This is a genomic window from Janthinobacterium lividum (assembly GCF_034424625.1).
GTDB lineage: Bacteria > Pseudomonadota > Gammaproteobacteria > Burkholderiales > Burkholderiaceae_D > Janthinobacterium > Janthinobacterium lividum.
Genome location: NZ_CP139976.1, coordinates 5202446 through 5259190, shown reverse-complemented (window position 1 = coordinate 5259190; position 56745 = coordinate 5202446). Strand labels below are relative to the sequence as shown.

The window sequence follows — 56745 nt, the reverse complement described above, 5'->3', positions numbered from 1 at the left end:
CGCATCTCGGGCGGCGCTACCGTCGAGCGCAGCGTGCCTTCGGCCTTGGGCGCCAACAACACCATCCGCCTGGAATTGAATGCCACCGATTTCGCCACCGCCAGCCGCGTGGTCGACGCCATCAATAGCCGCTACGGCGCCGGCACGGCCGCCGCGCTCGATGGCCGCGTGATCCAGGTGCAGTCGCCCAGCGGCAGCGACCAGCGCGTATCCTTCCTGGGCCAGCTGGAAAGCATCGAAGTCAATCCGGCCCGCCTGGCGGCCAAGGTCATCATGAATGCGCGCACCGGTTCCGTCGTGATGAACCAGTCCGTGACCCTGGAAACATGCGCCATTTCGCACGGCAACCTGTCCGTCACCATCAATGTCGAGCCGCAAGTGAGCCAGCCGGCGCCCTTGTCGGGCGGGCGCACGGTGGTCACGCAGACGGCGCAGATCGATATCAAGAAGGAACCGGGCAAAGTCATGCTGGTCAAGGGCGGCGCCTCGCTGTCCGACGTGGTCAAGGCCCTCAACGCCATCGGCGCCTCGCCGCAAGACTTGCTGGCCATCCTGCAGGCGATGAAAGCGGCCGGTTCGCTGCGCGCCGAACTCGAAATCATTTGATGGGCACGCCATGATCAGTCAAACCGACCTCAGCAATACCGCCGCCTATGACGTCAAGGGCATGGATGGCTTGCGCCAGTCCGCCAAGGCGAAGGATCCCGCCGCCCTGAAAGAGGCAGCCACGCAATTCGAAGCCATGTTCATCAACATGATGATGAAAAGCATGCGCGAAGCCACGCCGCAGGACGGCATCATGGATAGCCAGCAAAGCAAGATGTACACCTCGATGCTGGACCAGCAGACGAGCCAGAACCTGGCCAAGCGGGGCACGGGCCTGGCCGACGTGCTGATCCGCCAGCTGTCGTCGTCGAACCAGGCGCTGGCCGCCGATGGCGCCGAAGCGCCGTCGCCCCGTTCCTCGAGCATGGCGCAGGCGCTGGCCGCCTTCCGCCAGCAGCAGGGCGCCCTGACGGAAGGCGCCGGCAGCGCCGCCGCCAGCGGCAAGACCCTGAGCGACAAGGCCAACGCCACGCAGGCGCCGCACGTGCGCGCCTTCCAGGAAAAGCTGGGCGTGCATGCGGAAGAAGCCAGCCGCGCCACCGGCATCCCGGCCAAGTTCATGCTGGGCCAGGCGGCGCTGGAAACGGGCTGGGGCAAGCGCGAAATCATCGCCCGCGACGGCAGCAGCAGCCACAACCTGTTTGGCATCAAGGCATCCAGCGACTGGAAGGGCAAGGTCACGGAAGCCGTCACCACGGAATACGTGAATGGCAAGGCGCAGCGCAAGGTGGAAAAATTCCGCGCCTACGACAGCTACGCGGACAGCTTCAAGGATTATGCGCAGTTGATTACCAACAACAAGCGCTACGAAAAAGTGCTGGCCAGCGCGGGCGACGCCAGCACGTTCGCCCACGGCTTGCAAAAGGCCGGCTACGCGACGGATCCGAATTACGCTGCCAAACTGACAAAGATTATCAAGAATTCGCTGGTCGGCTGACGCCCCGCCTTGCCCCCGTGCAAGCCGCGCGCTTCAAGTTTTCGCCGCGGCTGCCGTAAATACATTTGACGGTAACCAATAAGACACCATGACTTCGAATCTACTCAGCATCGGTAAGAGCGGTTTGCTTGCAGCGCAGGTGGGCCTGTCGACGACCGGGCATAACATCACCAATGCCAACGTGGACGGTTACAACCGCCAGGTGGTGCTGCAGCAGACGGCGCAGTTCAATAATGCCGGTTATGGCTTTGTTGGCAATGGTACCGAGGTATCGCAAGTCAAGCGCCAGTACGACGGTTTCATGGCGGCCCAGGTGAATGGCGCGCAGTCGGCCACCAGTTCGCTCGATGCGTATTACACGCAGATCAGCCAGATCGACAATATGCTGGCCGACCCCACGGCCGGGCTATCGCCGGCGATGGCCGATTTCTTCAAGGGCGTGCAGGATTTCAGCTCGAATCCATCTTCCGTCTCGTCGCGCCAGGCATTGTTGTCGAGCGCAAATTCGCTGACCGCGCGCTTCCAGGGCCTCAGCGCGCGCCTGACGGAAATCGGCGACGGCGTCAATTCGCAGATCACCTCGAACGTCAAGGTGATCAACTCCTACGCCAAGCAGATCGCGGAACTCAATACCGCGATTACCAACCTCACCGTGAATGAAAGCAATCAGCCCAACGATTTGCTGGACCAGCGCGACCAGCTGATCACGGAGCTGAACAAATACGTCAAGGCAACTGTTCAGCCTGGCGCCGGCAACTCGATTACTGTCTCGATCGGCTCGGGCCAGCCGCTGGTGGTGGGCGACAAGAACTTTGAACTGGCCACCACGCCGTCGCCGACGGACCCGAACCGCCTGGACGTGGGCTATGTGACGGGCACTTCCGTCACCAAGCTGTCGGAAAGTTCCCTCAGCGGCGGTGCGCTGGGCGGCTTGCTGGAATTCCGCAGCGGCAGCCTGGACCGCATCCAGAATTCGCTGGGCAAGGTCGCCATCGCGCTGGCCTCCACCTTCAATGAGCAGCACAAGCTGGGCCAGGACTTGAATGGCGACATGGGGGGCGATTTCTTCAAGCTGCCCGATCCCGTCATCGGCGCCGACTACCGCAATAACGCAACCAGCACGACCGTGCTGTCGGCCAAGGTCAGCGATCCGACCAAGCTGACGGCCAGCGATTATGCCGTCAAGTATGACGGCGCCAATTATGTGGTGACGCGCCAGAGCGACGGTGCGAAAACGACCATCAATCCCTATCCGCAAACCGTGCCGCAAACCATCGACGGTGTGGATTTCTCGATCACGGGCGCGGCTGCCGAAGGCGATAACTTCATGGTCAGGCCGACCGCGCACGGCGCTTCCGACCTGGCCGTGGCGATTACCGACCGCAACAAGCTGGCCGCCGGCGCGCCGATCGCCACGGGCGCGCCCGTCAGCAACACGGGCAGCGGCAAGCTCGGCGCAGGTAGCGTGGACAAGGCGTATCTAACGCCGGGCAACGCGTTGACGGGCACCGTCACCCTGACGTACGACAAGGCGACCACTTCGCTGTCGGGTTTCCCGGCGGGCCAGGCCGTGACGGTGAAAGGCTTGAACGGTGCCACCACCACGTACCCGGCCGGCACGGCGAATATCCCGTACACGGAAGGCGACAGCTTCAGCTTTGGCGGCATCAACGTCAACATGACGGGCGCGCCTGCGCAGGGCGATAAATTCACCATCGCGCCGAACTCGGGCGGCGTGGGCGACAACCGCAATGCCTCCTTGCTGGCGGGCTTGCAGACGAAGAACATTCTCGATGGCGGCAAGGCCACGTTCCAGGGTTCGTACGCGGAAACCGTCAGCTATGTCGGCAACAAGACGCGCGAAGTACAGGTCAGCGGCCTGGCGAGTCTTGCGTTGTTGCAACAAACCAGCACGCAGCAGCAGGCCGTTTCCGGCGTCAATCTCGATGAAGAGGCGGCCAACCTGCTGCGCTACCAGCAAGCCTACCAGGCTTGCGGCAAGGTCATGCAGATCGCCAGTACCCTGTTCGACGTGGTCATCGGCCTCGGACGTTAATTATTCAAGCGGCGGCGCATAGCGCCCCGCCGCCATCAGGAAGGGCAGCATCATGCGCATCAGTACCAAAATGATCTATGACGCGGGCAGCACGCAGCTGAACAATCTGCAGGGCGCGTTGAACCGCACCCAGATGCAGCTGTCGGCGAATCGCCGCAACCTGACGCCGGCCGACGATCCGATCGCCTCGGCGCGCGCGCTGGAAGTGACGCAGTCGCAGACGATCAACACGCAATTCGTGACGAACCGCTCGAACGCCAAGAATTTCCTGTCGCAGGAAGAGCTGGCGCTGGCCAGCACCACCTCGCTGATCGCCGATGTGCAGCAACTGGTGCTGAAGGCTGGTAATCCGGCATTGAAGGATATCGACCGCCAGAGCCTGGCCACGGAGCTGAAAGGCCGCTTGACCGACCTGATGGGCATCGCCAACACGTCCGACAACGCGGGTGGCTACCTGTTTTCCGGCTACAAATCGACCACCCAGCCGTTCAGCCAGACGCCGGGCGGCGCCACCTATGTGGGCGACCAGGGCCAGCGCGAGCTGCAAGTGGGCTCGGCGCGCTACCTGGCCACCAGCGACTCGGGCGCGACCGTATTCGAGAACAATTTGACGGGCAACGGCAAGTTCACCACGGCGGCCGATCCGGGCAACTTCACGCGCGGCGGCGCCGGCATCATTTCCGGCGGCACCGTCACCGATCCCACCAAGCTGACGGGGCACAAATACACGATCGACTTCCAGGTGACGGGCACGGGCACGGATGCCAAGACGACCTATACCGTGACGGACGTGACCCTGGGTCAGACCATCCCGAATCCTGCCGTGCCGGTGGCCTACAAGTCGGGCGACGCCATCAACTTTGACGGTCAGCAAGTCAATGTCGCGGGCAAGCCGGCCGACCTGGACAAGTTCACCCTGGAGCCCAGCAGCAAGGAATCGATCTTTACCACGATTACCAACCTGATCGGCGCACTGGGCCAGCCGGCCACGGGCGACGCGGGGCAGGCACGCCTGACGGCCAGCCTGAACGCGGCGCACGATCTGCTCGACACGGCCTACGACAACGTGCTGTCGGTGCGCGCGGAAGTCGGTTCGCGCCTGAAGGAACTCGATACCCTCGACAGCGCCGGCGACGACCTCGACCTGCAATATGCAAGCACCCTGTCGGGCTTGCAGGATCTGGACATGGTGAAGGCGATTTCCCTGTTCAGCCAGCAGCAGATCACCCTGCAGGCGGCGCAGAAGTCATTCACTTCCATCTCGGGCTTGTCGCTGTTCAACTACATCAGCTAAGCGGCCGGCATCGCAGAATGAGCGGCAAGCCGGGGCAGGGAGGACATCTCCCGCCCCGGCTTTTTTGCGTCTGCAAGATGGCCGTCTTGACAAGATGTGCAGTCAAACTGTGCAGTCTACCTGTCTATCTGTTATAGTAGAGGCTGTTGATCCACCACACGGCTAGCATGCGCACCCCACAAGAAGACCACGAACAAGTTCTACAACTGGCCGGCGAATTGCGCATCCTGGTCGGCAAATTGCGCCGCCGCCTGCGCGAAGAGGCGCACCTGGGCGATGTCAGCATGTCGCAGGCATCCGTGCTCAGCCGCCTCGAACGCGACGGTCCGGCCACGGCCAGCAGCCTGGCGCGCGCCGAAGGCATGCGGCCCCAGTCGATGGCCGCCACCGTGCAAGCGTTGACGGAAGCGCAGATGGTGACGGGCTCGCCCGATCCGGCTGACGGCCGGCAAACCATCTTGACGCTGACGGACAGCTGCCGCGCCTGGATCGCGGCCAGCCGCGCCGCGCGCGAAGACTGGCTGGCGCGCACCATCGAAACCCGGCTCACGCCGGACGAAGTCACCGAACTGGACAAGGCGGTGGCATTACTCAAACGCTTGGCGGAGTGATCCGCTGAATTTTTCACCACGACCCCGGCAAGGAGCCCGCACGCCCAGATGAACAACACATTCCGTTCGCTACGCATTCCCAATTACCGTATCTGGGCCGGCGGTGCCCTCGTGTCGAATATCGGCACCTGGATGCAGCGCACGGCGCAGGATTGGCTGGTGCTGAGCGAATTGACGCAGCACAATGCCAGCGCCGTCGGCATCGTCATGGCCTTGCAATTCGGCCCGCAACTGCTGTTGCTGCCGCTCACTGGCATGGCGGCCGATTTGCTTGACCGCAGGAAATTGCTGCTGTGCACGCAGGCGGCCATGGGACTGCTGGCGCTGGGACTCGGGATATTGTGCATCAGTGGACAGGTAGCACTGTGGCACGTGTATGTGTTTGCTTTCCTGCTGGGCTGCGTGACGGCCTTCGATTCGCCCGTGCGCCAGACTTTTGTTGCCGAAATCGTCGGCGAAGAAGATTTGACGAATGCCGTGGCGCTCAATTCCACCTCGTTCAATGCGGCGCGCATGCTGGGCCCGGCGGTCGCTGGCTTGCTCATCAGCAGTGTTGGCAGCGGCTGGGTCTTCATCATCAACGCCGTCTCGTTTGCCGCCGTGATCGGTTCGCTGTTGCTGCTGCGCGTGGAATTGCTGCGCCGCGCGCCGCGCCTGAAGGCCACGCGCGCCAGCCTGGGCGAGGGTTTCCGCTATGTGCGCCAGCGGCCCGACCTGATGGCTATCCTGCTGATGCTGTTCCTGATCGGCACCTTCGGACTGAACTTCCCGATTTTCCTGTCGACGATGTCGGTGACGGCCTTCCATGCGGGCGCCGGCCAGTATGGCGTGCTCAGTTCCGTGATGGCGTGCGGTTCCGTGGCCGGCGCCTTGCTGGCGGCGGGACGCGGCCAGCCCACGCTGGCCCTGCTGCTGGGGGCGGCTGCGCTGTTCGGCCTGGCCTGCGCGCTGGCCGCCGTGATGCCCAATTACTGGCTGTTCGGCATGATGCTGGTGGTCATCGGCATCGCCGCGCAAACCTTTACCACCAGCGTCAACAGCAGTGTGCAACTGTCGACGGCGCCCGCCATGCGGGGCAGGGTCATGGCCATCGTGCTGGCCATCTCGGCGGGCGGCACGCCGCTGGGCGCGCCCATCGTGGGCTGGGTGGCCGACACCTTCGGCCCGCGCTGGGCGCTGGGCATAGCCGCCCTGTCGGGCCTGGCGGCGGCCCTCGTCGGCGTGCGCTACCTGGTCAGGCATCACCAGTTGCGTTTGAATGTCGACCTGCGGCGCTGGCGCTTCGCGCTCAGCAGCGACCAGCGGTGAGTTAGCGCGCCGGCGCGGCCGGCGCCGGAGGGCGTAATGGATTCGGCGGCGCGGGCGGCGGTGGCCGGTCGCGCGTGGCAAAGCCGCGCGGCAGCAGGCGCGCTGTTTCTATGCCGCGCAGGAACATGTTCTGGAAGGGCGTGGCCAGGTAGGGCAGGACCATGCCGATCACGAGCAAGCCCACGCCCAGGGTGACGGGGAAGCCGATACCGAAAATGTTCAGCTGCGGCGCGGCCCGCGTCAAGATGCCCAGCGCCACGTTGGTCAGCAGCAAGGCAGCGATGATGGGCAGCGAAATTTGCAGGCCGGAACGGAAGATTTCCCCGCCCCAGGCCGCCAATTGCTGGAAACCGCCGCCGCTGATGGGACTCGATGAGATCGGCAGGCTGACGAAGCTTTCCGCCAGCGCCGCCAGCAAGACCAGGTGGCCGTTGACGGTCAAAAACATCAATGTGGCCAGCATGACGAGGAACTGGCTGATGGCCGAAGACCTGCCCTTGGTTTGCGGATCGAAGAACGAGGCGAAGCCCAGGCCCATGGTGAGACTGCTGATCTCGCCGGCCATTTCGATGGCGGAAAACACGATGCGGATGGAAAAGCCCATGGCCAGGCCCACCAGCATCTCCTGTGTGAGGATCAGCAAGCCGGGCAAGGACATCGGGTTGACGGCAGGCAAGGCCGGCACGGTGGGGGCGATGATCATGGCCAGCAGCGCGCCCAGGGTCACTTTCACCGTGGCGGGCACGGCCGCGTTGCCGAACAGGGGAGCGGCCGCGATCAGGCCGAGGATGCGGCTAAGCGGCCACAGCAGTGCTGCGATCCAGGTATTGAGTTCGATGCTGGACAGGGTCAGCATAGGAGGATCAGCGATGGCTGCACTAACCCACCAGGTTCGGGATGCCCGTGAAGACCTGGCGCATGTAGTCGAGCATGACGGATAGCATCCAGGGGCCCGCCACGACGATGGCGACGAAAATGCCGACCAGCTTGGGGATGAAGGACAGGGTCGCCTCGTTGATCTGCGTGGCCGCCTGGAAGATACTCACGATCAAGCCGATGATGAGGGCGACCAGCAGCATGGGCGCCGCCACCATCAGGGTGATTTCCATCGCATGGCGGCCCAGGGTCATGACGCTTTCGGGTGTCATCGTATTTCCCCTAGTAAAAACTCTGTGACAGCGAGCCCAGCAGCAACTGCCAGCCATCGACCAGCACGAACAGCATCAGCTTGAACGGCAACGAGATCGTGGCCGGCGACATCATCATCATACCCATCGACATCAGCACGCTGGCGACCACCATGTCGATGATCAGGAACGGGATGAAGATGGCAAAGCCGATCTGGAACGCCGTCTTCAGTTCGCTGGTGACGAAGGCCGGCACGAGGATGCGCAGCGGCACGTCTTCCGGACCTTGCAGGGCCGGCGAGCGGGACATCTTGGCGTACAGGGCCAGGTCGGCCTGGCGCGTCTGCTTGAGCATGAAGGTTTTCAGGGGATCGACGCCCTTGTCCATCGCCTGCTGCATGGTGATCTTGTTTTCCTGATAGGGCTGGTACGCATCCGTATAAATCTTGTCGAACACGGGGCCCATGACGAACAGGGTCAAAAACAGGGCCAGGCCCACCAGCACCTGGTTCGGCGGCGCCGATTGCGTGCCGATGGCCTGGCGCAGCAGGGACAGCACGATGATGATGCGCGTAAAGCAGGTCATCATCAGCAAGGCCGCCGGCAGGAAGGTGAGCGACGTCATCAGGATGAGCGTCTGCACCGGCAGCGAGTAATTCTGGCCGCCGCCCGGCGCCGGCGTGCTGTTGAAGGCCGGGATGCCTGGCTGGGCCATGGCCCATAGCGGCAAGGCCAGGGCGGCTGCCGCCAGCAGCCAGGTCAGGGGAGTCTTCAAGGTGGACCACGCCATCTGCTGCTTATTTCCCATTGCGTTTTTCGATGGTCTGTTTCAGCCACTCGGAAAAATTGGCGGCCGCGGGGCCGTTTTGCGCCGTGGCCAGTTGCGGCAGATCGCCTTCCTGGCGCGGCATGGTGGCCAGCGCGTTGATCCTGCCGGGCGAGGCGCCGACGACGATCCACTGGTCGGCCACTTCGACGAGGACGATGCGTTCGCGTCCGCCCAGGTTGAGCGAACTGACGACGCGCATCTTGTTGTTGCCGCCCATGACCTTGGGGCCATAGCGCTTCATGAACCAGGCCAGGCCGATCAGGAGGGCCAGCACGAACATCAGCGCCAGGATGGTTTGCAGCAGACTGCCGGCCGAGCTGGTCGGCGCCATCGTCATCGGCGCGCCGGGCGGCATGGCGGGCAGGGCGGAGGCAGGCGCGGAGGCCGGCACCGCTGTGGCGGCCGGCACCGTCGCGGCTGGCGGCGTCTCGCTTGCCACCGCCACGGAAGCGCTGGCGGTGCTGGCCGCCGGTGCCGAGGCCGCTGCCGGTTCAGCTTGGGCAATGCTGCATGCCGCCAGGAGCGGCAGCACGGTGGAAATCAACAGGCCAGGCTTCATTTATTGAGTTTTCGGATGCGTTCGGAAGGCGTGATGATGTCGGTCAGGCGGATGCCGAACTTGTCATTCACCACCACCACTTCGCCCTGGGCGATCAGGCAGCCGTTCACCAGCACGTCCATCGGTTCGCCGGCCAGGCCGTCGAGCTCGACCACGGAACCCTGTGCCAGCTGCAGCAGGTTCTTGATGGCGATCTTGGTGCGGCCCAGTTCGACCGTCAGTTGCACGGGGATATCGAGGATGAAATCGATATCGTTGTGCGTTTCCGACTTTGATGCCTGCTTGGAAAAGTCCTTGAACACGGCGGCGCTGGCCGCGCTGGCCGTATTGGCGGCCTGGTTCTGCAGCGCTTCGGCTTCCGCCTTGGCCTGCTCGGCAATGGCCGCGCCCCAATCGTCTTCCGCGCTTTGGTCGTCTTGGTTGTCAGACATGTGTTTCTCCTGTTGTACAGATACGGACCGCAGCGGCCCGGGTATTTTATTTAGTGGTTATTCATGTTATCGGCATTGGCGAGGAGTTTCTCCACCTTCAATGCATATTGTCCGTTCAACACGCCGTAGGTGCAATCCATCACGGGCACGCCGTCGACGGTGGCGGCGATCAGTTCGGGAATATTCAGGGGGATGATGTCGCCCACCTTCATGTTCAGGATTTCATCGAACGACACGCGCGCCGTGCCCAGCGAGGCCACCAGCTCGACTTCGGCGATCTGGATCTGCTGCGTCATCAGGCGGATCCAGCGCTTGTCCACTTCCAGCGCCTCGCCCTGCAGGCTCGAGGTCAGCGAATCGCGGATCGGCTCGATCATCGAATACGGCATGCAGAAGTGGATTTGTCCGGAAACGGAGCCCAATTCCACCGTAAACGTGGACGCCACCACCACCTCGTTCGGCGTGGCGATGTTGGCGAACTGCGTGTTCATTTCTGAACGGATATATTCAAACTCGACGGGGAAGACCGGTTCCCACGACTTGGTGTACGCCTCGAAGACGATGTCGAGGATGCGCAGGATGATGCGCTGTTCCGTCTGCGTAAAGTCGCGCCCTTCGACGCGCGTATGGAAACGTCCGTCGCCGCCGAACAGGTTGTCGACCAGCAGGAAGACCAGGCCCGGATCGAAGACCATCAGGGCCGTGCCGCGCAGCGGCTTCATGTGCACCAAATTCAGATTGGTCGGCACCACCAGATTACGGATGAACTCGCTGTATTTCGAGACGCGCACGGAACCGACCGACACTTCGGCGCTGCGGCGCAGGAAGTTGAACAGGCCCACGCGCAGCAGCCGGGCGAAACGCTCGTTGATAATTTCCAACGTTGGCATCCGGCCGCGCACGATGCGCTCCTGGGTTGCCAGGTTGTAGGTACGAACTCCCGTGACATCTTCCGGCGCCTGCGCGTCGTCCTGGTCTCCGTTGACGCCCTTCAGAAGGGCATCGACTTCTTCCTGGGAGAGGAAATTATCGGCCATGGCTGCTTATTGAATGATGAATGCGGTAAATAATACGTCCGTCACGTCCTGCTCCGGCCCTTTGTCCTCGAACGGCTGGTTCACCTGATTGATGATTTCGGCCGCCAGCTGCTGCTTGCCTTCCACGGTATTGAGTTCGGATGCCTTCTTGCCGGACAGCAGCAGCAATAAACGGCTGCGCACCTTCGGCATGTTCAGCTTGATGGAATCCATTTCTTCCGGACTGCTCACCTGCAGGGTAAACGCGATCTGCAGGTATTGTTCGCCATTTTCCGGCTGCAAATTGACGGTGAAGGCATCGACGGGCACGAAGACGGGCGGACCTGCCTTGGACGCGGCATGTTTTTTCTTGCTGGGCGCCGATTCTTCTTTATCGGCCTTGCCATGCAGGAAGTACCAGGCGGCACCGCCACCGATACCGCCAGCCACCAGCACCGAGGCCAGCACGATGATCAGAAGCTTCTTTTTCGAGGCGCCGGCGGGAGCCAGGCCTGCATCTGCTTTCGGATCTGCTTTCATTTTTGGATTTGCTTTCAATGGTACTCGAGTGCATGGAAGTGGATCACGACGCCATTATGTCATTATCGGCAAATTCTGCGCAGAAGGATGCAGTGAAAAGAGGGCGGAAGCGCCCTCAACTCGCTGTTTTTAGACGAAAAGTTACGCTGTGGGGCACGCCTGTGGCCCGAGGACGACGAATTATCCTCAGGCAAAGGTATCCACGGCACTCAGGCTGGGCCGGCTGCGTGTGCCAGTGGCCGGTGCGATGGCGATCTCGCCACCGGAGACGCCGCCACCCTGGCCATTGCCGCGGCGTCCGCCAGATGCTTCCCGGTTACCCTGGTCCTGCTGTTCCGGCGTGCCGGCCGAGACCGTGGCGCTGCCAAAGGCGATACCCGCTTCGCTCATCATTTCGCGCAAGCGCGGCATGGCCGCTTCGAGCGCCTGGCGCACTTCCGGCTGGGCCGACATGAAGGCGGCATCGGCCTGGTCATTGGTGACCGTCAGTACCACTTGCACGGGGCCCAGGTCGGGCGGATTCAGGGTCAGCGTGGCGCTCTGGTCGCCGCCGGCTGCCATCCACACGACTTTCTGTCCCAGTTGCTGGTCCCAGGCCGGCGTGCCGACCCGGCCCGCCAGCTTGTCGCTCGGCACGGCCACAGCGGCCGCGGCCTGCTGCAGCGCGCCCGGCTGCAACTGGGCCGCGAGGCGGCTCAGGTCGGCAGGTGTTTCCTTGAGGATCGGCTCGGCCATGGCGGCGCCAGCCTTGGCGGTGGCTGCCAGTTGTGCATCGATGGCCAGCTTGCCAGGTTCGGCCTTGCCGGCCGGCACGCTGGCGCCTGGCGTGGCGGCTGTCTTTCCCTGGGCCTGGAGCAGGCTGTCGGCAAAGTCGCCGCTGTCGGCTTGCGCGATGACGGTGGCGGCGGCCTTGCCGCTGCCCTGGCCGGCTGCCAGCAAGGGCCCTGTTGCCAGGTTCTTGCCCTCGGCCTTGACGCTGGCGCGGGCCGGCAGTTCCGGCGCGGCCTTGGCCGCTGGCGGTTGGATGGCCAGCTGGATGCTGCCCACCAGGGCCAGCATCTCGGCGGCCGGATCGGCTGGCGGCGTGACTGTTACGGCGGGGGCGGCAGGCACGCTGGCCTCGGCCGTGGCGCTGTCGGGTGTCGCCGCCTCGCTCGATGGCGCTGGCGGCTGTTCGCTGCTGGCCGCCTGTTCGGTGTCTGCCTGCGCCGGCTTCGCTTCGGTCGCTGGCGCCTGGGCGGGTGCTGGCGTGGCAGCAGGGCGGGCCGTCGGCGCAGGTGCTTGTACTTGCGCCTGCGCCATATTGCGGCTGGCCTGGCGTTGCTCGATCTGGCGGTTCAGGGTGCGCTGGAAGTCGCCCGCCGTGCCGCTGGTGGCTGGCTGGCTGCGGTTGGCGGCGCCCGGCGTGGCATTCGGCGAGACTATCTGGGAAATCGGGGTTGGCTGGGTTTGCATGATGCTGCCTCAGTGTTGCTTAGCGTTTGTAATAGGCTTGTCGCGCCGCGTGCTCATCCATTGCTTTCTGGTCGCGCTTGTTTTCCAGCTTCAGCGCCTGTTCCTGCGCCCGGTTGTTCAGGGTGGTGTACGACATGCGCTTGCGTTCGGCCAGCTGCCAGCGCATCTTTTCATTGTCGCTGCGCGCCTGCGCATGCTCGACCACTTGCTGCTGGCCCAGGATGGCGCTGTCGAGCTTGACCATGAAGGCCTGGAAGTTGCGGTAAGCCATGGGCGTGATCCCGCTGCTCATGCTGGCCTCGAAGCGCTTGGCATAGTCGTCGCGGTAGCCGGACAGCATGTCGAGCTTTTCGCGGCAATCGTCGAGCGCTTTCAGGGCCGCGCCCAGGCGCTTGGCACAGTCGTCCGTTTCGCGCTGGGCAAGGTCGATCAGGGTTGCAAGTTGGGAAGGAGAAGCCATGACTGATTATATTCCCGCTATGCAAGCCCTAATCACTCGAATAGAGCGGTAAGTTGCCCCAAGCTCTCGTCCATGCTGACCCGCTCCGTGATTTGCTGTTGTAAAAACGCTTCAATCTTTTCATGCAGGGCGATGGCCTGGTCCAGCACGGGATCGGTGCCGGCGCTGTAGGCGCCTACGCTGATCAGGTCGCGGCTGCGTTCATAGCGCGAATACAGCTGTTTCAGCTTGCGCGCCTGCTGCTGGTGCTCGTGCGTGGTGATCGAATGGGCCGCACGCGAAATCGATTGTTCGATGTCGATGGCCGGATAGTGTCCCGCTTCGGCCAGGCGGCGGTTCAGCACGATGTGGCCATCGAGAATCGCGCGCGCCGAGTCGGCGATCGGGTCCTGCTGGTCGTCGCCCTCGGTCAGCACGGTGTAGAAGGCCGTGATCGAGCCGCCGCCTTCCTCGCCATTGCCGGCCCGCTCCACCAGCACGGGCAGCTTGGCGAAGACGGACGGCGGATAGCCCTTGGTGGCAGGCGGCTCGCCGATGGCCAGGGCGATTTCGCGCTGCGCCATGGCGTAGCGGGTCAGCGAATCCATGATCAACAGCACGTTTTGCCCCTGATCGCGGAAATACTCGGCAATCGCCGTCGCATACGCGGCACCTTGCAGGCGCATCAGCGGTGGCGTGTCGGCCGGCGCGGCCACGACGACGGAGCGGGCCAGGCCTTCGGCGCCGAGAATCTGCTCGATGAATTCCTTGACTTCGCGTCCCCGTTCGCCGATCAGGCCGACGACGATCACGTCCGCCTCCGTGTAGCGGGCCATCATGCCCAGCAGCACGCTCTTGCCCACGCCGGAACCGGCAAACAGGCCCATGCGCTGGCCACGGCCCACGGTCAGCATGGCATTGATCGAGCGCACGCCCACGTCGAGCGTGTCGACGATGGGCGCGCGGCCCAGGGGATTGGCGGGGCGCACGTTGATGGGGGCGCTGTCGGTCGTGTGCAGCGGACCCAGCTGGTCGAGCGGACGGCCCGCGCCATCGAGCACGCGGCCCAGCAGTTGCGGACCCACGGGCAGGTGGCGCGCGCGGTCGCTGGGACGGCGGCGCGGGTGCGCCACGCTGCCGGGGCGGGGAATGGCCGGTTCGACGGAAAACACGCGCGTGCCGGGCACGATGCCTTCGACGTCGCTTTGCGGCATCAAGAACAGGCGTTCGCCTTCAAAACCCACCACTTCCGCCTCGACCCGGCCGCCATTCGGCAGCGGTACGGTGCAGGCGGCGCCGACGGCCAGGCGCAGGCCCACGGCTTCCATCACCAGGCCGGCCACGCGCGTGACCCGGCCTGAAATCTGCATCGGTTCGACAAAACCGACCACGGCCGAACAGTCGCTCAGGTAGGCGCGCCAGCGCGCCGCATGGGCGGTGGGGCCTTTGACGGGCTCGCTCACGGCGCCAGCCAGTCCAGGTCTTTGCCCAGCGCATGCGTCAGGCGGTGCCAGCGGGTGGACGTCTGTGCGTCGATCTGGTTGCTGGCCGTGTCGATCTTGCAACCGCCGCGTTCCACGCTGGGGTCTTCGATGACGCGCCAGCCACCCTTGTCGAGTTCGTCTCCGATGCCGTCGCGCACGACTTGCGCGTCTTCCGGGTTGAGCATCAGCAAGGCAGGTTGTTGTAGCACAGGCAAGTATTCGATGGCTTCGCGCACCACGGGCAGCATCAGTTCGGGACGCACGGGCAAGGCCGTCTTCAGCATGCCCTTGGCCAGCTGCAGGGCCAGTTCCATCACGTCATTGGCGATCAGTTCGTCGGCCTGGTGCACGGCCGTGCCGAAGTCGACGGCGATGGTTTGCAGATGCGCCAGCTCGATGGCGGAAGCCGCCTTGCCTTCCGCATACGATTGCGCGTGCCCATCGGCATGTCCGGCCGCATGGCCTTCCGCATAGCCGGCCGCGCGGCCTTCGTCGAAGGCCGTGGCGCGCGCCTCCTCGCGGATGGCGTCGAGTTCTTCCTGCGTCGGATATTCGAGCGGCGGAGCCGGTTCTTCCTCGTGCAGCTCGGCAAATGGGTCGAACTCGGGCTCGGGGTCCGGTTCGAGCAGCTTGCGCGCCGCCACCACGCTGGGACGCTCGTCGCCAAACGAGGTCATTTCCCAGCGCTGGTAGGCGGTTTGCTGCTCTTTGGGAATCAAATTAGACAAACGAATCCTCGCCTTTTCCGCCTAAGACTATCTGCCCCTCGTCCGCCAGGCGGCGCACGATCTGCAGGATCTGTTTCTGCTGCGATTCCACTTCCGACAGGCGCACGGGGCCTTTCGACTCCAGGTCTTCGCGCATCATCTCGCCGGCGCGCTGCGACATGTTCTTGAAGATCTTGTCGCGCAGCTCTTGCGAGGCGCCTTTCAGGGCGATGATCAGCATTTCCGACTGCACTTCGCGCAGCAGCAGCTGGATGCCGCGGTCGTCGATATCGATCACGTTGTCGAACACGAACATTTCGTCCATGATCTTTTGCGCCATGTCGTTGTCGTAATTCTTGATATTGTCCATGACGGAGCCTTCCTGCTCGCCGCTCATGAAGTTCAGGATCTCGGCCGCCGCGCGCACGCCGCCCAGCGACGATTTCTTGATGTTTTCGTTACCGGACAGCAGTTTCGTCAGCACGTCGTTGAGTTCGCGCAAGGCGGCCGGCTGTACACCGTCCAGGGTGGCGATGCGCAAGACCACGTCGTTGCGCAGGCGGTCCGTGAAGTGGCCGAGGATTTCGCAAGCCTGGTCGCGTTCCAGGTGGACGAGGATGGTGGCGATGATCTGCGGGTGTTCGTTGCGGATCAGCTCGGACACGGATTGCGAATCCATCCACTTCAGCGATTCGATGCCGGACGCATCCTTGCCGCCCAGGATGCGCGACAGCAGCACGGACGCCTTGTCGTCGCCCAGCGCCTTGGTGAGGACTTGGCGGATGTATTCGTCCGAATCGAGGCCGACGGTGGAATTGAGTTCCGTCTGCGCGCGGAAGTCGTCGAGCACCTCGACCACCTGCTCGTGCGCGATGCCCTTCATGGTGGCCATGGCGGCGCCCAGTTTCAGCACTTCGCGCGGGCCGAGGAATTTCATGACCTCGGCCGCTTCGCTCTCGCCCAGTGCCAGCATCAGGATCGATGCTTTTTGCAGTCCCGTTGTCTCAGTCATTATTGCCTATCCATGCTTTGATTACGTTGGCCACCACGCGCGGGTCTTCCTGCGCCAGCTTCCTGGCCATCGCCAGGTTTTCGCGATAACCGCGGGCCGTATCTTCTTCCAGTTCTTCCAGCTCCGCTTCGCTGAGCAGGACTTCGTTTTCTTCGCCGTCCTTGGCCAGTTCCGGCTCGATGACGGGCGGCGGCGCGCCGAAATCGTCGATCTTGCGCATCACGGGGCGCAGCATCGGACGCACGATCTTGATGAAGATATACAGCAGAATCAGGGCCGTGATGAGGAATTTCGCCAGTTCCTTGGCCAGCGGCAAGTTGGCCGGGTCGCGCCACCACTCCAGCTTGCCTTCCGGCGCGCGGTCGATGCCGTCGAAGGGCGAGTTGGCCACGCTGAAACTGTCGCCGCGTTCCTTGTTGTAGCCCATCGCTTCCTTCACCAGATTATTGATCTGGACCATTTCGGCTGGGGAAATCGGCTTGACCGTGACCTTGCCATCCTTGTCGAAGGTGCGGCGGTAATTGACGACGACGGCGACCGACAGGCGGCGCAGGCCGCCCATGGATTTCTGTTCGTAGCGCACGGTCTTATCAACTTCATAATTCGTCGTCGATTCCTTCTGTGTCGGCGCCGTCGGTGCGCCGCCCGGGGCGCCTGGTGCCTCGGCCGTCAGTGGCGCCGTTGCCACGCCTGGCGGCTGGTTCGACAGCGCGCCCGGCACGCCGGACGGGTTGGCATTGCCGGCGCCCGTCGATTCGCTCGTTTGCTGGCTGCGGATGGTGGACGCTTCCGGTGGCGAATTCGGCTTGTAGGTTTCGGCGGCCTGTTCGCTTTGCGAGAAATCCACGTCGGCCGTCGCTTCGGCGCGCACATTGCCTTCGCCGACGATGGGCAGCAAGATCGATTCGACTTGCTTGATCACGCTTTGCTGCAACTGCTGTACGTACTTCAGTTGGTTCGGGTCCAGGCTCTTGATGCCGTTGGCGCGGTCCTTGTCCTTTTCCTGGTTCGACAGCAAGGTGCCGGCCTGGTCGACCACGGTGACATTGATCGGCAGCAATTCCGGCACGCTGGACGCCACCAGGTGCACGATGGCGCTCACCTGCAGCTGGTCGAGGCCGCGGCCCGGGTGCAGGTTCAGCAGCACGGAAGCCGTGGGTTTTTGCTGTTCGCGCACGAAGACGGACGGTTTGGGCAGGGCCAGGTGGACGCGCGCCGTGTCGACGGCGGACACCGATTCGATCGATTTCGCCAGTTCGCCTTCCAGCGCGCGCTGGAAATTGACCTGTTCCAGGAATTGCGACACGCCCAGCTTCTGGTTCTCCATCAGCTCGAAGCCCACGTTGCCGCCTTTCGGCAAGCCTTGCGCGGCCAGTTTCAGGCGCGCATCGTGGACTTGTTCGGATGGCACGAGAATGGCGCCGCCGCCTTCGGAAAACTTGTGCTTGATGCCCAGCTGGTCCAGCGACGCGGTGATGGCGCCGCCGTCGCGGTCCGTGTAATTGGAGAACAGGACTTTGTATTCGGGTGGCTGGTTCCACATGTACAGGGCCACGCCGATGGCAACCAGTGCCGCCACGCCCAGGCCGCGCAGGAAATTCTTGCCCATCGGCGTCTTGGCGAAGGCTTGCACGGATTCCACGGGCGAGCGGGCAGGCGCCGGTTCAGGCGGTATGCGGTTTACATCGATTTCTTCGGCTACAGCCATGATTGCCTTCCAGGGCGTGTGGTTTGACGGGTATTCGGTGCTGCGTGGGGGCCGCTTCCTCAGGAGGAGGGGGCGATATGCAGAATTATCCGCCACTGTCACGCGCTTCAATCGTCCAAATAGAAGGCGCTTTTGCCGCCTGCTCGGCCGAGCGGCTGGCGTGGGCGCTGGTATTGTGGAACCCTGGCAACATGTGACGGAAGTTATTGTACCCGTCGTTGCCTGGCAAGCCAGGGTTTTGTTCTCTGGGTGCAACAGGCAAGGAACAGTTATGCAGCAGACCAGAATCGGGAGGCAAAGTGAAAACAGGCGGTATCGATAGCAGCAGGATCGAGGCGATGATCGCGCAACTGAAGTCGGCGGCCACGCGGCCGGAGGCGAAAATACCGGCGATCCAGACCGAGGTGCCGGCAGCGAAGGTGAATTTTGCCGATGCCTTCAAGAGCGCGCTGGACTCCGTGAGCGGCGCGCAAAAGGCCTCGTCGGCGCTGGGCCAGCGCTTTACCATGGGCGATGAAAAGGTCAGCCTGTCGGACGTGATGGTGTCGATGCAAAAGTCGAGCATCGAATTCCAGGCGACGGTGCAGGTGCGCAATAAACTAGTTTCTGCATATCATGAAATCATGAATATGCAGGTTTAACTGTTGATGACCCAAAACGAAGACCGGGGTCGGACCCTCAGGGTCCGACCCCAGCCCTTGCGTTCTGGGTCAACTGACGCTTAGCCCAACCCCGCCATGCGCGCATTACGTTCACGCTCCAGTCGCGTGATATAACGCTGCACGTGCGCCAGCATGCTGCGCGGCAGGTCGACGAACTGGCAGCCCAGGCGGCGGTTCAGCTTGTTGTTCAGCAGGGTCATGTCCAGCGAATTGCGAATTTGCAAAGTCGCGGTGACGATGCCGACGTCGGGCAGGTCGATGCGGCAACCGGGATAGTCCCTGCCGATGGTTTCGCCCAGCATCAGTTTATTGTCGAGGATGGCGATGCCGCCGCAGCTGATGTCGGCCAGCGGGAACAGGGTGTCGGCGCCGCCCAGCGAGGGCGGCAGGGGAATCGCGACGCGCACGGGATTGCTCACGGGCGTCGTCATGCGGTAATACTCGCGCCGCTGCAAGCGGATCAGCGTTTCTGGAATGGCAATTTTCAAGGCGGGCGTGCCGCCGTAAGTGCACTCTTCCACCAGGGCGCTGGCAAACAGGATGCGGATCTTGTCGAGCGAGGTTTCAAACGAGATGCCAGTGGCGGCCACCATGCGCCGGTTCTGGTCGGCGTTCACGGAACGGTCGAGGATGACGGTATCGCGTTCGGCATCGACTTCCAGTATGGAGGTGACGCACACATCGGATTCACCGTGGATCAGCATGCGGATCAGCTGGTTCTTTTCGCTGATGCTGCGCAGCAAGGCGATGATTTCCCGCCGCGATTCCACTTCAAAATCATGCCAGTTTTCGAGGCCGGAATCCATAATATGTGCTTGCATTGATGCCTGTCTATGTATCGGTGAGGTTGACGCTGGTGTCGGGCGGCGGCGGGATCGGCCCGCCATTCGCAGATTCAATATGATATAACCAGGCCAGCAGTTCCGCAATCGCCCGATACAGGCCGGGTGGAATCTGGCGGTCCAGGTCGACATCCATCAACAGCGCCACCAATTCCTTCGATTCATGCACGAAGACGCCGTGTTCGCGCGCCGTGCTGATGATCTGGTCCGCGATCAGGCCGCTGCCCTTGGCCACCACCTTGGGCGCTGGCGTGCCGCTCTGGTAGGCCAGCGCGACGGCCGTCTGCGGCACCTTGCGCCTGGTGTCGTCAAGCATCATCTGCTTCCGCTGGCTCGGCAGCGTCCGGTTTGCCGGCGATCGTCAGCGACGACAATGGCCATCCCGCCGCGTCGAGCGACGCTTCCAGCCGCGCCGCATGCTGGCGCAAGGTGTCGGCGCTGCCTTCGTTGCCCGCTTGCAGCTGGATGGCCACGCGGCCGCCCTGCAAGACCACGTGCGCGGCCAGATCGCCCAGCAGGGGAAACTGGAAGCGCACATTGCTGCGCCAGGCCGTCGCTTCCTCGTCGCCATCGCGGCCATCGTGCTGCTGTCCTTCCGGCGCATCCTTGCTGATATCCCACTGCATCTTCTGGCCGGGCCAGGCTTCGCCCTGCCACTGCACGCGCGCCTGTTCGTGCGTATGCAGCTGTAAATTGATCAGTTGCGCCGAGGCCAGGTCGGTACCCGTTTTGGCCATGTCGCCCTGTGCCGCCTTCTGCATTTGCGGCTCCAGCAGCAGCGACGCCAGCGGCCGCTTGCCTTCGGCCCATTCCGCCACATGCGATTCATAGAACAGGCCGCTGCTGCCGACGGCGTCGCGCAGGTTCTGGGCTACCTGGGCCGGAGCGGCGCCCGGCGTGGCCATCAGCGGCGTCTTGCCGACCAGCGACAGGGGCGCGCCGGGCACGCTTTCGGCCTGGCTGAGCACGCTGCTGATGGCGCGCGCGGTGGTGCTCAGCTCGGGCGCAGGCGTGTCGCCTGCGAGGGCGGGCAGCAGATTGGCTGGCATCAGGGGGGCACGGCTGAGCAGGGTGGCGGCCGTGCTGCTGGCGCGCGTGCCCGCCTGGGCGGCGCCGGCCTGGGGACCACGCGTTTCGGCCGCGTCCGGTTCTGCGTCCGCGTCCGCATACGTCAGCAGGGCGCTGGCGGGCTGGTCGCGGTTATTGCCGATCTGAAAAGAGGGGCGGGGATTGATGCCGATCAAGGTCAGGGGGATTTCCGTACCCGGCTGGGCGCCGGCGGGCAGCTGCATGCGGGCCGGAGTGCCGGCCACGCGCACGAGGAAGCTGCCGTCGCCCATGCGGGCCAGTACTTGTCCCTGCATGGATTTGCCGATGAGTCCCTGCAGCGAGCGCTGGAACTCGGCCTGGCGCGGGTCGGCGACGGCATCGGCCACCCGCGTGGCCTTGACCGGGGTCAAGGGCGTCATGCCGATCGCATCCATCTTCGGCAACATGGCGCCCCCGTGTGCGCTTACGCGCCGTAGGCGTTGGCCAGGCGCCGTTCAGTGCCGGTGCTGTTGATCAGCTTGGACAATTGTGCCATCCATGGCATGGTCAGGTCGCGGATCTTGCGGTCGTCTTCCAGGATCTGCTTGATCAGGGCAACCTTGCGCTGGCGGCCAGCACTTTCCAGCACGACTTTTTCTTCATTCGCCTTCAGCGTGGCTACATGCGCGCTGATGCGCTGTTCCAGCGCTTCGAGCTCGTCCCAGTCGGCGTTGGTGGCGGCGGTTACCATCTGGCCCGTCAGGGTCTGCATGGCTTCGTAGGTGGTCAGGACTTCTTGATTCGTCATCATGGGTCAGGCGCTCGCAAGGCTGGGCATACGTTTCAAATCGGCACCGGGAATGGCGGCGGGGGTGGCGCCGATGGCGTTCCAGGTTTCGCGCAGGTCGGTCAGCAGGCGCTGCACTTCTTCCAGCAGGGTAATATCGTTGTTCAGATTGGCCGTCAGCAGGCGCGCGCTCATGTACTCATACAGGGCGTCGAGGCCTTCGGCGATCTGGCCGCCCGCTTCCTTGTCCAGGCTGGCGCGCAAGCCATTGTCGATGATCTGGATGGCTTTCGAGATGGACTTGCCTTTTTCCGGCACATTGCCCGATTTCATGTGCATCTGCGCGCTGAGCACAGCCACCAGGGCGCCGTCGTACAGCATCACGATCAGCTTGTGCGGCGAGGCCGAAACGATACCCGTTTCCAGGCCGACCTTGGCATAGGCATTGACGCCGCGTTGTTGGGTTCCAAACATATGTTCTCCTGATGGTTGGGCTTAGCGGTTGGCGGCGATGGAGGCCAGCTGCTGGGTCAAATAAGTTTGCGTGGACGTTAATTTGCTCAGCGTCACGTCCAGGCGCGAATACTGGGCGCGGTAGCGCGCCTCGATGGTATTGAGCTTGTCGGCAAAGCGCTGGCGCTGGTCGGCCACATCCTTGATGCTGTTATTGATACCTGTGGTGCGGCCCGTGATGAGGCCGTCCGTACCAAGGAAGGAGGCGGCCATGTTGTTCAGCTGGTAGGCATAGCCTTGCGAAAAGCTCACCGTGCCCCGGTCGCCCAGGCCACCGCCCGTCACTTCGACCTTCAGGCCGTCGGCCGGCGAACCGGGCGCGCCTGTCAGGGTCTGGCCCGAACCGATGACGGGCTGGCCGCCGATGGTGCCGGCCACGTCCGTGCCCTTGGTGGGGGTGATGCCGGCGCCGATCAGCGACTCGACGCCCGTACCGGTCACGCTGGCCACGGCCAGGTTGGAGACGGAACCATACCGGGCCGACGCTACTACCAGGCGGCCGCTGCCATCGATCGAAGCCGTCACCGATCCGCCGTTTTCACTGAAGGTCTTCACCCCGTTGATCGACGACTGGATCATGCCAGCCAGCTGGGCGGGCGTATAGTTACCGGCAGGAATGGTCACGGTGGCCGTATTCTTGGCCGCCGCAGGGTCCGTGTCGTTCAGGGTGACGCTCCAGGTGGTGTCGCTGGCGATCGTCGTCGATGCTGGCAAGGTCAGGGCGCCCTTCAGGGTGCCCTGGCTGGCCATGTTGGTGATGTTCAGCGCATACGTGCCAGGCTTGGTGGCGGCCGTCGAACTGGTGAAGCTGACGTTGCTGTCCGTGGTTTTCCCCAGCGCGGAGAAGAGGCCGGCCACGTCCGAGAAGTTGGCGCTGATGGCCTTGTCCAGCACGGCCGAGTCCAGCACCAGGCTGCCGTCTTTCTGGAAGGTAATGCCGACCTGGTCCAGGGTCTTCAAGTTGCCGGCCAAGCCACTGATCGAGGTGCTCAGCTGCTTGCGCAACTGCGACTGGATCGATTGCGTGGTCGAATCGCCCAGCATGACGCCGGCCTGCTTGGTTTCCGCATTGTAGGACGTCATCTTGGCGATCGACGCGTTCAAGTCGTTGTAAGCCTTGACAAAGGCGGTGACGCTGGTCTTCACCGTCGACGTATCCTTGGAAACGGACAAGGAGCTGCTGCCCACCTTCAGCACGTTCAGGGTGACGCCTTCGATGGCGCTGTCGATGCTGTTCGAAGTGTTCGTGATGGGAATGCCATTGACGCTGAGCATGGTGTTCTGCGCGGCGCTGTTCTGTTTCAGGTTTTGCGTGCCCGACGCGTCGTACGACAGCAAGTCGCTCAGCGCGCTGTCGGCTGGCTGGCCATCGCTGCCGCTGAGTGAAATCTTCATGCTTGAATTGGCGCCCGACTTTGCCGAGCTCAGCACCAGATGGTGGGGCTTGTCCGAACCATCGGAAACGATGCTGGCGGTCACGCCCAGACCCGCATTGTTGATGGCGTCGCGGATGCCTTGCAGCGAGTTGTTCGTGGAATCGATGACCACCGTGCCCGTCGCCTGCGTCGCATCCTGGGTAAAGCCGCTACCGATATAGGCGCCGCCCGTGCCGGCCGTCAGTCCGGCCGCGGCCGGATTGCTGCCGGCAACCGTGATGGGGCTGCCGTTGGTCGAACTGAGCGTGATGGAACTGGCGACGGTGACGTTGAAGCCCGTGTTGGTGGCCGTGGACGCATGGCCGATGCCGCCCTTGACGTCGCCCGTCACCACTTCCTCGATCTGGATGTTCGTGCCGTCGGCGCGCGTAAATTGCAAGGTGCCGTCGGCCGCCTTGCCGGTGACGGTGATATTGGCATCGGCCAGCGCATTCGAGATGGCGTTGGGGCCGGCCAGGGTGGTGTCGAGCGAGGCGCCAGTGATGCCTGCGCCCGCAGCTACGCCATTGCCTTGCGTAACGATATTGATGCCGCCGACGGACAGCGCATAGGTGCCATCGGCACCGGTGGCAACATTGCCATAGCCGGCGAACAGGGTGGCGCTGCTGGCGGCCGGCTGTGCAGTGGCCGTCACGCCCGTGGTACTGCTCTTGGCATTGATGGCTTCGGCCAGCGCGCGCGCGCTCTTGATCGTGCTATCCGTGGGAATGGCCGTGCCATTCAGTGTCAGGGAGCCGTTGCTGATGCCATTTTGCAAAGTCGCGCCGCTGAGCGCCGTGCCGTTCATGCCGAAGGTGCCGCCGGCAACTTTACCGAGCTGGAAGGAAATGGTCGTCTTGGCGCCCGAGCCGATGGTGGAAATCTTGCTGGCGTAGCCGGCCGAGGTCAAGGTTTGCGATTGCGCCAGCTGGCTGACATTGATATTGTAGTTGCCGGCCACGGCCTTGGCGCCGGCCGTGGCCGTAAATACCAGCGGGTCGCCAGGCATTGCCGAGACGGCGCGGAAATTGTTACTGTTGCTCAGGCCGGAGAGCGACGTCTGGAAGGCGCCCACGGCGCCGCTCAGGGTGCCCAGCGCACTCAGCTTGGCCTGGTAGGAAGCGGTTTTCTTGTCATAGCCTGCCAGGGGCGCCGATTCGGCGGTCATCAGCTTTTCGATGATGGAGTTCACGTCCAGGATGCTGTTGCCGATGCCCGGGGAGGATAAGGTTGGTGCGATGGCCACTGTCTGCTCCTAGGAAAACACTAATATAAGCTGTTATCGGCAGAATTAATCAGGACTTGAGAGGGGCTTTTATGGCCCTGTTTCCTATTTGCGGAAAAGTCAGGCGGGAAATGCGGAGGACTGTTGCATGAGTGGCATGATAAAAGGCAGGGCCAGACCGGAGGTTATCTGGCTGGCCCTGGCTCGCGCTTCCCTTGCTATGTTGCGATACTGCATTGGTCTTGCGCTTGCTGCCGGCATGGGATCAGGCGCTCTGGCTGATCAGTTGGCCTTTTGCCGAGGCAAATGACTTGGCGATTTCCAGCGCTTCCCGGGTGGGGATCTGGCGCAGGACTTCCTGCGTTTCCTGGTCAATCACTTTGACCACGGTACGCTGGCTGTCTTCGTCGATGGAAAATTGCAAGCCCTGGGTTTTGACCTGTGGCGACTGGTTCAGTTCCGAAACGGCCTGGTCCAACTCTTCGCGGCTCGGTTCCTTGGCTTTGTTGGCCGTCGCGTCGATGCCGGTGTTCGCGCTGCGTACCGTCTGCGGGCGTGCGATAGCCGCTTCCGTGGATGGATAGTTCTTGTCGATGCGCGCTGCGGAGGCGGCAGCTATGGTGTCGATAGTCATGTTGCTCCCCTAGTGAAAATTCCCCTGCCGAAGAAATCCGGCAGGGGAACCTGAGTCCAGCGATGTAGCGTTGCTAATCGAAGATTAGCCGCGCAGCAGGCTCAGCACGCCGTTTGGCAACGAGTTCGCTTGTGCCAGCATGGCGGTACCAGCTTGTTGCAGGATCTGGCCACGGGTCAGGCTGGCCGTTTCTGCAGCAAAGTCGGTATCGACGATGCGGCTGCGCGAGGCAGACAGGTTTTCCGTCGTCGATTGCAGGTTGCTGATCGCCGAGGAGAAGCGCGATTGCAAAGCGCCGTACTGTGCGCGTTGGCTGTTGACCGTGGACAAGGCTGCATCCGTGATCTTCAGTGCCAGCTGAGCGCCATCAAAGGTCGTCACATCCAGGGTGGACACTGCTTTCAGGGTCGAGCCCTTGTTCACGCCTGCAGCTGCACCCGACAGGCCCAAGCCAGTTGCAGTTGTTTCGCTGACCGAGAAGCTGCTGTCGCCGTCGAAGGTGACGCGGCCGTTGGCAACTGCCGATGCCGTCGACGCTGCAACTGTTTGCGGCGAAGCCAGCTTGACACCTTTTTCATCATAGGTGCCCACGCTCAATACCGTATTGGTTTGCGTGTTGGTGATCTGGATGTCTGCGCCACTTGCGTTGCTCAGTTTGATGCCGCCTTGCGAAGCATCGTACTGGGCAGTCACGCCGGTTTTGGCCGTTTGCGCATTGATTGCGTTGATGCCAGCGGCGAAGTCGGCAGCTGTACCGGCAGTGCCAGTGACGGCGAACGATACGGTGACGGCGTCCGCTGGGGCGGAGTTATCCGAATTGATCTTGAAGGAATATGCTTCCACGCCCAACGTCAGGTTGGCGTCGGTACGCGCGTCAGCCGTTACGCCGGTATTGGCAGTTTTGGCATTCACGGCGGCAGCGATCGACTTGGCCGACGAAGTGGTTGCGGTGGCAACGGTTGCGGCGCCAAACTTGCCCGAAATTGCCAGGGCACCAGCGGCGGCTTTGCTGACCGTGCCGGCTTGGACTGCGGCATTTTCCACGCGGTTGTTGCCGTAGGTGCTGGTCAGGAAGTTCGCGCCATTGGCCGAAATCAGTTGGTTGGCATCGGCGCCGACCTGGAAGTTCGCCGTACCCATCGTGCCGTCCAGCAAAGCCTGGCCGTTGAACGAGGTGGTGGTAGCGATACGGTTCAGTTCGGAATTCAGCTGGCCGACTTCGGTTTGCAGCGCTTGACGGTCGCTGGCCGAGTTGGTGGCGTTCGACGATTGCACGGCCAGTTGGCGGATGCGTTGCAGGATGTCGCCCGAGCTCGACAGTGCGCCCTCAGCCGTTTGCGCCAGCGACACGCCGTCGTTGGCGTTGCGGGTGGCTTGCGTCATGCCGTTGATTTGCGACGTCATGCGGTCGGAAATCGACAGGCCGGCGGCATCGTCTTTGGCGCTGTTAATACGCAGACCGGAGGACAGGCGTTGCAGCGAGGTGCTCAAGGCCGATTGCGAGGTCGACAGGTTGCGTTGCGAGTTCAGGGAAGCGATGTTGGTGTTAATTACTGCAGCCATTTTAATTCTCCAGACAGGTACTACATTGCGCTATGTGCTAGTCACGTTGGTCTGCCTCTATACTTTGAAGCAATCAAACCGTCGTTGTAATGTTTATCGGTGGCTGCCTGAAAAAGTTGATAGGGAAAAACATTCTTTATTTTATTTTTTCACCCTCATTTTTCCGTGCCGCGGCACGCTAGACGACAGGTGTGGGAAAAACTTGAGGGTGGAAAATTTTTTATTTTCAGTATTTTGGGCGGCTGCTTTACGTGCACAGGAGTGATGAGGGCCTTCCTCATCATTCTGCAAAGCATCTATAAGCCCCCCCTTTCCCCTCATACTCCTCGTCTTGGCGCAAGGCGTAGCTGGTAATATTGTTACCAAATCGCACATTCCGCCTGCCGTGGCTGTCGTGGCAGCGCGATCTGGCCTAACTTCGAGCTTTTATGATAACGACTGATATGGACGCAAACAGCTCCGCCGCCGCGCCGCTGTCGCAAGAGGTAACACAGGCCATCAATGCGGCGCTGGACATGGCGCAGCAGCATTTGCGTGACAACGAGCTGGACCTAGCCGCACAACTGTTCCTGGCGGTCCTCGAACTGGCGCCGCAGGAGCCATTTGCTAATCGACAACTTGGCTTGTTGTGGATGCGGGTTGGCGACGCGGCCGCTGCCGTGCCTTGCTTTGCTGTCGTACTCGCGGCGCAACCTGATCAATCCACGAGCTGGCTCGACTATATTGAAGCGTTGATCCTGTCTGGCCAGCATGAAACGGCACAGCAAATGCTGGCGCTGGGGCGCAAGCACGGGCTCGATAGCCTGGACGCGGACCGCTTGCAACAGGCATTGCTTTTGGGCATGAATGGCATACCCGATGGGGCAGCAATGCAATCGACGCCGGCAAGGACCCCGTCCGAGTCCGATCAACAGCCGAATGCCCACATGAATGTGCTATTCGATCAGCAACGCTATGCTGAGCTGGAACGTGAGGCGCGCGCGCTGACGCGCCGCAAGGCGAATGACGGCGTGGCCTGGAAGATGCTGGGACTGGCCTTGTTGATGCAGGGGCAGCTCCGCTCCGCGTTGCCGTGCATACAAAAGGCTATCCGGCTATTGCCGCGCGATGTGGAAGTGCAGAACAATATGGGGCTGGTTCTGCAGGAATTGGGGCGGCTCGGCCCGGCGGAGCTCAGCTATCGCCGGGCGATCACCATGATGCCCGAGTTTTTCAGTGCCCATAGTAACTTGCTGATGTTGCAAAGTTACAGCGCCACGAGCGCCACAGGTCGCCACCTGGCCGAAGCCAGGCGGTACGGCAAAGCGGTGGCGTCCAGTGCCAGCAAGCCTTTCGAAAGCTGGTCTTGCCGGCGCGATGCCGCGCGCTTGCGCATCGGCATCGTCTCGGGCGACCTGCGCAAGCATCCGGTCGGATATTTCCTGGAAAGCATGCTGGCATCGCTGAACACGCGGCGAGTCGAACTGATTGCCTATCCGACCGTGATCAAGGTGGATGACTTGACGGACCGCATCGCTCCGCATTTTTCCGCCTGGCGTCCCATTGTCAACAAGACAGACGAGGAGGCCGCGAAAATGATCGAAGCTGATGGCGTGCATGTCTTGCTCGACCTGTCTGGCCATACGGCCGATAACCGGTTGCCGCTGTTTGCCTGGCGGCCCGCTCCCGTGCAGACCACCTGGCTCGGCTATTTCGCCACCACGGGCGTGCAGCAGATGGATTATCTGCTGGGCGACCGCTTTGTCGCGCCGCTGGAAGAGAGCGGCGCTTTCACGGAAACGCTGTGGCATATGCCGGACAGCTATTTGTGCTTCACTCCGCCAGACTTTGATATTTCCGTCAGCCCCTTGCCCGCCCTGGAAAACGGCTTTGTCACGTTTGCCTGCTTCAATAAACTGAACAAGATGAATGATGGCGTGGTGGCCGTGTGGGCCAGGATCTTGCATGCCGTGCCCGGTTCCCGACTGTTTCTGAGAGCGCTGCAATTGGGTGACGCAGCCGTACGCAGCCGTACTATTGCCCGGTTTTCCAGTTGTGGCATTGGCGCCGACCGCCTGCGCCTGGAGGGCGCCTTGCCGCGCGACGAACTGCTGGCCGCCTACCAGCAAGCCGACATTGTGCTCGATCCCTTCCCGTATCCGGGAGGCACGACCAGCATGGAAGCACTATGGATGGGCTTGCCCATCGTCACGCGCTGCGGCAAAAGTTTCCTGTCGCATTTAGGGGAATCGGTACTGCACAATGCGGGCTTGCCGGACTGGGTCGCCGCGGACGACGAGGAATATGTGGCCATCGCGGCCCGGAAAGCCGGAGACCTGGCGCAGCTGGCGGCCCTGCGCGCCGGCTTGCGTGCCCAGGTACTGGCCTCGCCCCTGTACGATGCGCCCCGTTTTGCGCGCCATTTCGAAGACGCCATGTGGGGCATGTGGCAGGCGCGGATGGCTGTGATTGACAACGCAGGAGAACAATGATGGCCCGTACCACCCTGATTACCGGCGGTGCCGGCTTCCTCGGTTCGCACCTGTGCGACCGCATGATCGCCGATGGCCACGATGTGTTGTGCGTGGATAATTTCTACACGGGCAGCAAGGACAATATCCGCCACCTGCTGGGCCACAAGCGCTTCGAACTGCTGCGCCACGACGTCTGGCTGCCGCTGTACGTGGAAGTGGACCGCATCTACAACCTGGCTTGCCCGGCCAGCCCCGTGCATTACCAGAATGATCCGACCTCGACCACCAAGACCTCGGTGCTGGGCGCCATCAACATGCTGGGCCTGGCCAAGCGCAAGCGCGCGCGCATCCTGCAGGCGTCCACCTCGGAAGTGTATGGCGACCCGCAAGTGCATCCGCAACGCGAGGATTACTGGGGCCACGTCAATCCGATCGGCCCGCGCGCCTGCTACGATGAGGGCAAGCGCTGCGCCGAAACCCTGTTCTTCGATTATCACCGCCAGTCGGCCGTGGATATCCGCGTCGTGCGCATCTTTAATACCTATGGCCCGCGCATGCATCCGAACGATGGCCGCGTGGTCAGCAACTTCATCGTGCAGGCGCTGCGCGGCGATCCGATCACCCTGTATGGCGATGGCCAGCAGACGCGCTCGTTCTGCTATGTCGACGACTTGATCGAAGGCATGGTGCGCATGATGAACCAGACGCAGGAAATCGGCCCCATGAACCTGGGCAATCCCGCCGAATTCACCATCCGCGAACTGGCCGAGCTGGTGCTGCGCCTGACGGAATCGAAAAGCGAACTGGTCTTCCGTCCCTTGCCGGCCGACGATCCCGTGCGCCGCCAGCCCGACATCGCCAAGGCGCGCGCCGCCCTGGAATGGGAGCCGACGGTGAGCCTGCATGATGGTTTGAAAGAAACTATTGCCTATTTCAAGAAAGTGATCTTCGCATGAAACAGCAATTGCTCCCGGCAGTGTGCCCGGTCTGTGCCCACACGGTGGCGGCAGCGTTTTTCGACGGCGGCCAGCAAGCCCTGGCCACCCTGGGCTGGCCGGCCAGTGCGGCCGAAGCGCAGGCAATGGCCGTGCAGCCGCACGATTTCGTGCAGTGCCCGCAGTGCTCCCACGTATGGAACCGCGCGTTTTCCTATGACGCCATTCCCTACCAAAACAATCCCAACCGCATGTTCAACAAGGGAGGCATCTGGAAAGGCCACCTGGCCGACACGCGCGACGTGCTGCTGGCCCAGTTACCGGCTTCGCCCACGGCGATCGACATCGGTTGCGGCGAAGGCCATTTTGTGCGCGCGCTGGCCGACGCGCGCAGCGAGCAGGGGCGTTTCATCGGCTTTGATCCGAACGCAACGCCGGAAACGGGCCGTGGCGTGGAGTTTCACGCGCGCTATTTCCAGCCGCTGCAGGACGTGCCCGAATTCGCGCCCGATGCGCTGGTGATCCGCCATGTGCTGGAACACCTGACCGACCCCGCTTCACTGGTCGAGCAGATGGCGTGGGCCGCTTCTCGCTCCGACAAACCAATCTGGCTGTTTGCCGAAGTGCCGTGCATCGACCGGGTCTTCGCCACAGGCCGCCTGGCCGATTTCTTCTATGAGCACATGTCGCATTTCACGACGGAATCGTTCCGTACCCTGATGCAGCGTGCAGGCGAGGTGGTGCAACTGGCGCATGGCTATGACGGCGAAGTGGTGTATGCGCTGGTGCGCCTGCAGATTCCGAAGGCGCTGCGCGACCAGGCGCGCCACAGCAATGCGTTTGCCGTTGCCGCCCAGCGCAGCCGCAAGACCATTGCCGCCCAGCTTGACACCCTGGCCACGGGCGGCCAGCGCGTGGCCATCTGGGGCGGTACGGGCAAGGCCGCCGCCTTCATGCATCAGTTCGGCGCCGATGCGCAGCGCTTCCCGCTGGTGGTCGATTCCGATCCCGACAAGGCCGGCACCTTCGTGCCGGGCCTGGGCCAGGAAATCGTCTACCGCGACATGCTGAAAACAGCGCCCGTCGACGTGGTCATCATCCCCACGCAATGGCGCGCGCGCGATATCGCGGCGGAAATGGCGCGCGAGGGCATTATCGCCAAGTCCATCCTGATCGAGCACGAAGGTGGCTTGATCGATTTCTTTGCCGACGAGCATCCTTACCGCTGATGCTCCCCGCCAAGTGCCCAACTGGCGCCGGAATGCAAAAATGCCGCTCGATGAGCGGCATTTCTATTGGCGCGTACCGTTTGAAGTGGCTCAGTCCGCCACCACCACCCGGTTCTTGCCCGTCTGCTTGGCCTGGTACATGGCGCGGTCGGCGCGCTTGACCAGCTCGGCCTGGTCTTCGTTGGGCAGGCGCAGGGCCACGCCGGCGGAAAAGGTGATCAAGACCTTTTCGTTGTCGTGCAGGAAGAAATGCCGGGTCAGCTCACGCTGCAGGCGCGTCATCGTCGATGACGCCGCCTCGACCGTCGTTTCCGGCAGCAGGATGAGGAATTCCTCGCCGCCGAAGCGGGCGATGACGTCCATCGAACGCAGGGTTTCCTTGACGATCTTTACCAGGTGTTTCAGCGCCGCATCGCCAGCCAGGTGGCCGTAGGTATCGTTCAGGCGCTTGAAATCGTCCAGGTCCAGCATGGCGATGCACAGCGGCGTGCCGCGGCGGTCGGAGCGGGCCGTCTCGCGCTCGAACACGTCGTCCAGGCCACGGCGGTTCAGACTGCCCGTCAGCTGGTCTTCCCGCACCAGTTCGCTCATATGCTGGAGCTTCGCTTCCAGGGTGTGGATGCGCTGTTCCGCATCCTGCACCTCCTGGCGCGCCAGCACCATCTTGTCGCGCGCGCGCAAGGCTTCGTTCTGCACCATGCGCGTTTCACGCAAGACTTCGTCGAGAACGCTGTTCAGTTCGCTGATATTTTCCGCCTGGCTGATCTTTTCCGAATAGCCGCCGATCTTTTCATGGAAGTCGCCCGTGCTGGCCGCCACTTGCCCCAGGCGGTCGATGAAGGTCATCATCATGTTCTTGACCGTCAGCTTGACGTCGGACAGGCTGTGCTTGAGCTGGCCTTGCTTGTAGATGACTTCCTTCAGGCTGCGCGTGGCGTCTTCCAGCGCGCGCTGGTCGAGCGGGCCGGCGATCAGGTTTTGCACGGCATCGACCTGGCCGCGCAGCCAGCTGTCGTCGTCGAGCAACTGGCTGACGTTATCGAGCAGCAACTTGAACAGGCGCAGCAGCAATTCCTGCTGTTCGGCCGTGTCGCCGCTTTTCAATTCGATCTGGTAGCACAGCTGTTTCAGGCGCAGGGCCGCTTCGTTCAGCGCTTCTTCCGTGTGGGCCAGCTTGATGGCCGCGCCCAGCGATTCGGCTTCTTCCACCAGCGCGGGCGTTCCCGTCAGCAAGGTGGCGACGGCAAAGCCCAGGGTGCGGCTGAGCAATTCGCGCAGGGTGCGCGTCTGTTCGCCGTCCGGCAGGGGCGGCAATTCGATGCCGCCGCCTTTCTTGACCTGTTTTTCCGCCAGTTGTGCCAGGGTGCGCGCATAGCTGTCCCAGTCGCGCGCTTTCAGGGCGCGCTGGAAGCGCCGGCCAAAGTCGCCCAGTTCGCCTGCCGATTCGCTCATCTTGGCGGCAAACTGCGTCAGGACGTTTTCCGCGCCGCTTTCCGCGCCTTTTTCTACATTGGCGCTGGCAGCGAGCACGGCTCCCGGCGCGGCAGGGCTGTCCGCCGGTTCGCTGATGCCGGCGATTTCATTGTAGATATCGCGGTAGGCGCTCGGCGTGGGGGCGATGCGGCGGGTGGCCAGGCGGCGAAACGCTTCGCGGGCGATATCGGCCGGGTTCATTGCCGCAGCGGCGGCAGTACTCGTGGCGCCAGCGGGAGCGCTTGCTGGTGAAGATGGCAATTTACTGGACATGTAGGCACAGCCTTTTTAGATATTTCTCATTATCCTCATGATATGCGAGTTGGCAAAGAACTTATTGTGCGAGAAGCAAGGAGAAGTCCTGTCAATTCGCCCGATGCCAGCATGCATGCCGCTTTGCCGTCAATCCACCAGCTGGTTGCGGATGGCGTAATGTGTCAGTTCGGCACTGTTCTTGAGTTTCATCTTGACCAGCAGGCGGGCGCGGTATTCGCTGACGGTTTTCACGGACAATTTCAGCTCTTCGGCGATGGCGCCCACGGCCTTGCCCGAGGCGATCATGACCAGGGTCTGGTATTCGCGGTCCGACAGGGTATCGTGCAAGGCCGTTTCGTGGTCTTCGCCCACCGTGTTGGCCAGTTCCTGCGCCAGCGATGCGCTGATGTATTTCAAGCCCTGCGCCACCTGGCGGATGGCCGTGACCAGTTCGCGCGGCGCGCTCTGTTTCGTCAGGTAGCCGGCTGCGCCCGCCTTGAGCGAACGGATGGCGTACTGGTCCTCGCGGTGCATGGAAAGCATCAGCACGGCCAGTTCCGGCTTTTCCTTCTTGATCTGCTTGAGCACCTCGATGCCGCTGCGGTCGGGCAGGGAGATGTCGAGCAGCAACACCTGGCATTTCGAGCCGCGGAACAGTTTGATGGCGTCGTGGCCATTTTCGGCCTCGCCGGCCACGATGATGTCCTTCGTATCAGCGAGGATTTGCTTCAAGCCCTCGCGCACGATCGCGTGATCGTCGGCGATGAATACCCGGATGGTGGCTTTTTCTTTCATGACTGCGTTGTTTCCTATCTAATTCACCCACTGGCCGCTTCTGGTGGCGGCCCGCTGTGCGCGGGCGCACTGGCTGCAGCCGCTATTATCGCCTCTCGTGGCGTGGTCAGCCGGATTTTTATGCTGAGGATGGTGCCGCCATCGGGCCCATCCATCAGGCTCAGGGTGCCGCCCAGCGCGCTGGCGCGTTCGGCCATGCCGCGGATGCCGAACGATTGCGGCTTGGCGCGATCGGACAGGCGCATGCCGACGCCGTTGTCGGCGATGGTCAGGCGCAGATGCTGGCGCTGCCTGGCCAGGCGCACGCTGACCTTGCTCGCCTGCGCATGCTTGGCGATATTCGTCAGCGCCTCCTGGGCGATGCGGAACAGGCTGGTCGCCTGATCCAGCTCCAGTTCGATGTGCTGGCGGTTCGATATGAACTGGCATTCGATGCCGGCCTGGCGCGCGAATTCCTTCACTTGCCAGTCCAGCGCGGCGACCAGGCCCAGGTCCAGCATGGAGGGGCGCAAGTCCAGCGAAATGCGGTGCACGGCGTCGATGCTGCGGTCGACCAGGGCATCGACATAGTCGGCCTTTTCCTGCAGCAGCGGGTCGTCCGGCGGCAGGCGGCGCGCCAGCATGGCCAGCGCCATCTTGATCGCCGTCAAATTGCCGCCCAGGTCATCGTGCAGTTCGCGCGCCAGGCGCGTGCGTTCGTGTTCCTTGACCTTGTCGATATGCGCAGTCAGTTCGGCCAGGCGGGCGCGCGACTGGCGCACTTCGATCTGTTCCAGCCGGCTTTCCGTGATATTCGTCATGATGCCTTCCCACTGCACCGTGCCGTCGGCCAGCGCGCGCGGCGTGGAGCGCAGGTTGATCCATTTGACGTCTTTCCAGGCATCGATCCAGATGCGGCCTTCCCAGTTCCAGCTCCACAAGGCGTTTTTTGAGGCCTGCATCGATTCCAGATACGAGGCGCGGTCGTCGGCCAGGATCAATTGATAGAACAGTTCCGGACGCGCATGCAGCTGTGCCGGCCCCAGGCCCAGCAGGGCCTGGCAGCCGTCGCTCAGGTAGGCAAAGGATGCCCGTCCATCCGCATGCAGGCAGAACTGGTACACGAGGCCAGGCGTATTCGAGACGATGGCGTTGAAGCGCGACTGCACCTGCGCCAGGGCCGCGGCCGTCGCCTGCGGCGTGTACAAGTCTTCGCCCTCGGCCAGGAGCAGGGCGCGTCCCTGGCGGCTGGCGCGCGACAGTTGCAGGCTGAGCGAATACAGGCTGCCATCGCGGCGGCGCTGCTGTACATGCAGCCGGGCTTGCGCGCCGATGCTGTCGTCCAGGGCCGCCAGCACGGCGGCCAAGTGCTGCGCGTCCAGCTGCGGCGCCAGCGTGAACGGCGTCATCGCCAGCAATTCCTGGCGCGTGTACTGCAAGTTGTCGCAGGCGGCGTCGTTGGCATCGAGCAATTGCAAGCTGGCAGAGTCGTACAGGTAGATTTCCGGCGCCGCCGCGCGCATGGCGGGGGCCAGCTGGAGAGTGTCGTGCATGGAGTCGTCTTTCTTCATCAGCGGCGCGCGCGCCAGAAGGCGGCGAAGCGGCGCAGCACCCTGGCTGGACGGGAATTATGCCGGCCTGGCGTACCCTTGCGCAAGCGTTGCCACCAGGCACGGCGGGCGCGGCCCAGCGTGGCCGACAGGCGGCTGATCCTGCGCCACGGACGCGTGGCGCGCAGGCGGGCGATCCAGCGGTCCTTGGTTTCCATGAACAGGCCATGCCAGCGCGCAAACCACGGCAAGGTCAGCAGAGTGGGGCGCGTCAGGCTGTACAGGCGGGCCACGGCGGCCGCGCCACCCAGCTTGGCGATGACGATCACGCCGATGCCGGAAAACGCATGGCCGCGCGCGATCGCCAGCAGGGCCAGCAGCTTGACGGGAAACAGCAGTACGGCCGGCAGCACGAAGATGGCCAGCGCCCAGTACGGCGGCAGGCGCCTGATCCACGCTTCCAGTGCATGCAGGGGCGGAAATTGCGCCACCACCTGCATGATGCGCGCACCCGTCGCCCACAGCCATTCCTCGATCAGCAGGAAGATGGCGGCCAGGTAGACCAGCGGCGCGAACAGCCAGCGCCTGACTCTGTAGAATTTTTTCATCCGTCTCCGTGTGCGGCGCAGGTTTGCCGCGATTGCCACGATGATACGTCAAAAAAGCCCGTCTGCCCCCGCATCCCGTGTGCCTGCGGGTCCCTGGCGGGGCTACAATAGGCAGATGAATAAAGCCTTTGTAAAAGAATCCGACAACGACGACGATGAAGAAGCGGCCGCGCTGGCGCTGGCCATTCCCGCCGGCGCCAAGAACTACATCACGCCGGCCGGTTACCAGCGCATCAAGGATGAGCTGCTGCAGCTGATCGACGTCGACCGTCCGGAAGTGGTGCGCATCGTCCATTGGGCGGCGTCGAATGGCGACCGTTCGGAAAATGGCGACTATATCTACGGCAAGCGGCGCCTGCGCGAAATCGACCGCCGCATCCGCTTCCTGACCAAGCGCATGGACCTGGCCGCCATCGTCGACCCCAGCGTGCACCATGGCAACGACCAGGTGTTTTTCGGCGCCACGGTAACTTACCGCACCAGCGACGGCGAAACGCACACGATCACCATCGTCGGCATCGATGAATTCGACCCCCTGAACGGCAAGATCAGCTGGATCTCGCCCATGGCCCGCACTATCACCAAGGCGCGCGAAGGCGACGTGATCACCCTCACCACACCGCTGGGCGAGCAGGAACTGGAGTTGCTGGAAGTGACGTATCCGGCGCCGGGGGAGGGGTAGTTTGCGGTGGCGCAGGGCGGGCGCTGACAGGCATGTCAGGCTGGGGCTTTTCCCGATGGGAGTGTCTTATGGCCCGCATCCAGCGTTTGTTTATGCCGGGCATGCCCTTGCATGTGGTGCAGCGTGGGGCGGACAGGCAATCATGTTTCTTTGAGCCTGCCGATTTCCTTTGGTATTGACAACAATTACAACGACACTCGCGTACGCAAGGCTGCGCGCTGCATGCTTATGTGCTGATGACGAATCATGTGCATTTGCTGCTCTCCGTGGATAGTGTCCGGGCTGTCTCGCGCATGATGAAGGCCCTGGGGCAGGAGTACGCTCACTACATCAACTGGCGCCGCCGCCGTACCGGACCGCTATGGGATGGGCGCTACAAGTCCTGTGTCGTGCAGGATACGACCTATCTGCTGGTATGCCAGCGTTATATTGAGCTCAATCCCGTGCGTGCCGGCATGGTGCGCTATCCGGGGCATTACCGCTGGTCCAGCTATCGGTGCAATGCCGAGGGGAAGGACGATGCCTTGGTCCGGCCACATCCACTTTATTTCAGCATGGGGAAAAACCAGGGGGAGCGACGGCACGCCTATGCCGCTTTATTTCATGCCGATGAGGAAGCGGCGCTGCAGGCTTTACGTGCCGCCAGCCGTGGCAATGGGGCGGTGGGAAGTGACGAGTTTGTGAGGGAATTGCAAACCCGTAAAGCGTAAGGGCCGGGGTCGGACCCTGAGGGTCCGACCCCAGTCTTCGCTTTGGGTTTTAGTTACGTTCGCGCAGGATGCGGTTGACCCCGGCTACCCGGCGCACATTGCGCAGCAGGGCGGCCAGGTGGACCCTGTCCTTGACTTGCACGGTGAAGCGCAGCTGGTCGAGGACGTTGTCCTTGTCTTCGTCCATGCCGACATAGATGATGTTGGCGTCGGACTCGCCGATTTCGGCGGCCACGCGGGCGAGGATGCCCCGTTCGCTGTTGATCAGCACCTTGATGCGGCAGTCGAAGCGACGGTTCAGTTCGGTTCCCCAGCGCACGGCGATCCAGCGGTCCGGTTCCTTGGCGCGCTGGCGCTTCGCTTGCGAGCAGTCGCTCGTGTGTACCAGCAGCCCCTGGTCGCGGCGCAGCTGGCCGATGATCTGGTCGCCCGGGATCGGTAGGCAGCATGGCGCCAGCTGTACTGAAACGCCTTCGCTGCCGCAGATGGTGACGGGGTCGAGCTCGCTGCCGCTATTGTGTTCCACCGGCATGCTTGCCGCTTCGCCGCCGATCAGGCCGAAGATATGGCGCGCCACCAGGGTGGCCATGCGCTTGCCGATGCCGATGTCCGCGTACAGCTCGTCCATGGAATTGGCGCTCGATTCGTTGAGCAGGCGTTCGATCAATGGCGCCGGCAGGTCGGCGTCGATGTTCAGGGTGTGCAGCGCCTGCGACAGCAATTGCTGGCCCAGGGCGATCGATTCGGGCAGGTTGATCGTGCGCAAATGGTGGCGGATGGCCGAACGGGCCTTGCCGGTGCGCACGAATGACAGCCAGGTCGGGCTGGGGCGCGACGAAGAATCGGTGATAATTTCCACAATGTCGCCATTGTGCAGCTCGGTGCGCAGGGGCGAGGTTTCGTTGTTGATCTTGACGGCCACGGTCTGGTCGCCGATGCCCGTATGGATCGAGTAGGCGAAGTCGATGGCCGTGGCGCCGCGCGGCAGGGCGATGATCTTCGACTTCGGTGTAAACACGTAGACGGAATCGGGGAACAGGTCGACCTTGACGTGTTCGAGGAATTCGGCCGAGTCGCCCGTCTGCTGCTGGATGTCGAGCAAGGATTGCAGCCAGGCATGCGTGCGCTGCTGCAGATCGGACGGGTTCGATTCGCCGCTCTTGTACAGCCAGTGCGCCGCTACGCCGGATTCGGCCGTGCGGTGCATTTCCTGGGTGCGGATCTGGAATTCGACGGGCGTGCCGTAGGGACCGATGACGGTCGTGTGCAGCGACTGGTAGCCGTTCAGCTTGCGGATCGCGATGTAATCCTTGAACTTGCCCGGCATGGGCTTGTACAGGCTGTGCAGGGTGCCTAGGGTCACGTAACAGTCGGCAAAGCTGCCGACCACCACGCGGAAACCGTACACGTCCAGCACTTGCGAGAACGACAAATGCTTGCTGCGCATCTTCTTATAGATGTCGTACAGGGTCTTTTCGCGGCCCGTGACGTCGGCCTCGAGTTCGGCCATGGACAAGGTGCTTTTCACCGCTTCCATGATCTTGTTGACTACTTCGCGCCGGTTGCCGCGCGCCGCCTTGACGGCTTTCGCCAGGGTGCGGTAGCGCATCGGGTACAGGTGCGAGAACGACAGGTCCTGCAGCTCGTGGTAAATATTGTTCAGGCCGAGGCGGTGCGCGATCGGCACGTACACTTCCATGGTCTCGCTGGCGATGCGGCGCTTTTTTGCCGCCGTCATGAAATCCAGCGTGCGCATATTGTGCAGGCGGTCGGCCAGCTTGATGAGGATCACGCGCACGTCGGACGCCATGGCCAGCAGCATCTTGCGGAAGTTTTCCGCCTGCGCTTCGATCTGGCTCTGGAATTCGATCTTTTCCAGCTTCGACAGGCCGTCGACCAGGTGCGCCACGGGTGCGCCGAAGCGCTCGATCAATTCATCCTTCTTGACGTCCTGGTCTTCCATCACGTCATGCAGCAGGGCGGCCATGATGGCTTGCGCGTCGAGCTTCCAGTCGGCGCAGATTTCGGCGACGGCGATCGGATGCGAGATATACGGCTCGCCCGAGCGGCGCATCTGGCCCAGGTGCATTTCGTCGGAGAAGCGGTAGGCTTCCTTGACTTTTTTCAGGTCGGCAGGGGAAAGGTATTCGGCCAGCTTGTCGGCCAGGTGGCTAACGGAGGCCACGCCCAAGGCGGGCGCTGGCGGTGCTGCGGGGGTATTGCTGCCGGACGTGCCGGTGCCGGGCGCGGAAGCGCCCTGCGATTTTGCCGCCTGGCGAGAGGCCAGGGACGGCAGTGCTGCGGAAGTCGTGTCGGCTGGGGTCAGACTCATAAAACGTCGCGTTGCTTCACAGTGTGAATAAAGGATACGGTAGAACCAGGGGTCAGCACTGTTCCGGCACGCGGCTTCCCACTACATCGGGACCTTTTTCAGCATTTCGATGCCGACTTTACCGGCAGCGATTTCACGCAGTGCGACAACGGTAGGCTTGTCCTTGGCTTCCACCTTAGGGGTGTGGCCTTGCAACAACTGACGTGCGCGATAAGTCGCAGCCAGGGTCAGCTGAAAACGGTTAGGGATCTGCTTCAGGCAATCTTCGATTGTGATACGGGCCATAGTAACTCCTAAATTTTATGCGTGGTGCGGGGCGCTGTGTGAACTGGCGTGCAGACTAATTACTCTGCGTGCAGGCCCAGCTGGGCGAATAGCGATGCGTTGCGGGCCGCTTGTTGCGCAAACCGGCAACGGGCCGCTCTCACGATCGCGCTCAGTTCGGACAAAGCGACCGTAAACTCTTCATTGATAATAACATACTCGAACTCGGGAGCGTGTGCGATTTCGCCGCCAGCCGCCAGCAGGCGGCGCGTGATCACGTGCGGCTCGTCCTGGCCGCGCTTGTTCAAGCGTTCTTCCAGCGCATCGATCGATGGCGGCAGGATGAAAATGCCGGCCGCGCGGGGGAATTGCTTGCGCACCTGGCGCGCGCCTTGCCAGTCGATTTCCAGCAGGATGTCGGTGCCGGCGGCCATTTGCTGTTCCACCATGATGCGCGAGGTGCCGTAGTAATTGCCATGGACTTCCGCCCATTCCAGGAATTCGCCCTGGTCGGCGCGCGCGACAAAGTCTTCCGCCGTCGTGAAATAGTACTCGCGGCCGTGCTGCTCGCCCGGACGGGGCGCGCGCGTGGTGGTCGAGATCGACAATTTGATGCCGGGCTCTTGCGCCAGCAATGCATTGACCAGTGTCGATTTGCCGGCGCCCGATGGCGCGGCGACCACGAACAGGCTGCCGGAGAAGGCGGTAGGGTGGCTCATGCGGATCTTTCCATATGCGTGTGATGGCGGCGTTTGCGCTTGCACGGGCGCCGCCCAATCCGGTATTTTACCAAGAGGCAAGGCGGCGGGCCAGCCCCCGCTGGCGACATGGTAAAAAATCAAGCTGGCCGGGGCGTTTCAGCGGGGCAGCCGTCCCAGCGTGATTTCGCCCGTGTTCAGGACGATGGCCCGGCCATTCACATCTGTACAGTCGCGGTTGCTGATGCGCACGACCGTGCTGTCGACCGACACTTCCGCGCCCAGGCTGCTGCGCGAGCAGATGCGGTAGGAGGCGGCATCGGCGCCCGTGTAGATGGATGCGCCGCGCTCCTTGAGGGCAAAACAGCCGGCCGTGCAGCTTTCGATCGCATATGGCGACGGCAACTGCGCCGTTTGCGCCTGCGCTCCGGCTGCCAGCAGCGCCAGCAAGGCGGCGAATGTCCCTGTGCGTGGCGTGGTCATGGCTTACTCCAGGTTCTGCACTTGTTCGCGCATCTGCTCGATCAGCAGCTTCAAGTCCATCGAGGCGTCGGCCAGCTCCTTGACGGACGCCTTGGCGCCCAGCGTATTGGCTTCGCGATTGAGTTCCTGCATCATGAAGTCGAGGCGCTTGCCTACTTGCCCGCCCTTGGTGAGGATGTGGCGCGTTTCGCCCAGGTGCGCCGACAGGCGTGCCAGTTCTTCCGACACGTCGATGCGGATGCCGTACAGGATGACTTCCTGACGGATGCGTTCCATGGCGTCCTGGCGCGACAGGGCCGAATTCGAGCCCTGGCTGGCCAGGCCCAGCGCATCCTGCATGCGTTCGATGGCTTTTTGCTGGAAGGCCGCCACCACTTGCGGTATCAATGGCGTGATGCGCTTGACGATGGCTTCCATCGCTTCGATGCGCGACACCAGCACCGCTTCGAGCGCCGCGCCTTCGCGCTTGCGGCTGTCGACGAAGGCCGCCACGGTGCGCTTGGTCAGCGCGCCCACGTCCGCCTGCAAGGACTCCTGCCCTACTTGCGCTTCTTCGATGATGCCAGGCCAGCGCAACAGTTCGGCCACCGTCATGACGGGGGCGGAGACAAAATGCTGGCCTACTTCGTTTTGCAGGCGCGCCAGTTCGGCCAGCAGGGGCAGGTTCAGGGCCTGCGTGCCTGCCGTCGCGGCCTTGCGGCCAAAGCTCAGGCGTACCTCGACTTTGCCGCGCGTGATGGCGGACATGACAGCGGCGCGCAAGTCTGGCTCCAGGGCCCGCAGATCGTCGTTGATCCGGAATTGCAGGTCGAGAAAGCGCGAGTTGACGCTCTTGATTTCAATTGTCAGTGTGCCTGCAGCACCTTCGCTGGTGGCAACCGCGTAGCCTGTCATGCTTGAAATGCTCAAAGGATTCCCCGATTTGATCTTGTATACAGTCACTTATACACTTAATCAGCCAGCGCAGGCAATACCGCCCGCGCCGCAAAACAGGACCGAAGAGCACGATGGCCTGAAAATTGCTGAATAGTGTGCGTTTTACGGCATTGTAAAGAAAATTGTGTTTGGCGGGGCAGGATTGTAGGGATCATGTGTGCGCCGCCTGCCATTGCGTCTTGCGCTGTTGCATGACTGCAAATAGACGGGCGCGCGGTGGTAAAATCGCTGCCGCAACCCCAATCACACAGGACATCCCATGACATTTGAATCCCGCCCGAGCGGCCGCGCCGTCGACGCGCTGCGCGCCATCCGCATCACCCGCCAGTACACCAAGCATGCCGAAGGCTCGGTGCTGATCGAGTGCGGCGACACCAAGGTCATCTGCACCGCCAGCATCGAAGACAAGGTGCCGGGTTTCCTGAAAGGCAAGGGCCAGGGCTGGTTGACGGCCGAGTACGGCATGCTGCCACGCTCGACGCACACGCGCATGGACCGCGAAGCGGCGCGCGGCAAGCAGTCCGGCCGCACGCAGGAAATCCAGCGCCTGATCGGCCGCTCGCTGCGCGCCGCCTTCGATTTGCAGGCGTTCGGCGAGCGCACCCTGCACCTCGATTGCGACGTCATCCAGGCTGATGGCGGCACCCGCACGGCCTCGATCACGGGCGCCATGGTGGCCGCGTATGACGCGTTTTCCCAGTTGCAGGCACGCGGCGCGATTGCCGCCATTCCCGTGAAAAGCTTTGTGGCCGCCATCTCGGTCGGCGTCTACCAGGGCATGCCGGTGCTGGACCTGGACTACGTGGAAGACTCGGGCTGCGACACGGACATGAACGTGGTCATGACGGAGGCGGGCCACTTCATCGAAGTGCAGGGCACGGCCGAAGGCGCCGCGTTCGACCGCGCCGGCATGAACCGTCTGCTGGACCTGGCGCAGGGCGGCATCGCCGACCTCATCGCGATGCAGAAGCAGGCATTGGGGATCTGATCTTTACATAGATTTACATCCTGTTGCCCGCCACGCCGGGCAAAAAGCCCACGGCTGCCGCTTTTTGCGGCAGCGGCAGGCCAGGGTGAGGGGGGCGCAAAAGGTTTACAATGTCGGCACTTCAACCGGACTACTGACATGACCCAACGCCTCATCCTCGCCTCCAATAACGCCGGCAAGCTCAAGGAATTCAACGAGCTGCTCTCGACCATCGGTTTTTCCGTCCACGCCCAGGGCGAGTACGCCGTGCCGGAAAGCGACGAACCATTCCACACCTTCGTTGAAAACGCCCTGCAAAAGGCGCGCCATGCGTCGCGCCTGACGGGCTTGCCGGCGCTGGCCGACGATTCGGGCGTATGCGTCAATGTGCTCGGTGGCGCGCCGGGCGTGTATTCGGCCCGCTATGCCGGCGAGCCGAAATCGGATGCGGCCAACAGCGTCAAGCTGATCGCCGACCTGGAAGCGCATGCCGACAAGTCCGCGTACTACTACTGCGTGCTGGTGTATGTGCGCCATGCGGACGACCCGCAGCCGGTGATCGCCGACGGCCGCTGGAATGGTGAGATGATTGCTACGCCGCGCGGCAACGGCGGCTTCGGCTACGATCCGCATTTCTTCCTCCCCGCGCTGGGCAAGTGCGCGGCCGAATTGACGTCCGATGAAAAGAACGCGCTGTCGCACCGTGGCCAGGCCCTGCGCGCGCTGGTGGAAAAACTGCGATGATCCCGATCAAACTGGTGGGCGCCGCCGCCAAGCCGGCAGCCAGGGCGGGAGCCGCTCCCGCGCCGCAGGAAGGCATTTCCGGCGCGGCCGGGGCGGCCCTGAAATACCTGCAGCCGGGCGCGCTGAACCTGACGGCACTGCCGCCGCTGTCGCTGTACATCCATTTCCCGTGGTGCGTGAAAAAATGCCCGTACTGCGATTTCAATTCGCACGAGGTGCGCGGCGACTTGCCGGAAGGGGAATACCTGGCGGCCCTGCGGCTGGACCTGGAAATGGCGCTGCCGCTGATCTGGGGCCGCAAGATCCACACCATCTTCATCGGCGGCGGCACGCCCAGCCTGATGTCGGCGGCGGGCCTGGACCGGCTGATGTCGGACGTGCGCACCTTGCTGCCATTGGAGCCCGACTGCGAAATCACCATGGAAGCCAATCCGGGTACCTTTGAAGCGGAAAAATTCAAGTCCTACCGGGCCAGCGGCATCAACCGCCTGTCGATCGGCATCCAGAGCTTCAATGGCCGCCACCTGCAGGCGCTGGGGCGTATCCACGACGACAATGAAGCGCGCCGCGCGGTGGACATCGCGCACGCCAATTTCGACAATTTCAACCTCGACCTGATGTACGCGCTGCCCACGCAAACCCTGGCCGAGGCGCAGCAGGACCTGGAAACGGCGCTGTCGTTCGCGCCGCCGCACTTGTCGCTGTACCACCTGACGCTCGAACCGAACACCCTGTTCGCCAAGTATCCGCCCGTGCTGCCGGACGACGACGAGAGCGCCGACATTGCCGACATGGTGGCCGCGCGCGCCGCGCAGGCCGGTTACGGCCGCTATGAAGTGTCGGCCTATGCGCAGCCGGGCCGCCAAGCTAAGCACAACCGCAATTACTGGGAATTCGGCGACTACCTGGGCATCGGCGCGGGCGCCCACTCGAAGATCTCGTTCCCGCACCGCGTGCTGCGTCAGGCCCGCTACAAGCAGCCGCGCGCCTACATGGACGCGGTACTGGCCGGTAAGCCGGTGCAGGAAGAGCGCGAACTGGCGCGCGAGGAGATGGGTTTCGAGTTCATGTTGAATACCCTGCGCCTGACGCAGGGCTTTACACCGAACCTGTTCGCCGAGCGCACGGGCCTGGCCATCAACGCCATCGAGCAGCCGCTGAACGCGGCCGAAGCGAAAGGCTTGCTGTACCGCGACCACCAGGTCATCCGCCCGACGGAGCGGGGATTGTGCTTCCTGAACGACCTGCAGCAGATGTTCCTGGAAGACTGACGCGGTCTGATGCGCTAGTGCGCGGTGGCGGCGCGCAGGCGCTGCAGCTTGGCCGCGTACAGCCCGTGCTCGCTGCGCGTGGTGCTGTTGTCCATCGCCAGTTCCAGCTGCCTGCCCGCCTGCGAGAGTTGTCCCATGCGCGCATACGCCTGCGCCAGCCAGAAGTGGAATTCATGGTAGTAGGGATCGCGCGCGATCTCGCGCTTGAACAGGCGCGCCGCTTCCTGATAGTCGGCGGCCTCCATGGCGCGCTGGCCCAGGTTGAAGAAGTGGAACGGAGGTTCCGGCTGCAGGGCCAGCAATTTGCGCCTTAGCAGCTGCGCTTCGTTCGCGCGCCCCAGGCCGTCGAGTGCCTGCGCCAGGTTCGACAGCAGCACGGTATTCGATGGCGAGCGTTCCAGTGCGTAGGCAAGCGTGCGCCGCGCCGGCTCGATGTCGCCGTGGCGCAGCTGGATGATGCCCAGTGTATTGAAGGCGCCCGCAAACGTGGGGTCTTGCAGGATGGCGGCGCGCGCATACCAGTAGGCTTGATCGAGCTCGCCGCTGGCCATGGTTTCGGCGGCGCGATTGTTGAGGTACATGGCCAGGATGGTCGCCTCGCTGATTTGCAGCGTGCGCTGGCCGGCAAGGTCTTCGCCAGGCAGGAAGTCGATGAGCATGATGGCGTCGGCCTCGTAGCCGACGGTATTGCCGGCGGCACGGCGTTCCAGCGCGAGGTTGACGTGGCCGGCGACGAAATACATGCCGCCGCTGCGGCTCCAGCTCTCTTCTCCCAGAACCAGCTGGTAGTGCACATTGAGTCCCATTTCCTTGGCCAGCGCGGCCGTCATCAGCACCAGCGACAGGCAATTGCCGCTGCGCGCATCGAACGCCTGTGCCGCCGTGCGCGTCATGGCGGCATCATATTCAAGCTGCAGCCCGGCCCTGTTGCGCAGGGCATCGGCCAGCGCGCGGCGGGGATTCTTGCTGCGCCCCTCGCGCGCGATATCGACGCGCACGTACTGCCGCATGGCGTCGCTCATGGCAAACGCCTGCCGCGGGTCGACCGGCACGGCCGGCGCGGCAAAGCTGGCATCGTTGAAAAGGTCGGGCGGAGGCGGGCTGGCGGGTGCCGTGGCGCAGCCGGCAAGGGCTGCACACAGCAGCAAGGGGGACAGGAGGCCCAGGCGCAGTTGTGCGCTGACGCGGCGGATACATTTCATGTTCGTGCTCCCGCAGAACGATGTCAGGCGCAACACGTATTGCTGCCGGTGGTGCGCCCTGCCACCTGAAACAAGTATCCTCGCGCGCCACGGCGCTGTCAAACCCTTTTGACTGGCCCTGTTGCCAGTCTTAAAACTCTTCCCAATCCTGCTCGCCAGCCACCTGCGCCTGGGGCTTGCGCGTAGCAGGCGCGCTCCTGGCCGCGATGGCTGGCTGCTTGGCGGCGCTCCTGGCCGCCGGCTTGGCCAGCTGGGTGGGCGCCAGCCGCGCGGCGCGTACCGGCGCCTTTGTCGCCATGTGTTCGAGCTGGAAGCCAGCCGCCACCTGCGCCAGGCGCGCGGCCTGGTCCTGCATGCTTTCGGCCGCTGCCGCCGCTTCCTCCACCAGGGCCGCATTTTGCTGCGTCACCTGGTCCATCTGCGCGATGGCCTGGTTGACCTGGTCGATGCCCATGCTCTGTTCGGCGCTGGCGGCGGTGATCTCGGCCATGATGTCGGTGACGCGGCGTACGCTGTCGACCACTTCGTTCATGGTGCTGCCGGCCTGATGTACCAGCCGCGTGCCATTGTTGACCTGTTCCACCGAGTCGCCGATCAGGGTCTTGATTTCGCGCGCCGCCGCGGCCGAGCGTTGCGCCAGGCTGCGCACTTCCGTGGCGACGACGGCAAAGCCGCGCCCCTGCTCGCCGGCGCGCGCCGCTTCGACGGCTGCGTTCAAGGCCAGGATATTCGTCTGGAAGGCGATGCCGTCGATGACGCCGATGATGTCGACGATTTTCGTCGATGCCGTGTCGATGGCGCCCATGGTGTCGACCACCTGGCTGACGATGCTGCCGCCCCGTTCGGCCACGCCGGAAGCGGCCACCGCCATCTGGTTGGCCTGCCGCGCATTGTCCGCATTCTGCTTGACGGTGCTGGTCAATTCCTCCATCGACGACGCCGTCTCTTCCAGCGAACTGGCTTGCTGCTCCGTGCGCGCCGACAGATCCTGGTTGCCGGCGGCGATTTCGCCGGAGGCCGTGGCAATCGCATTGGTGCCCGTCTGCACTTCCGACACCACCTTGCGCAGCGCCTCGTTCATGCCGTGCAGCGCGCGCATCAGGTCGCCGATTTCATCGCTGGCGGGCGTGCCGAAATGCGTGCGCAAGTCGCCGTCGGCCACCGTTTCAGCCACCTTCACGGCGGCCTTCAATGGCTGCGTGATCGAGCGCGTGATCAGCCACGCACAGACGCTGCCCAGCGCCACCACCAGCGCGCACAAGGTCAGCAGCAGGGTGAAGCTGCGCCCGTTGGCTTCCTCGATCGCTTGCGCCGTGGCGTCGATGGCCTGGCGCTGCTGCGACAGCAGGGCCTTGACGTTGTTCTGGTATTTGGCGGCGGCCGGCGCGAAGCTGTCGCGGTAGGCGCTTTCCGCCTGCGCCGCGTTGCCGGCCTTGCGCGCATTCATTACCAGGGTCTTGGCATCCTGGTACTTGACGCGTTCGGCGATGGACGACTTGAAGATGGCTTTTTCTTCATCGCTGTCGAGCAGCGTCTCGATCTTCTTCAGCAGTTCGCTGCCCTGTTTCGTGCTGTCGGCGATGGTGTCGGCAAACACGCTCGACAAGGTTTCATCCGTGCTTTTGGCGATCATCGAGGTACGCGCGATGGCCGAGTAGATCAGCACGTACCAGTCCGATACCAGGCGTTCCTTGGCCAGCGGTTTTTCCATCATTTGCCGCGTCGCTTCGGCATTCACATGGGCGCTGTACAGCGCGTACGAGGTGGAGATCACGGACAGCAGCAGCACCAGCGCGAAGCCTGCAGCCAGGCGCGTGCCGATACGAAGGTGGGAGAGGGCGTGCATGGTTGAAACTCCTGTCGCAGAGGGATTGAAGGTTGCCTGTGCGACATAGTATGCACTGATAAGTGACCAATAGGCGAGGGAAAAGCGCGCTTGTTCTGGCGCGTGTTGCAGTCTCGCCCTTGCTACAGGTCGAGCGCCTGGCGCAGGTCCGGCTGCTCGGCCCAGCGGGCGAAGGCGGCCGCCATGCGCTCGCTTTCCGCGATGGCGCGGCGCCAGTCGCGCATGCGCGCCGCGTGGTCTTGCCCGTAATGGGGGAAGTCGCGCCGGTCCGGCAGTTTGCCATTCGGCAGGCTGGCCACGAAGGCGGGCGAGGGCGAGACGAGGATCATGTTGTCGAGTGCGCTATCGCCGCTGCGCGCGCGGCGCCAGGGCATGGCCTTGTCCAGCCAGCCCGGCACGATATGGTCGGCAAAATGCGGGTACAGCACCAGGTCCGGTTCGCGCTGGTAGGGCAGGTGCAGATGGTAGTCGACCAGGCCGCCGTCCCAGTAGCGCCCGGGTGGCGCGCCGGCGATGTCCGTCACGGCGTCGAGCACCAGCGGGATGGAGCCGGAGGCCAGCAGCGCGTCGCGCAGGTTCTCTTGCGCCAGGGGCACGAAATGCGAATGAAAGGCGTCGAAGCGCGAGCGCAGCCAGCTGGCGCCGTCCGGCCCCGCATGGAACACCGCGCGTTCCAGCGAGGCGGCCAAGTGCGCCCGTGCCACGGCATTGCCTGCGGCGGCCAGCAGGAAGCCGCGCCGGTCGCGCCATTTGCCCGGCTGCGCCAGCGCGCCGATGCCGCGCACGGCCAGCACCGACAGGCTATGGCGTTCGTGCCGCAGCAGCTGCGCATCCTGGCCATCGAGGACCGCGTCGAGCAGGGCGCGGCAGGTGCGGCTGACGTGCGCCGCATCGGGCTTGTCGGGATAGCGCTGGCCCACGTATTCGCGCACCAGGCGGCGCTGCGCGGCCACCGGGTCGGGGAACACGGCGGCGGCCATGCGCCAGGCGCCGATCGAGGCGCCGACGAAATAGCGCGGGCGCGGCGCCTGGGCCAGGAAGTCGCCGAACAGCCAGCAATCGAGCTGGTGCAGGATCAAGCCTTTTGGCCCGCCTGCGGCAGCAGGGACGATGGCGACGTCAAGCGCGCGCAAGCCGTTGTCGGCGATGCGCGCCCGGGCGCGGCGGCCCAGGCGCGGCGGCCCAGGCGGATGGTGATGGCGGACGAAGCAGGCAGGGGGAAGGACATGCGCGTGGCGGCTGGTGGCGATTGCCTATTGTAGCGTCATGCCGCGCCAAAGGAAGGTGGCAGGCGTGCGACAGTTGAGAGGAAAAAGCAATATTATTTGAAAACTAAAGATGCTTTGCAAGCGTGCCGTCCTTGCCTTTTTTTGACTGATAAGAGATACATGAAAAAACCAATCTGCGCTTCCTTCCTTGTTCTGCCAGTCTTGCTGGCTGCCACCCTCAGTGCCTGCGGCGGCGGCTCTTCCTCCTCCGATGCCCAGGTTGCCGTGAATCCGGCCCAGCCAGTCAATCCAGTCGCCCCGGTGACACCGGTCACCCCGCAGCCCTCCGGCAGCGACACGGGCAGCATCAGCGCGCCGTTTGCGAAGGGACTGAGCCCGCGCTACCTGCTGCTGGCCGTTGCCAATCAGGCCTACGGTACCTTGGGCAGCGTGGCGCAAGACAGTTCCGGCGCCCTGAGCGAGATATCGGGCGCCAGCTTCGGCGGCACACCCGCCATCACGCGCGACATCAGCGGCGACGCAGCATTTGCGCAGGGGCGCTGGTTCACCGGCACCATCACGCGCAGCAGCGGCAGCACGGTCATGAGCGGCAACAATGCCAGCGCCCATTACAGCGTCTACAACACGGTGGCGGCCTTGCCCTTCACCGGCGCCTTCCAATGCGATGCGGGCAAGTTCACGGCGCCCAGCTATACGGGCGGCAGCAGTGTGCAGCAGGATGGCTATTTCGGCACGGCCAGCGGCAGCGCCACCTTGTCCTTCGGCGCGGCGGGCGCCGCACTGGCCATGACGGTCGATGCCACGGCTGGCGGCAGCACCGGCAAGGCCAGCGGCACCGGCACGATCAATACGCCGGACATGACGGTCATCAGCGGTGGCTTCCTGGGCGGCAGCTCGGGCATGCTGCTGGCGCTGGGTGACGGCGGCACGGGAACCTATCTCGTCACGGGCGGCTACAAGGTGGTCATGGCGAATGGCGCCAATTACCAGGGCGTGGCCACCTTCCGCTGTTCCTGATCACGCGGGCATGAAAAAAGCGGCGCCGTGCATTGCACGGGCGCCGCTTTTTTTATGTACGTCGTGCCTAGAGCCTATCCCGGTAGATGAATACATCCCCCGCTGGCGCGCCTCAGAAGCGGGGACTGCGTTGATCGTCGTCGCGTGGCTCGCCACGCGTCCTCCTCACGCCTTGTCCGCGCTCCTGATGTGCTGCCAGCAGAAGACGCTCCCTACCGGGATAGGCTCTTAGCGCAGTGCCGAGATCATCTGTTTCAGCTTGCCGGAATCGACGCAGAAGGCGCGGATGCCTTCAGCCAGTTTTTCCGTCGCCATCGCGTCCTCATTCATCATGAAGCGGAAGGCTTCCTCGTTCAGCGACATTTGTACGATGTTGGTCGACGGCGCCGCTTCGGCGCTCAGCTTGCGCTCCACCGGCGCATCGCTGTCGGCCAGCTTTTGCAGCAGGTCGGGGCTGATGGTGAGCAGGTCGCAGCCGGCCAGTTCGAGGATTTGCGACGTGTTGCGGAAGCTCGCGCCCATCACCTCGGTCTTGTAGCCGAACTTGCGGTAGTAGTTGTAGATGCGGCGGACCGATTGCACGCCCGGATCTTCCGCGCCCACATAGTCGATACCCGTCGATTTCTTGTACCAGTCGTAGATGCGGCCGACGAACGGAGAAATGAGCTGCGCGCCCGCTTCGGCGCAGGCGATGGCCTGGGCCAGCGAGAACAGCAGGGTCATGTTGCAGCGGATGCCTTCCTTTTCCAGGGTGGCGGCGGCGCGGATGCCTTCCCAGGTGGAAGCGATCTTGATCAGCACGCGCTCGCGTGGAATGCCGGCGTTCGAATACAGGGCGATCAGGTCGCGGCCCTTGGCGACAGTACCTTCCGTGTCGAACGACAGGCGCGCATCGACTTCGGTGGAGACGCGGCCGGGGATGGTTTGCAGGATTTCCACGCCAAACGCGATCAGCAGGCGGTCGATGATTTCGGCGGTGGAGGCGTTCGGATGGTCGCGCACGGCCTTTTCCAGCAGCGGCTTGTATTCATCCTTTTGCACGGCCTTCAGGATCAGCGACGGATTCGTCGTCGCATCGCGCGGCGTGTAAGCCTGGATCGATTGGAAGTCGCCGGTGTCGGCCACCACGGTAGTAAATTGCTTCAGTTGTTCGAGTTGGTTCATGGCTGCACGGGAAAGAGTGAATGGGCTTGCCGGGGTATTGTACCGAATCCCTTGCATGAAGCATCGACTATTGTCTTCCCCGCGCACTACTTGCTCAATTGAATCTTGCTTTTTTGAGAACTCGCGCATAATTACCTGAACTTGTATATTTTGCACAGTGTTTTGATAAGCAATGTGCGATGCCACACTCCAGATGAAGAGCATCTTTTGACACAAGATATCGTTAGCGCAGTGGCCGCCTTCAACGGCGTGGCACGCCTGTATGCATTGGCTATCGGCGACGATGGCCAGGACAGCGGCTTGCTGGTCGAAGCCTTTGCCGCTGACGAACGGCTGCAGGAGGTCGGCGCGCGCGACATCATCGCCTTGTCCACCAGCGCCCATGTTGCGCTGGCGTCCCTGCTGGGCCAGCCGGCCAGCCTGCATATCAGCCTGGCGGACGGCACGCGCACGCACTTTTCCGGCTATGTCAGCGAAGCGGCCATGCTAGGCAGCAATGGCGGCCTGGCGCGCTACCGGCTGCGCATCACGCCTTGGTTGTTTCTGCTGACGCAAGTGCGTAACAGCCGCGTCTGGCAAGATCGGAGCGTGACGGCCATCATCGACGAGGTATTGCAGGCGTATGCGCCGTATGCGCTGTGGCGCTGGAGCGACGAGGTCGCATCTTTCATGCAGGACGCGGGCGAACGCAGCTATTGCTGCCAGTACCGCGAATCGGATTTCGATTTCGTGCGCCGGCTGCTGACGGAAGAGGGCATCGCCTGGCGCTTCGAGGCGCACACTCTGGTCCTGTTCGCCGATAGCAGCCAGCCCTGCGCCACGCCCGAGGACGCCAGCAGCGCGCAGGCGGGCGGGCTGCGCTTTCATGGCGCGCGCGTCGGCGAGCCGGGCGACAGCGTGCAGGCCTTGAGCGCGCGGCGCAGCCTGCCGGTGGGCCTGAGCAGCGTGCTCAGCTATGACTACAAGGCGAAAAAGGCCGTGGCCGCCAGCGTGCCGGCCAACATCGCGCTTGGCGGCAAGAACGCGCCGGTGCTGGAAAGCTACGACACACCGGGCCAGTACTGGTACGCCAGCGCCGCCCAGGCGCAGCGCTACGCCCAGTTGCAGATGCAGGCCCACGAGGCGCGCGCCCAGCTGTGGCAGGCCCGTTCGACCGTGCGCACCCTGCGCGCCGGCACGCGCTTTACCCTGACGCAGGGACCGTTACCGCAGGCCGATGGTGCCGCGTCCGAATATGTCGTGCTGCGCGTGGCCAGCATCGGTGTCAACAACCTGCCGGCGCCTGCCCTGGAGGGGTTGGCGGAACTGTTCGGCCCGATACCGGAATTGCTGGAAGAAACCGTGGCAGAGTGGGGCGCAGGATTTCCCGATGTCGCCGCCGCGATCGCCCAGGCGCAAACCAGCGGTTACGCCAACTGCATCGAGATGATCACCGCAAGCACCCCGTGGCGTCCGGTGCATGACAGCAACGATGCGCGCCAGCACGCCACGCCGACCGCCCTGGGCAGCCAGAGCGCCATCGTCGTCGGCGCCGATGGCAATGACGTGGCCAGCGGCGCCGATGAAATTTATTGCGACAGGCTGGGCCGGGTGCGCATCCGCTTCCACTGGCAACAGGAGACTGGCGCGACTTGCTGGGTGCGCGTGGCGCAGCGCGCGGCCGGCGGCGGCATGGGCAGCCAGTTCCTGCCGCGCATCGGCCAGGAAGTGCTGGTGCAATTCCTGGAAAACGATATCGACCGGCCCGTCATCATCGGCGCGCTGTACAACGGACAGGGTGAGGGCGGCACCGTACCCACGCCGGGCGGTATTGCGCGCGATCAAAACGACGCTGGTATTTTCCAGCCGGCCCACGATCACGCCGTAGCGGGCCAGGGCAATCTGGCGGGCGGCAACAGTCCCTTGTGGCATGGCGCCGCAGGCGCCAGCGCGGCGCACCGCAATGGAGCAGCGCAATGGGGCATCCGCAGCAAGGAGTTCGGCAAGGCGGGCGGCATGGCCGGTTACAACCAGCTGCTGTTCGACGACACCGACCAGCAGGGACGCATCCAGCTGAAAAGCAGCCATGCGGCCAGCGAGCTGAGCCTGGGGCATCTGATCCACGGTGCCGACAATTACCGTGGCAGCCTGCGCGGCGCCGGCGCCGAGCTGCGCACCGATGCGTATGGCGTGGTGCGCGCCAAGGCAGGCTTGCTGGTGACCAGCTATCTGCTCGGGCACGACGCGTCGCAGCGCGATCCTGCCGGCGACAATGCCGGCGGCATCGCGCTATTGAAGCAGGCAGTGATGCTGGGCGACACCTTCAGCGCTGCCGCCAAAACGCACGAAACGGTCGCCTACGCCAGCCATGTGGGCGTCACCGCACCGAATGCCAGCGAACTCGACGAGCAGGCGGCGCCCCTGAAAGCCGTGCAGGCCAGCGTGGCGGGCATGCACGAACAATTGCCGCACACCAAGGACTCGCTGATCGCGATTGCCGCCAAGGCTGACCTGGGCCTGATCGCCGGGCAGGACCTGCAACTGGCCAATGGCGAGAGCGTCGTCCTGATGAGCGGGCAGGACACGCAATGGAGCAGCGGCGGCCAGTGGCGCCTGCACACGGGCCAGGCCATCGGCATGTTGGGCGGCGCCGTCAAGGCCGGGGAGGGGGATGCCGGGGTGCAGCTGATCGCCGCCCAGGGCATCATCGACGCGCAGGCGCAGGCCGACCTGCTCCAAGTCCAGGCGCGCGAAGAGGTCAATATCGTTAGCGCCAACGCGCATGTCGACTGGGCGGCGGCGAAAAGCATCCGCCTGTCGACGGCGGGCGGGGCCAACATCACCATCGAGGGCGGGAACATCACCATCCAGTGTCCTGGCAAGATCACCGTGTTTGCAGGCAAGAAGAGTTTTGTCGGGCCGACACGGCTGGCTTATCCATTGCCCAGATTTTCTCGTTCCATATGCAAACGATGCAGGCTTAACGCCGCCGAATCAGGTTCTCCTTTTTCCATGGTGGAAGAGTGAATAGCCAAAACAACGTTAGAGGAGCATGACTAAGTGGGTATCAATATGTTTCCCTCTGACTGGAAGGTGTCATTGCACACGCGATTGCAGGCGTTTCGACGTCAGTTTCCCGAGGCGCATATTTATGCGCTGATCGATGGCGTTTTTGACGAGTCGTGTTATCCATTGCTTAAGCGTGCCCGGCACCTGCGATATGAGGCGTTGTTTGCAGGTACGCCATGTGCTGATGAAGAAACGTTGACAGTTTCTCCGCTGCTGGTTGAGTTTTGCGATGCAGGTCGCTTTACTTGGGAACGGCTGCTTGAGAAAACCAATGGTCATCCGGCGCTCAGCTTAATCGTCACGCCGGAGCCGCTGCATCAACTGGCAGCCCGCTTGGCGCCATGGTGCATCGTCGATGCGGCAGACCATACGGTGGCATTGTCGTTTGCCGATACCCGCATTTTGCCGCAACTTTTCAAGACCTTGACGGTGCAGCAACTGGGCCAGTTTTGCGGGCCGGCACACCATTGGCAATATGTCACGCGCAACGGTGACTGGGGTGATTTGATCTTGCCTGCAGAAGCGCTTCCGGCGGCGGTTGGCATATCGTTAAGCGAGCAGCAATGCGCTCAACTGATGCGCGCGGCGGAAGGCGACGCTATCCTGTTCCAGGTGCGCGCGACCAGCCCTCGCTTGTTAGAGCCCCATGCTGCAGAACAGGCCCATGCCCTGGTCGAATATTGGCTGGGTTGTGCCGATCATGCGCGGCTCGAAACACCGCCAGATCGATTGGACGTATGCATATTTGGCCTCGAAAACCCAGGTCTGCAAGCGCGGCCGCAACTTGCGTCCTGGCTCGCAGAACCTGCCCGGGCACAAACGCCAGATTCATTGTTTGAACGATGGATGGCAGAGCAATCCTCTGTCGATGTGCCGACCTTATCAGTGGAGACAAAGTCATGATTATCTTGTTCAGGCAGTGGCTGTGGCGAGGTGTCTTGCTGGCCGCATGTTTACCCGGCGTCGCCATGGCCGCGAGTATTCAGGCATTGAATTATTCTTCGCGCGAGGTCAATTATATTGCGGTTGAAAATCCGGGCAATACCAACAGCGGCGGCGGTGGCGATTCGATCCGTCCATATGGGCAGGGCGGATCGATATGCTGTTTCAGCGTGCCGGAAAAGTGGCATGCGGATTTGAAGGTGGTGGTGGTCTATCAGTTGTCCCCGGACCCGACCTTTCATCGCGAGACGGTCAGCATTCCGCCTTATCCGGATGGGAGGGGCGGTGATATCTGGCTGATCGTCTATGAAGATGGCAGCGTGGGAGCTGTGGCGTCGCATTACGGACCGAGCCGGCCGGAGTGGCCGGGGAAAATCAAGGGATATCCGGTGCCGACGAAGGAGTATCGGGACGAGCGTCGTAAGGCAAAAATAGAATTGGAAAAAAAATGGTTAGATACAATGGAAAAAGGATTGGAGCGTAATAGTCATAAGATGACGGCTGCTGAAGTTGATGAATTAAAGGATGTAATTGAGTATAAGAAGAAACTCATCCAGAGCCTTGAGGGAATGCATCCATGACTGCATTTTTGGCCACTATTTATTCTGCTGAGAAAAATGAACCAGCAGATTCAGCTAAGTTTTTTGATGATGAGACAGAACTAAAAATATTAGGTGATTTAGTCAGGAAAAGGGAATGCCCCACCCCAGGATTCCCCCCATCATGCGATGCGAATCTATTTTTCGGTTTCTTCTTCGATGGCACCAATAATAATATGAAACGGGATCTGGCTTTTCATTCGCATAGTAATGTGGCGCGCCTGTATCATGCATTTCCAGGTGATAAAGATACGCATGGCAGCGAGGCGTGGCCGGACTTGGATGCAAAATACCACAAGAGTTACTTTCGTACCTACGTTCCCGGAGTGGGAACACGTTTCGACGAGGTTGGTGATACGGGAGAGGGATTTAGCGCTCTCACCAGCGACCGGGCGCGTGGCCTGGCCTTTGCCTACAAGGGAGAAAATCGCATCATCTGGGCATTGGTGGAAGCACTCAATAATGTGCACAGATATTATACCGATGCTCCACTGGTGGACGATAAGTCCTTTAAAAAGGACTTCAATACGCTCAGTTTGCCCAGC

54 protein-coding genes and 1 pseudogene (2 of these 55 only partly in view) are annotated in these 56745 nt (G+C 62.9%); 20 read left to right on the top strand and 35 right to left on the bottom strand.

Annotated features, from left to right (window positions below):
• From U0004_RS23725 to U0004_RS23700, 6 genes are all read left to right on the top strand, one after another.
• A protein-coding gene (locus tag U0004_RS23725; RefSeq protein ID WP_070253728.1) for a flagellar basal body P-ring protein FlgI crosses the window boundary here: on the top strand, positions 1-606 show its 3' portion. The gene continues 510 nt to the left of window position 1, outside the view; 606 of the gene's 1116 nt are visible here — the last part of the coding sequence; its start codon lies off the left edge, out of view; its stop codon occupies positions 604-606.
• Between the two features lie 10 nt (positions 607-616).
• On the top strand, positions 617-1543 hold the full coding sequence (flgJ, locus tag U0004_RS23720; RefSeq protein WP_070253729.1) for a flagellar assembly peptidoglycan hydrolase FlgJ: 927 nt from the start codon (positions 617-619) through the stop codon (positions 1541-1543).
• 88 nt (positions 1544-1631) lie between these two features.
• Positions 1632-3599, top strand: a complete 1968-nt coding sequence (flgK, locus tag U0004_RS23715; RefSeq protein WP_070253730.1) for a flagellar hook-associated protein FlgK — start codon at positions 1632-1634, stop codon at positions 3597-3599.
• A 52-nt stretch (positions 3600-3651) separates the two neighbouring features.
• The gene (gene flgL, locus U0004_RS23710) at positions 3652-4893 is read left to right on the top strand and encodes a flagellar hook-associated protein FlgL (RefSeq protein ID WP_070253731.1); all 1242 of its coding nucleotides are present in this window, start codon (positions 3652-3654) and stop codon (positions 4891-4893) included.
• Between the two features lie 167 nt (positions 4894-5060).
• Entirely contained in the window at positions 5061-5504 is a 444-nt protein-coding gene (locus tag U0004_RS23705) for a MarR family winged helix-turn-helix transcriptional regulator (protein ID WP_070253732.1), read from the top strand.
• Between the two features lie 48 nt (positions 5505-5552).
• Positions 5553-6812 (top strand): MFS transporter, encoded by a 1260-nt coding sequence (locus tag U0004_RS23700; protein WP_070253733.1) that lies wholly within the window; start codon positions 5553-5555, stop codon positions 6810-6812.
• Between the two features lies 1 nt (position 6813).
• Here the strand turns inward: U0004_RS23700 and fliR are convergent, their stop codons facing one another.
• From fliR to fliF, 13 genes are all read right to left on the bottom strand, one after another.
• Positions 6814-7668: a flagellar biosynthetic protein FliR gene (gene fliR / locus U0004_RS23695; RefSeq protein WP_034787136.1), complete on the bottom strand. Its 855-nt coding sequence runs from the start codon at positions 7666-7668 to the stop codon at positions 6814-6816.
• 22 nt (positions 7669-7690) lie between these two features.
• Positions 7691-7960 carry a flagellar biosynthesis protein FliQ gene (gene fliQ, locus U0004_RS23690; RefSeq protein WP_034754044.1) on the bottom strand — a complete coding sequence of 90 codons (270 nt, stop codon included), beginning with the start codon at positions 7958-7960 and terminating at the stop codon, positions 7691-7693.
• A gap of 10 nt (positions 7961-7970) precedes the next feature.
• Complete coding sequence (gene fliP, locus U0004_RS23685) at positions 7971-8729, bottom strand: flagellar type III secretion system pore protein FliP (RefSeq protein ID WP_370452839.1); 759 nt, start codon at positions 8727-8729, stop codon at positions 7971-7973.
• A 7-nt stretch (positions 8730-8736) separates the two neighbouring features.
• A complete protein-coding gene (gene fliO / locus U0004_RS23680) occupies positions 8737-9327 on the bottom strand; it encodes a flagellar biosynthetic protein FliO (RefSeq protein ID WP_115057571.1) in 591 nt (196 codons plus the stop codon).
• On the bottom strand, positions 9324-9758 hold the full coding sequence (gene fliN / locus U0004_RS23675; protein ID WP_034754038.1) for a flagellar motor switch protein FliN: 435 nt from the start codon (positions 9756-9758) through the stop codon (positions 9324-9326). The genes fliO and fliN overlap by 4 nt, the downstream gene beginning before the upstream one ends.
• A 50-nt stretch (positions 9759-9808) precedes the next feature.
• Entirely contained in the window at positions 9809-10795 is a 987-nt protein-coding gene (gene fliM, locus U0004_RS23670) for a flagellar motor switch protein FliM (protein ID WP_034754035.1), read from the bottom strand.
• Positions 10796-10801: 6 nt separating this feature from the next.
• Positions 10802-11314: a flagellar basal body-associated protein FliL gene (fliL, locus tag U0004_RS23665; protein ID WP_070259366.1), complete on the bottom strand. Its 513-nt coding sequence runs from the start codon at positions 11312-11314 to the stop codon at positions 10802-10804.
• 186 nt (positions 11315-11500) lie between these two features.
• Positions 11501-12769: a flagellar hook-length control protein FliK gene (locus tag U0004_RS23660; RefSeq protein WP_070259364.1), complete on the bottom strand. Its 1269-nt coding sequence runs from the start codon at positions 12767-12769 to the stop codon at positions 11501-11503.
• Between the two features lie 19 nt (positions 12770-12788).
• Positions 12789-13229 (bottom strand): flagellar export protein FliJ, encoded by a 441-nt coding sequence (fliJ, locus tag U0004_RS23655; RefSeq protein WP_070259362.1) that lies wholly within the window; start codon positions 13227-13229, stop codon positions 12789-12791.
• A gap of 32 nt (positions 13230-13261) precedes the next feature.
• A complete protein-coding gene (gene fliI, locus U0004_RS23650) occupies positions 13262-14578 on the bottom strand; it encodes a flagellar protein export ATPase FliI (RefSeq protein ID WP_225317475.1) in 1317 nt (438 codons plus the stop codon).
• 89 nt (positions 14579-14667) lie between these two features.
• Positions 14668-15369 (bottom strand): flagellar assembly protein FliH, encoded by a 702-nt coding sequence (locus tag U0004_RS23645; protein WP_052140559.1) that lies wholly within the window; start codon positions 15367-15369, stop codon positions 14668-14670.
• A gap of 43 nt (positions 15370-15412) precedes the next feature.
• The gene (gene fliG / locus U0004_RS23640; RefSeq protein ID WP_034787109.1) at positions 15413-16411 is read right to left on the bottom strand and encodes a flagellar motor switch protein FliG; all 999 of its coding nucleotides are present in this window, start codon (positions 16409-16411) and stop codon (positions 15413-15415) included.
• Positions 16404-18119 carry a flagellar basal-body MS-ring/collar protein FliF gene (fliF, locus tag U0004_RS23635; RefSeq protein WP_070259359.1) on the bottom strand — a complete coding sequence of 572 codons (1716 nt, stop codon included), beginning with the start codon at positions 18117-18119 and terminating at the stop codon, positions 16404-16406. The genes fliG and fliF overlap by 8 nt, the downstream gene beginning before the upstream one ends.
• 338 nt (positions 18120-18457) lie before the next feature.
• Between fliF and fliE the strand changes: the two genes are divergently transcribed.
• Positions 18458-18760 (top strand): flagellar hook-basal body complex protein FliE, encoded by a 303-nt coding sequence (fliE, locus tag U0004_RS23630; protein ID WP_230522196.1) that lies wholly within the window; start codon positions 18458-18460, stop codon positions 18758-18760.
• Positions 18761-18840: 80 nt separating this feature from the next.
• Here the strand turns inward: fliE and U0004_RS23625 are convergent, their stop codons facing one another.
• The 8 genes from U0004_RS23625 to U0004_RS23590 all read right to left on the bottom strand — a co-directional run bounded on the left by U0004_RS23625 (position 18841) and on the right by U0004_RS23590 (position 26789).
• A complete protein-coding gene (locus U0004_RS23625; RefSeq protein ID WP_081345845.1) occupies positions 18841-19587 on the bottom strand; it encodes a flagellar brake protein in 747 nt (248 codons plus the stop codon).
• Positions 19588-19612: 25 nt separating this feature from the next.
• Positions 19613-19939, bottom strand: a complete 327-nt coding sequence (locus U0004_RS23620; RefSeq protein ID WP_034787205.1) for an EscU/YscU/HrcU family type III secretion system export apparatus switch protein — start codon at positions 19937-19939, stop codon at positions 19613-19615.
• Positions 19932-21119 (bottom strand): flagellar hook-length control protein FliK, encoded by a 1188-nt coding sequence (gene fliK / locus U0004_RS23615; RefSeq protein WP_070259353.1) that lies wholly within the window; start codon positions 21117-21119, stop codon positions 19932-19934. The genes U0004_RS23620 and fliK overlap by 8 nt, the downstream gene beginning before the upstream one ends.
• Positions 21120-21136: 17 nt before the next feature.
• Positions 21137-21463, bottom strand: a complete 327-nt coding sequence (locus U0004_RS23610) for a flagellar protein FliT (protein WP_070259351.1) — start codon at positions 21461-21463, stop codon at positions 21137-21139.
• Positions 21464-21466: 3 nt separating this feature from the next.
• Positions 21467-21913 carry a flagellar export chaperone FliS gene (gene fliS / locus U0004_RS23605; RefSeq protein WP_070259350.1) on the bottom strand — a complete coding sequence of 149 codons (447 nt, stop codon included), beginning with the start codon at positions 21911-21913 and terminating at the stop codon, positions 21467-21469.
• A gap of 21 nt (positions 21914-21934) precedes the next feature.
• Positions 21935-24613: a flagellar filament capping protein FliD gene (gene fliD / locus U0004_RS23600; protein WP_231958348.1), complete on the bottom strand. Its 2679-nt coding sequence runs from the start codon at positions 24611-24613 to the stop codon at positions 21935-21937.
• Positions 24614-24857: 244 nt separating this feature from the next.
• A complete protein-coding gene (locus U0004_RS23595; RefSeq protein WP_070259348.1) occupies positions 24858-25226 on the bottom strand; it encodes a flagellar protein FlaG in 369 nt (122 codons plus the stop codon).
• A gap of 84 nt (positions 25227-25310) precedes the next feature.
• Positions 25311-26789, bottom strand: a complete 1479-nt coding sequence (locus tag U0004_RS23590; RefSeq protein WP_070259346.1) for a flagellin N-terminal helical domain-containing protein — start codon at positions 26787-26789, stop codon at positions 25311-25313.
• Between the two features lie 443 nt (positions 26790-27232).
• Here U0004_RS23590 and U0004_RS23585 point away from each other — a divergent pair, with 443 nt between their 5' ends.
• From U0004_RS23585 to U0004_RS23575, 3 genes are read left to right on the top strand one after another with little or no spacing between them, the layout of a single operon-like run.
• Positions 27233-29260, top strand: a complete 2028-nt coding sequence (locus U0004_RS23585; protein WP_070259344.1) for a tetratricopeptide repeat protein — start codon at positions 27233-27235, stop codon at positions 29258-29260.
• Entirely contained in the window at positions 29257-30198 is a 942-nt protein-coding gene (locus U0004_RS23580; RefSeq protein ID WP_046685913.1) for a UDP-glucuronic acid decarboxylase family protein, read from the top strand. Before U0004_RS23585 ends, U0004_RS23580 begins: the two co-directional genes overlap by 4 nt.
• Positions 30195-31406 carry a class I SAM-dependent methyltransferase gene (locus U0004_RS23575; protein ID WP_070259342.1) on the top strand — a complete coding sequence of 404 codons (1212 nt, stop codon included), beginning with the start codon at positions 30195-30197 and terminating at the stop codon, positions 31404-31406. Before U0004_RS23580 ends, U0004_RS23575 begins: the two co-directional genes overlap by 4 nt.
• A gap of 90 nt (positions 31407-31496) precedes the next feature.
• Here the strand turns inward: U0004_RS23575 and U0004_RS23570 are convergent, their stop codons facing one another.
• The 4 genes from U0004_RS23570 to U0004_RS23555 form a co-directional block, all read right to left on the bottom strand.
• The gene (locus U0004_RS23570) at positions 31497-33080 is read right to left on the bottom strand and encodes a diguanylate cyclase (protein ID WP_070259341.1); all 1584 of its coding nucleotides are present in this window, start codon (positions 33078-33080) and stop codon (positions 31497-31499) included.
• Positions 33081-33281: 201 nt separating this feature from the next.
• Entirely contained in the window at positions 33282-33929 is a 648-nt protein-coding gene (locus tag U0004_RS23565) for a response regulator (RefSeq protein ID WP_034753998.1), read from the bottom strand.
• Between the two features lie 23 nt (positions 33930-33952).
• A complete protein-coding gene (locus tag U0004_RS23560) occupies positions 33953-35461 on the bottom strand; it encodes a sensor histidine kinase (protein WP_231958355.1) in 1509 nt (502 codons plus the stop codon).
• Between the two features lie 17 nt (positions 35462-35478).
• Positions 35479-36066, bottom strand: a complete 588-nt coding sequence (locus U0004_RS23555; protein WP_070259339.1) for a hypothetical protein — start codon at positions 36064-36066, stop codon at positions 35479-35481.
• Positions 36067-36181: 115 nt separating this feature from the next.
• Between U0004_RS23555 and greB the strand changes: the two genes are divergently transcribed.
• Together greB and U0004_RS23545 are read left to right on the top strand one after the other, a co-directional pair.
• On the top strand, positions 36182-36748 hold the full coding sequence (gene greB / locus U0004_RS23550) for a transcription elongation factor GreB (protein WP_070259337.1): 567 nt from the start codon (positions 36182-36184) through the stop codon (positions 36746-36748).
• Between the two features lie 200 nt (positions 36749-36948).
• Positions 36949-37458 (top strand): annotated as a pseudogene (locus U0004_RS23545) (transposase); the annotation flags it as partial.
• Between the two features lie 49 nt (positions 37459-37507).
• On the opposite strand, the gene U0004_RS23540 reads toward U0004_RS23545, so the two are convergent.
• The 5 genes from U0004_RS23540 to U0004_RS23520 form a co-directional block, all read right to left on the bottom strand.
• Positions 37508-39790 (bottom strand): RelA/SpoT family protein, encoded by a 2283-nt coding sequence (locus tag U0004_RS23540; RefSeq protein ID WP_034787076.1) that lies wholly within the window; start codon positions 39788-39790, stop codon positions 37508-37510.
• 81 nt (positions 39791-39871) lie between these two features.
• Positions 39872-40075 carry a DNA-directed RNA polymerase subunit omega gene (gene rpoZ, locus U0004_RS23535; protein WP_010400723.1) on the bottom strand — a complete coding sequence of 68 codons (204 nt, stop codon included), beginning with the start codon at positions 40073-40075 and terminating at the stop codon, positions 39872-39874.
• Between the two features lie 59 nt (positions 40076-40134).
• The gene (gene gmk / locus U0004_RS23530) at positions 40135-40773 is read right to left on the bottom strand and encodes a guanylate kinase (RefSeq protein ID WP_080753685.1); all 639 of its coding nucleotides are present in this window, start codon (positions 40771-40773) and stop codon (positions 40135-40137) included.
• 138 nt (positions 40774-40911) lie between these two features.
• Entirely contained in the window at positions 40912-41235 is a 324-nt protein-coding gene (locus tag U0004_RS23525) for a hypothetical protein (RefSeq protein ID WP_070259335.1), read from the bottom strand.
• 3 nt (positions 41236-41238) lie between these two features.
• The gene (locus tag U0004_RS23520; RefSeq protein WP_034787070.1) at positions 41239-42129 is read right to left on the bottom strand and encodes a YicC/YloC family endoribonuclease; all 891 of its coding nucleotides are present in this window, start codon (positions 42127-42129) and stop codon (positions 41239-41241) included.
• Positions 42130-42430: 301 nt separating this feature from the next.
• Between U0004_RS23520 and rph the strand changes: the two genes are divergently transcribed.
• From rph to hemW, 3 genes are all read left to right on the top strand, one after another.
• Positions 42431-43159 (top strand): ribonuclease PH, encoded by a 729-nt coding sequence (gene rph / locus U0004_RS23515; protein ID WP_070259333.1) that lies wholly within the window; start codon positions 42431-42433, stop codon positions 43157-43159.
• A gap of 138 nt (positions 43160-43297) precedes the next feature.
• Entirely contained in the window at positions 43298-43882 is a 585-nt protein-coding gene (gene rdgB / locus U0004_RS23510; protein ID WP_070259331.1) for an RdgB/HAM1 family non-canonical purine NTP pyrophosphatase, read from the top strand.
• Positions 43879-45153, top strand: a complete 1275-nt coding sequence (gene hemW / locus U0004_RS23505; RefSeq protein WP_070259329.1) for a radical SAM family heme chaperone HemW — start codon at positions 43879-43881, stop codon at positions 45151-45153. Before rdgB ends, hemW begins: the two co-directional genes overlap by 4 nt.
• A 14-nt stretch (positions 45154-45167) precedes the next feature.
• Here hemW and U0004_RS23500 read toward each other — a convergent pair whose 3' ends face one another.
• From U0004_RS23500 to U0004_RS23485, 4 genes are all read right to left on the bottom strand, one after another.
• The gene (locus U0004_RS23500; protein ID WP_070259327.1) at positions 45168-46355 is read right to left on the bottom strand and encodes a tetratricopeptide repeat protein; all 1188 of its coding nucleotides are present in this window, start codon (positions 46353-46355) and stop codon (positions 45168-45170) included.
• A 130-nt stretch (positions 46356-46485) separates the two neighbouring features.
• Entirely contained in the window at positions 46486-48201 is a 1716-nt protein-coding gene (locus U0004_RS23495; protein WP_070259323.1) for a methyl-accepting chemotaxis protein, read from the bottom strand.
• Positions 48202-48323: 122 nt separating this feature from the next.
• A complete protein-coding gene (locus U0004_RS23490; RefSeq protein ID WP_412101874.1) occupies positions 48324-49349 on the bottom strand; it encodes a patatin-like phospholipase family protein in 1026 nt (341 codons plus the stop codon).
• Positions 49277-49429 carry a hypothetical protein gene (locus U0004_RS23485; RefSeq protein ID WP_231958359.1) on the bottom strand — a complete coding sequence of 51 codons (153 nt, stop codon included), beginning with the start codon at positions 49427-49429 and terminating at the stop codon, positions 49277-49279. The genes U0004_RS23490 and U0004_RS23485 overlap by 73 nt, the downstream gene beginning before the upstream one ends.
• Positions 49430-49589: 160 nt before the next feature.
• On the opposite strand from U0004_RS23485, the gene U0004_RS23480 reads away from it, so the two are divergent.
• The gene (locus U0004_RS23480; protein WP_139144261.1) at positions 49590-50447 is read left to right on the top strand and encodes a hypothetical protein; all 858 of its coding nucleotides are present in this window, start codon (positions 49590-49592) and stop codon (positions 50445-50447) included.
• A 228-nt stretch (positions 50448-50675) separates the two neighbouring features.
• On the opposite strand, the gene tal is transcribed toward U0004_RS23480, so the two are convergent.
• Complete coding sequence (tal, locus tag U0004_RS23475) at positions 50676-51611, bottom strand: transaldolase (protein ID WP_070259318.1); 936 nt, start codon at positions 51609-51611, stop codon at positions 50676-50678.
• A 207-nt stretch (positions 51612-51818) separates the two neighbouring features.
• On the opposite strand from tal, the gene U0004_RS23470 reads away from it, so the two are divergent.
• The 4 genes in view from U0004_RS23470 to U0004_RS23455 are tightly spaced (at most 33 nt apart) and all read left to right on the top strand, a layout consistent with a single transcriptional unit that may run on beyond the window.
• Positions 51819-54617: a type VI secretion system Vgr family protein gene (locus U0004_RS23470; protein ID WP_231958361.1), complete on the top strand. Its 2799-nt coding sequence runs from the start codon at positions 51819-51821 to the stop codon at positions 54615-54617.
• A 33-nt stretch (positions 54618-54650) separates the two neighbouring features.
• On the top strand, positions 54651-55562 hold the full coding sequence (locus U0004_RS23465) for a DUF4123 domain-containing protein (protein ID WP_139144297.1): 912 nt from the start codon (positions 54651-54653) through the stop codon (positions 55560-55562).
• Positions 55559-56182: a DUF3304 domain-containing protein gene (locus U0004_RS23460; RefSeq protein WP_070260465.1), complete on the top strand. Its 624-nt coding sequence runs from the start codon at positions 55559-55561 to the stop codon at positions 56180-56182. The genes U0004_RS23465 and U0004_RS23460 overlap by 4 nt, the downstream gene beginning before the upstream one ends.
• On the top strand, positions 56179-56745 hold the beginning of the coding sequence (locus U0004_RS23455) for a T6SS phospholipase effector Tle1-like catalytic domain-containing protein (protein WP_081345914.1). 1536 nt of this gene lie beyond the right edge of the window; only the first 567 of its 2103 coding nucleotides appear in the window; the start codon lies at positions 56179-56181; its stop codon lies beyond the right edge, outside the window. Before U0004_RS23460 ends, U0004_RS23455 begins: the two co-directional genes overlap by 4 nt.

Coding starts and splice junctions, on each gene's coding strand:
- flgJ (WP_070253729.1), top strand. CDS start 617: ATGATCAGTCAAACCGACCTCAGCAATACCGCCGCCTATGACGTCAAG.
- flgK (WP_070253730.1), top strand. CDS start 1,632: ATGACTTCGAATCTACTCAGCATCGGTAAGAGCGGTTTGCTTGCAGCG.
- flgL (WP_070253731.1), top strand. CDS start 3,652: ATGCGCATCAGTACCAAAATGATCTATGACGCGGGCAGCACGCAGCTG.
- U0004_RS23705 (WP_070253732.1), top strand. CDS start 5,061: ATGCGCACCCCACAAGAAGACCACGAACAAGTTCTACAACTGGCCGGC.
- U0004_RS23700 (WP_070253733.1), top strand. CDS start 5,553: ATGAACAACACATTCCGTTCGCTACGCATTCCCAATTACCGTATCTGG.
- fliR (WP_034787136.1), bottom strand. CDS start 7,668: ATGCTGACCCTGTCCAGCATCGAACTCAATACCTGGATCGCAGCACTG.
- fliQ (WP_034754044.1), bottom strand. CDS start 7,960: ATGACACCCGAAAGCGTCATGACCCTGGGCCGCCATGCGATGGAAATC.
- fliP (WP_370452839.1), bottom strand. CDS start 8,729: ATGGCGTGGTCCACCTTGAAGACTCCCCTGACCTGGCTGCTGGCGGCA.
- fliO (WP_115057571.1), bottom strand. CDS start 9,327: ATGAAGCCTGGCCTGTTGATTTCCACCGTGCTGCCGCTCCTGGCGGCA.
- fliN (WP_034754038.1), bottom strand. CDS start 9,758: ATGTCTGACAACCAAGACGACCAAAGCGCGGAAGACGATTGGGGCGCG.
- fliM (WP_034754035.1), bottom strand. CDS start 10,795: ATGGCCGATAATTTCCTCTCCCAGGAAGAAGTCGATGCCCTTCTGAAG.
- fliL (WP_070259366.1), bottom strand. CDS start 11,314: ATGAAAGCAGATCCGAAAGCAGATGCAGGCCTGGCTCCCGCCGGCGCC.
- U0004_RS23660 (WP_070259364.1), bottom strand. CDS start 12,769: ATGCAAACCCAGCCAACCCCGATTTCCCAGATAGTCTCGCCGAATGCC.
- fliJ (WP_070259362.1), bottom strand. CDS start 13,229: ATGGCTTCTCCTTCCCAACTTGCAACCCTGATCGACCTTGCCCAGCGC.
- fliI (WP_225317475.1), bottom strand. CDS start 14,578: ATGCAGATTTCAGGCCGGGTCACGCGCGTGGCCGGCCTGGTGATGGAA.
- U0004_RS23645 (WP_052140559.1), bottom strand. CDS start 15,369: ATGACCTCGTTTGGCGACGAGCGTCCCAGCGTGGTGGCGGCGCGCAAG.
- fliG (WP_034787109.1), bottom strand. CDS start 16,411: ATGACTGAGACAACGGGACTGCAAAAAGCATCGATCCTGATGCTGGCA.
- fliF (WP_070259359.1), bottom strand. CDS start 18,119: ATGGCTGTAGCCGAAGAAATCGATGTAAACCGCATACCGCCTGAACCG.
- fliE (WP_230522196.1), top strand. CDS start 18,458: ATGATCGCGCAACTGAAGTCGGCGGCCACGCGGCCGGAGGCGAAAATA.
- U0004_RS23625 (WP_081345845.1), bottom strand. CDS start 19,587: ATGGATTCCGGCCTCGAAAACTGGCATGATTTTGAAGTGGAATCGCGG.
- U0004_RS23620 (WP_034787205.1), bottom strand. CDS start 19,939: ATGCTTGACGACACCAGGCGCAAGGTGCCGCAGACGGCCGTCGCGCTG.
- fliK (WP_070259353.1), bottom strand. CDS start 21,119: ATGTTGCCGAAGATGGATGCGATCGGCATGACGCCCTTGACCCCGGTC.
- U0004_RS23610 (WP_070259351.1), bottom strand. CDS start 21,463: ATGATGACGAATCAAGAAGTCCTGACCACCTACGAAGCCATGCAGACC.
- fliS (WP_070259350.1), bottom strand. CDS start 21,913: ATGTTTGGAACCCAACAACGCGGCGTCAATGCCTATGCCAAGGTCGGC.
- U0004_RS23595 (WP_070259348.1), bottom strand. CDS start 25,226: ATGACTATCGACACCATAGCTGCCGCCTCCGCAGCGCGCATCGACAAG.
- U0004_RS23590 (WP_070259346.1), bottom strand. CDS start 26,789: ATGGCTGCAGTAATTAACACCAACATCGCTTCCCTGAACTCGCAACGC.
- U0004_RS23585 (WP_070259344.1), top strand. CDS start 27,233: ATGGACGCAAACAGCTCCGCCGCCGCGCCGCTGTCGCAAGAGGTAACA.
- U0004_RS23580 (WP_046685913.1), top strand. CDS start 29,257: ATGATGGCCCGTACCACCCTGATTACCGGCGGTGCCGGCTTCCTCGGT.
- U0004_RS23575 (WP_070259342.1), top strand. CDS start 30,195: ATGAAACAGCAATTGCTCCCGGCAGTGTGCCCGGTCTGTGCCCACACG.
- U0004_RS23570 (WP_070259341.1), bottom strand. CDS start 33,080: ATGAACCCGGCCGATATCGCCCGCGAAGCGTTTCGCCGCCTGGCCACC.
- U0004_RS23565 (WP_034753998.1), bottom strand. CDS start 33,929: ATGAAAGAAAAAGCCACCATCCGGGTATTCATCGCCGACGATCACGCG.
- U0004_RS23560 (WP_231958355.1), bottom strand. CDS start 35,461: ATGCACGACACTCTCCAGCTGGCCCCCGCCATGCGCGCGGCGGCGCCG.
- U0004_RS23555 (WP_070259339.1), bottom strand. CDS start 36,066: ATGAAAAAATTCTACAGAGTCAGGCGCTGGCTGTTCGCGCCGCTGGTC.
- greB (WP_070259337.1), top strand. CDS start 36,182: ATGAATAAAGCCTTTGTAAAAGAATCCGACAACGACGACGATGAAGAA.
- U0004_RS23540 (WP_034787076.1), bottom strand. CDS start 39,790: ATGAGTCTGACCCCAGCCGACACGACTTCCGCAGCACTGCCGTCCCTG.
- rpoZ (WP_010400723.1), bottom strand. CDS start 40,075: ATGGCCCGTATCACAATCGAAGATTGCCTGAAGCAGATCCCTAACCGT.
- gmk (WP_080753685.1), bottom strand. CDS start 40,773: ATGAGCCACCCTACCGCCTTCTCCGGCAGCCTGTTCGTGGTCGCCGCG.
- U0004_RS23525 (WP_070259335.1), bottom strand. CDS start 41,235: ATGACCACGCCACGCACAGGGACATTCGCCGCCTTGCTGGCGCTGCTG.
- U0004_RS23520 (WP_034787070.1), bottom strand. CDS start 42,129: ATGACAGGCTACGCGGTTGCCACCAGCGAAGGTGCTGCAGGCACACTG.
- rph (WP_070259333.1), top strand. CDS start 42,431: ATGACATTTGAATCCCGCCCGAGCGGCCGCGCCGTCGACGCGCTGCGC.
- rdgB (WP_070259331.1), top strand. CDS start 43,298: ATGACCCAACGCCTCATCCTCGCCTCCAATAACGCCGGCAAGCTCAAG.
- hemW (WP_070259329.1), top strand. CDS start 43,879: ATGATCCCGATCAAACTGGTGGGCGCCGCCGCCAAGCCGGCAGCCAGG.
- U0004_RS23500 (WP_070259327.1), bottom strand. CDS start 46,355: ATGAAATGTATCCGCCGCGTCAGCGCACAACTGCGCCTGGGCCTCCTG.
- U0004_RS23495 (WP_070259323.1), bottom strand. CDS start 48,201: ATGCACGCCCTCTCCCACCTTCGTATCGGCACGCGCCTGGCTGCAGGC.
- U0004_RS23485 (WP_231958359.1), bottom strand. CDS start 49,429: ATGTCCTTCCCCCTGCCTGCTTCGTCCGCCATCACCATCCGCCTGGGC.
- U0004_RS23480 (WP_139144261.1), top strand. CDS start 49,590: ATGAAAAAACCAATCTGCGCTTCCTTCCTTGTTCTGCCAGTCTTGCTG.
- tal (WP_070259318.1), bottom strand. CDS start 51,611: ATGAACCAACTCGAACAACTGAAGCAATTTACTACCGTGGTGGCCGAC.
- U0004_RS23460 (WP_070260465.1), top strand. CDS start 55,559: ATGATTATCTTGTTCAGGCAGTGGCTGTGGCGAGGTGTCTTGCTGGCC.